Annotated in this window: 45 protein-coding genes and 1 riboswitch (2 of these 46 cut by a window edge); of the genes, 19 read left to right on the top strand and 26 right to left on the bottom strand. The window is 44.0% G+C overall.

Annotation, left to right across the window (positions count from 1 at the left end; all coding sequences use genetic code 11):
- The 4 genes from hemL to ND16A_RS13435 all read right to left on the bottom strand — a co-directional run.
- Positions 1-376, bottom strand: the beginning of a protein-coding gene (hemL, locus tag ND16A_RS13420; protein WP_033076738.1) for a glutamate-1-semialdehyde 2,1-aminomutase. It extends 905 nt beyond the left edge of the window; 376 of the gene's 1,281 nt are visible here — the first part of the coding sequence; it begins with the start codon at positions 374-376; its stop codon lies off the left edge, out of view.
- Between the two features lie 62 nt (positions 377-438).
- The gene (locus ND16A_RS13425) at positions 439-1,446 is read right to left on the bottom strand and encodes an aspartate carbamoyltransferase (protein ID WP_200880807.1); all 1,008 of its coding nucleotides are present in this window, start codon (positions 1,444-1,446) and stop codon (positions 439-441) included.
- A 152-nt stretch (positions 1,447-1,598) separates the two neighbouring features.
- The gene (gene hemJ / locus ND16A_RS13430; RefSeq protein WP_033076737.1) at positions 1,599-2,033 is read right to left on the bottom strand and encodes a protoporphyrinogen oxidase HemJ; all 435 of its coding nucleotides are present in this window, start codon (positions 2,031-2,033) and stop codon (positions 1,599-1,601) included.
- 1 nt (position 2,034) lies between these two features.
- Complete coding sequence (locus tag ND16A_RS13435) at positions 2,035-3,714, bottom strand: chloride channel protein (RefSeq protein WP_033076736.1); 1,680 nt, start codon at positions 3,712-3,714, stop codon at positions 2,035-2,037.
- An 87-nt stretch (positions 3,715-3,801) separates the two neighbouring features.
- On the opposite strand from ND16A_RS13435, the gene ND16A_RS13440 reads away from it, so the two are divergent.
- The 6 genes from ND16A_RS13440 to ND16A_RS13465 all read left to right on the top strand — a co-directional run bounded on the left by ND16A_RS13440 (position 3,802) and on the right by ND16A_RS13465 (position 11,888).
- Positions 3,802-4,527 (top strand): DUF6776 family protein, encoded by a 726-nt coding sequence (locus tag ND16A_RS13440; RefSeq protein ID WP_033076735.1) that lies wholly within the window; start codon positions 3,802-3,804, stop codon positions 4,525-4,527.
- A gap of 94 nt (positions 4,528-4,621) precedes the next feature.
- Positions 4,622-4,963, top strand: coding sequence for an iron-sulfur cluster insertion protein ErpA (gene erpA / locus ND16A_RS13445; RefSeq protein ID WP_033076734.1), 342 nt, complete (start codon positions 4,622-4,624; stop codon positions 4,961-4,963).
- 177 nt (positions 4,964-5,140) lie between these two features.
- Positions 5,141-6,217 (top strand): efflux RND transporter periplasmic adaptor subunit, encoded by a 1,077-nt coding sequence (locus ND16A_RS13450; protein ID WP_033076733.1) that lies wholly within the window; start codon positions 5,141-5,143, stop codon positions 6,215-6,217.
- 6 nt (positions 6,218-6,223) lie between these two features.
- Positions 6,224-9,352: an efflux RND transporter permease subunit gene (locus tag ND16A_RS13455; protein ID WP_081945494.1), complete on the top strand. Its 3,129-nt coding sequence runs from the start codon at positions 6,224-6,226 to the stop codon at positions 9,350-9,352.
- Positions 9,353-9,511: 159 nt separating this feature from the next.
- On the top strand, positions 9,512-10,909 hold the full coding sequence (locus tag ND16A_RS13460; protein WP_033076732.1) for a M20/M25/M40 family metallo-hydrolase: 1,398 nt from the start codon (positions 9,512-9,514) through the stop codon (positions 10,907-10,909).
- 115 nt (positions 10,910-11,024) lie between these two features.
- Positions 11,025-11,888: a TraB/GumN family protein gene (locus ND16A_RS13465; protein ID WP_052072930.1), complete on the top strand. Its 864-nt coding sequence runs from the start codon at positions 11,025-11,027 to the stop codon at positions 11,886-11,888.
- A 121-nt stretch (positions 11,889-12,009) separates the two neighbouring features.
- Here ND16A_RS13465 and ND16A_RS13470 read toward each other — a convergent pair whose 3' ends face one another.
- The 3 genes from ND16A_RS13470 to ND16A_RS13480 all read right to left on the bottom strand — a co-directional run bounded on the left by ND16A_RS13470 (position 12,010) and on the right by ND16A_RS13480 (position 16,552).
- Positions 12,010-12,939: a mechanosensitive ion channel family protein gene (locus tag ND16A_RS13470; protein WP_052072929.1), complete on the bottom strand. Its 930-nt coding sequence runs from the start codon at positions 12,937-12,939 to the stop codon at positions 12,010-12,012.
- A 10-nt stretch (positions 12,940-12,949) separates the two neighbouring features.
- Complete coding sequence (locus tag ND16A_RS13475; RefSeq protein WP_033076730.1) at positions 12,950-15,427, bottom strand: ATP-binding protein; 2,478 nt, start codon at positions 15,425-15,427, stop codon at positions 12,950-12,952.
- Between the two features lie 156 nt (positions 15,428-15,583).
- Positions 15,584-16,552, bottom strand: coding sequence for a class 1 fructose-bisphosphatase (locus tag ND16A_RS13480; RefSeq protein ID WP_033076729.1), 969 nt, complete (start codon positions 16,550-16,552; stop codon positions 15,584-15,586).
- Positions 16,553-16,786: 234 nt separating this feature from the next.
- Between ND16A_RS13480 and ND16A_RS13485 the strand changes: the two genes are divergently transcribed.
- The 6 genes from ND16A_RS13485 (at position 16,787) to ssb (ending at position 27,898) form a co-directional block, all read left to right on the top strand.
- Complete coding sequence (locus ND16A_RS13485; protein WP_033076769.1) at positions 16,787-19,204, top strand: zinc-dependent metalloprotease; 2,418 nt, start codon at positions 16,787-16,789, stop codon at positions 19,202-19,204.
- Between the two features lie 30 nt (positions 19,205-19,234).
- Complete coding sequence (gene mpl, locus ND16A_RS13490) at positions 19,235-20,599, top strand: UDP-N-acetylmuramate:L-alanyl-gamma-D-glutamyl-meso-diaminopimelate ligase (RefSeq protein ID WP_033076728.1); 1,365 nt, start codon at positions 19,235-19,237, stop codon at positions 20,597-20,599.
- A gap of 65 nt (positions 20,600-20,664) precedes the next feature.
- On the top strand, positions 20,665-21,282 hold the full coding sequence (locus ND16A_RS13495; RefSeq protein ID WP_033076727.1) for a flavin prenyltransferase UbiX: 618 nt from the start codon (positions 20,665-20,667) through the stop codon (positions 21,280-21,282).
- A gap of 88 nt (positions 21,283-21,370) precedes the next feature.
- Positions 21,371-23,617 carry a tetratricopeptide repeat protein gene (locus ND16A_RS20135; RefSeq protein ID WP_052072928.1) on the top strand — a complete coding sequence of 749 codons (2,247 nt, stop codon included), beginning with the start codon at positions 21,371-21,373 and terminating at the stop codon, positions 23,615-23,617.
- 149 nt (positions 23,618-23,766) lie between these two features.
- A complete protein-coding gene (locus ND16A_RS13500; RefSeq protein WP_052072927.1) occupies positions 23,767-26,991 on the top strand; it encodes an amidohydrolase family protein in 3,225 nt (1,074 codons plus the stop codon).
- A 262-nt stretch (positions 26,992-27,253) separates the two neighbouring features.
- Positions 27,254-27,898 carry a single-stranded DNA-binding protein gene (gene ssb, locus ND16A_RS13505; RefSeq protein ID WP_033076726.1) on the top strand — a complete coding sequence of 215 codons (645 nt, stop codon included), beginning with the start codon at positions 27,254-27,256 and terminating at the stop codon, positions 27,896-27,898.
- 88 nt (positions 27,899-27,986) lie between these two features.
- Here the strand turns inward: ssb and ND16A_RS13510 are convergent, their stop codons facing one another.
- From ND16A_RS13510 to ND16A_RS13575, 14 genes are all read right to left on the bottom strand, one after another.
- The gene (locus tag ND16A_RS13510; protein ID WP_033076725.1) at positions 27,987-28,742 is read right to left on the bottom strand and encodes a HesA/MoeB/ThiF family protein; all 756 of its coding nucleotides are present in this window, start codon (positions 28,740-28,742) and stop codon (positions 27,987-27,989) included.
- Positions 28,743-28,744: 2 nt separating this feature from the next.
- Positions 28,745-30,292, bottom strand: coding sequence for a thiamine phosphate synthase (gene thiE, locus ND16A_RS13515; RefSeq protein WP_052072926.1), 1,548 nt, complete (start codon positions 30,290-30,292; stop codon positions 28,745-28,747).
- A complete protein-coding gene (locus ND16A_RS13520) occupies positions 30,292-31,095 on the bottom strand; it encodes a thiazole synthase (RefSeq protein ID WP_033076724.1) in 804 nt (267 codons plus the stop codon). The genes thiE and ND16A_RS13520 overlap by 1 nt, the downstream gene beginning before the upstream one ends.
- A gap of 15 nt (positions 31,096-31,110) precedes the next feature.
- Positions 31,111-31,356 (bottom strand): sulfur carrier protein ThiS, encoded by a 246-nt coding sequence (thiS, locus tag ND16A_RS13525; protein WP_052072925.1) that lies wholly within the window; start codon positions 31,354-31,356, stop codon positions 31,111-31,113.
- Positions 31,343-32,512 carry a glycine oxidase ThiO gene (gene thiO / locus ND16A_RS13530; protein WP_052072924.1) on the bottom strand — a complete coding sequence of 390 codons (1,170 nt, stop codon included), beginning with the start codon at positions 32,510-32,512 and terminating at the stop codon, positions 31,343-31,345. Before thiO ends, thiS begins: the two co-directional genes overlap by 14 nt.
- Positions 32,513-32,514: 2 nt before the next feature.
- Complete coding sequence (thiC, locus tag ND16A_RS13535; RefSeq protein WP_033076723.1) at positions 32,515-34,494, bottom strand: phosphomethylpyrimidine synthase ThiC; 1,980 nt, start codon at positions 34,492-34,494, stop codon at positions 32,515-32,517.
- A gap of 102 nt (positions 34,495-34,596) precedes the next feature.
- Positions 34,597-34,696: riboswitch (TPP riboswitch) on the bottom strand.
- Positions 34,697-34,857: 161 nt separating this feature from the next.
- Positions 34,858-35,721, bottom strand: coding sequence for a tryptophan 2,3-dioxygenase (kynA, locus tag ND16A_RS13540; protein WP_052072923.1), 864 nt, complete (start codon positions 35,719-35,721; stop codon positions 34,858-34,860).
- Positions 35,718-37,103, bottom strand: a complete 1,386-nt coding sequence (locus ND16A_RS13545; RefSeq protein WP_033076722.1) for an FAD-dependent oxidoreductase — start codon at positions 37,101-37,103, stop codon at positions 35,718-35,720. Before ND16A_RS13545 ends, kynA begins: the two co-directional genes overlap by 4 nt.
- Position 37,104: 1 nt before the next feature.
- Positions 37,105-38,403, bottom strand: coding sequence for a kynureninase (gene kynU, locus ND16A_RS13550; protein ID WP_033076721.1), 1,299 nt, complete (start codon positions 38,401-38,403; stop codon positions 37,105-37,107).
- The gene (locus ND16A_RS13555; protein WP_033076720.1) at positions 38,400-39,203 is read right to left on the bottom strand and encodes a 2-keto-4-pentenoate hydratase; all 804 of its coding nucleotides are present in this window, start codon (positions 39,201-39,203) and stop codon (positions 38,400-38,402) included. The genes kynU and ND16A_RS13555 overlap by 4 nt, the downstream gene beginning before the upstream one ends.
- Before the next feature lie 61 nt (positions 39,204-39,264).
- Positions 39,265-40,299 (bottom strand): amidohydrolase family protein, encoded by a 1,035-nt coding sequence (locus ND16A_RS13560; protein WP_033076719.1) that lies wholly within the window; start codon positions 40,297-40,299, stop codon positions 39,265-39,267.
- Positions 40,299-40,883 (bottom strand): 3-hydroxyanthranilate 3,4-dioxygenase, encoded by a 585-nt coding sequence (locus ND16A_RS13565; RefSeq protein WP_052072922.1) that lies wholly within the window; start codon positions 40,881-40,883, stop codon positions 40,299-40,301. The genes ND16A_RS13560 and ND16A_RS13565 overlap by 1 nt, the downstream gene beginning before the upstream one ends.
- A gap of 2 nt (positions 40,884-40,885) precedes the next feature.
- Positions 40,886-41,413: a RidA family protein gene (locus ND16A_RS13570; RefSeq protein WP_081945492.1), complete on the bottom strand. Its 528-nt coding sequence runs from the start codon at positions 41,411-41,413 to the stop codon at positions 40,886-40,888.
- A 3-nt stretch (positions 41,414-41,416) separates the two neighbouring features.
- Positions 41,417-42,880 (bottom strand): 2-hydroxymuconic semialdehyde dehydrogenase, encoded by a 1,464-nt coding sequence (locus ND16A_RS13575; protein WP_033076718.1) that lies wholly within the window; start codon positions 42,878-42,880, stop codon positions 41,417-41,419.
- A 522-nt stretch (positions 42,881-43,402) separates the two neighbouring features.
- Here ND16A_RS13575 and ND16A_RS13580 point away from each other — a divergent pair.
- On the top strand, positions 43,403-44,275 hold the full coding sequence (locus ND16A_RS13580) for an alpha/beta hydrolase (RefSeq protein WP_033076717.1): 873 nt from the start codon (positions 43,403-43,405) through the stop codon (positions 44,273-44,275).
- Between the two features lie 65 nt (positions 44,276-44,340).
- On the opposite strand, the gene ND16A_RS13585 is transcribed toward ND16A_RS13580, so the two are convergent.
- Positions 44,341-44,580, bottom strand: coding sequence for an RNA recognition motif domain-containing protein (locus ND16A_RS13585; RefSeq protein ID WP_033076716.1), 240 nt, complete (start codon positions 44,578-44,580; stop codon positions 44,341-44,343).
- Between the two features lie 115 nt (positions 44,581-44,695).
- Complete coding sequence (locus tag ND16A_RS13590) at positions 44,696-45,628, bottom strand: LysR family transcriptional regulator (protein ID WP_033076715.1); 933 nt, start codon at positions 45,626-45,628, stop codon at positions 44,696-44,698.
- 132 nt (positions 45,629-45,760) lie between these two features.
- On the opposite strand from ND16A_RS13590, the gene ND16A_RS13595 reads away from it, so the two are divergent.
- From ND16A_RS13595 to dmpG, 3 genes are read left to right on the top strand one after another with little or no spacing between them, the layout of a single operon-like run.
- A complete protein-coding gene (locus ND16A_RS13595; protein WP_033076714.1) occupies positions 45,761-46,549 on the top strand; it encodes a fumarylacetoacetate hydrolase family protein in 789 nt (262 codons plus the stop codon).
- Between the two features lie 38 nt (positions 46,550-46,587).
- Positions 46,588-47,514 (top strand): acetaldehyde dehydrogenase (acetylating), encoded by a 927-nt coding sequence (locus ND16A_RS13600; protein ID WP_033076760.1) that lies wholly within the window; start codon positions 46,588-46,590, stop codon positions 47,512-47,514.
- A complete protein-coding gene (gene dmpG / locus ND16A_RS13605) occupies positions 47,511-48,533 on the top strand; it encodes a 4-hydroxy-2-oxovalerate aldolase (protein WP_033076713.1) in 1,023 nt (340 codons plus the stop codon). The genes ND16A_RS13600 and dmpG overlap by 4 nt, the downstream gene beginning before the upstream one ends.
- 10 nt (positions 48,534-48,543) lie before the next feature.
- On the opposite strand, the gene ND16A_RS13610 is transcribed toward dmpG, so the two are convergent.
- On the bottom strand, positions 48,544-50,343 hold the full coding sequence (locus tag ND16A_RS13610) for an ABCB family ABC transporter ATP-binding protein/permease (protein WP_033076712.1): 1,800 nt from the start codon (positions 50,341-50,343) through the stop codon (positions 48,544-48,546).
- Positions 50,344-51,039: 696 nt separating this feature from the next.
- Here ND16A_RS13610 and ND16A_RS13615 point away from each other — a divergent pair.
- Both ND16A_RS13615 and ND16A_RS13620 read left to right on the top strand, forming a co-directional pair.
- Positions 51,040-55,032 carry a rhombosortase-dependent M36 family metallopeptidase gene (locus ND16A_RS13615; RefSeq protein ID WP_033076711.1) on the top strand — a complete coding sequence of 1,331 codons (3,993 nt, stop codon included), beginning with the start codon at positions 51,040-51,042 and terminating at the stop codon, positions 55,030-55,032.
- Between the two features lie 156 nt (positions 55,033-55,188).
- Positions 55,189-55,704, top strand: coding sequence for a hypothetical protein (locus ND16A_RS13620; protein ID WP_033076710.1), 516 nt, complete (start codon positions 55,189-55,191; stop codon positions 55,702-55,704).
- On the opposite strand, the gene ND16A_RS13625 is transcribed toward ND16A_RS13620, so the two are convergent.
- Complete coding sequence (locus tag ND16A_RS13625) at positions 55,701-55,892, bottom strand: hypothetical protein (protein WP_033076709.1); 192 nt, start codon at positions 55,890-55,892, stop codon at positions 55,701-55,703. The two genes, ND16A_RS13620 and ND16A_RS13625, sit on opposite strands and share 4 nt — an antisense overlap.
- Positions 55,893-56,066: 174 nt before the next feature.
- Between ND16A_RS13625 and ND16A_RS13630 the strand changes: the two genes are divergently transcribed.
- Entirely contained in the window at positions 56,067-56,831 is a 765-nt protein-coding gene (locus tag ND16A_RS13630) for a hypothetical protein (RefSeq protein ID WP_033076759.1), read from the top strand.
- 45 nt (positions 56,832-56,876) lie between these two features.
- Here ND16A_RS13630 and ND16A_RS13635 read toward each other — a convergent pair whose 3' ends face one another.
- Positions 56,877-57,671, bottom strand: the 3' portion of a protein-coding gene (locus ND16A_RS13635) for an anhydro-N-acetylmuramic acid kinase (protein ID WP_052072921.1). Its footprint extends 345 nt past the window's final position; 795 of the gene's 1,140 nt are visible here — the last part of the coding sequence; its start codon lies beyond the right edge, outside the window; its stop codon occupies positions 56,877-56,879.

Below are 57,671 nucleotides of genomic sequence, written 5' to 3'. Positions count from 1 at the left end.
CTAAACGAATCGCGCTCATGGTGGCTTCCGTACCAGAACTTACCATGCGCAGCTTTTCCATCGATGGTACCAGTTCACGAACTTTTTCGGCCATGGTAATTTCCAGCGAGGTTGGCGCACCAAAACTTAAGCCGTTTTGTGCTGTGCTAATTACAGCATCTAAAATAGCCGGGTGATTATGTCCTAAAATCATCGGTCCCCAAGAACCAACATAGTCGATATATTTCTTGCCATCGGCATCAAAAATATAAGCACCTTCGGCACGTTCGATAAATCGCGGAGTACCGCCAACGCCAGTAAACGCTCGTACTGGTGAGTTAACGCCACCTGGTATAGTTTGTTGCGCTTGCGCAAATAATTGTTCTGAGTTTGACATGTTCTAGCCTTGTATTCTCAATACGGCGCATAAAATATGAGCCGTTATTACTATTTAAAATTCTATTTGTTGGTAAACCAGGTTACTGGTTTTTCAAATTGTGTCAGTTTTTCATCAACGCCTAATGTTAAGGCGAATAATGCCATCCGTACTAATACGCCATTTTGCGCCTGACGGAAAATAGCCAGATTTGTGTTGTCATTCAAATCAACATCAAGTTCATTGGCTTCCGGCCGTGAATCTCGAGGCAGCGGATGCATAATTACCGTATGATCTTGACAGTACTGCTGATACACCGTCTTATTCAAGCTGAAATGGCCACGATATTTATCGGCTTCTGCTAAGCTGCTAAAACGCTCTTGTTGAATTCGGGTTTGATACACCACATCACTTTGCAAATGTCCGGCCATGGTGTCGGTTATGGTGACTTTGTGTCCGGCATTGGTGAGTAAATCTACTATGTATTGTGGCATTTGTAATGGCTGGGGCGCTAATAACGTAATGTTTACGTTTTTATAAAGGCTTAATAACCGTGATAATGAATGTACGGTACGGCCATGCTTTAAATCACCCATTAATACGATATTTAAATTATCAATACCTTTATTAAAACGAGACATTTCCGCTTGAATGGTGAACAAATCGAGCAAGGCTTGGGTTGGGTGTTCATTGGCACCGTCGCCGCCATTAATGACTGGTACGGTACTGCCTTTGGCAAAATCGCCGACCGAGTGCATTTCAGGGTGACGCATGGCAATCACATCCGAATAGCCACTGATAACTTTTGCGGTGTCAAATAAGGATTCGCCTTTTGATAACGACGAGCTTTCCTGGCCAACGGTTTCATGAACAAAGCCGCCAAGTAACTGGAACGCGGTACCAAACGAAATACGGGTGCGGGTACTCGGTTCAAAAAACAGATTATTTAAAATTGCCCCTTCAAGCACATGACAGCGCTTTTGCCGGCTGGCATAAGGGACCATTGCTTGGGCGACTTCAAGAATGCGTGACACCGATTCTCGGTCAAACTGTGACACAGATAAAATGTCGCTGCCCTGAAATTTCATCATGGTTAACTACCTGATATGGTTGAAAGTTTAATATATATTTAACGAATTGAATGTTTTTATGTGTTTTGCTTAATTCAGCTCGCGTAATTTGCGCGCAACTTTAACATAATATCCGCATAAAATCGTGCATATGTTAATAAATGCCCGGCTTATTAAATACCAGGCTTTAGCACGGCCAGGATGATCACCGCAAATAAAATTAATACCGGTAATTCATTATATATGCGATAAAACTTACCCGACTTGGTATTTCTGTCGTGTTGAAAATCAGCCAATAATTTAAAACAATAGCCATGGTAGGCAAACAATATCGCCACTAACGCTAACTTGATATGCAACCAACTACTGACAATAAACCATTGATATCCCATCATATAAATTAAAGCGACACCAAGAATTAGGGTTAATAAGGCAAAAGGAGTGACAAAATACAGTAAGCGACGTTCCATTATTTTTAGCTGGCTGTGCACTTCAGTATTGTCGGATTCTGCGTGGTAAACAAACAGCCGGGGCAAATAAAAAATGCCGGCAAACCAGGCAACCATAAAAGCAATGTGTAATGCTTTTAACCATAAAATGGTGGTCATGCTAAATATTTCCCTTGGTTAAAATCAATCGTATTTTATCAAATGCTAACAGACCGATGATTTTTTTCTTTGATTTATGATAAATAAACACCGCACCTTCGCGTTTTTCATACAAGGCGAAATAAGCTTCAGACAAGGTTGCTTGCGAATCAATCGCCGGCATTAATGTGGTTTTAATGGCTCTGTCTTCACCTTCTAGCGGATGCGAGTTTAAATCGATTTGCACCAACTTATACTCTTCATTAGCGCTTTGCACTATGATCGGCTGATGCGTAGTTTGTGTTGCCAAAGTGTATTTGATCTGCTCATCATTGGCATGCTGCAATAGCGTATAATCGTGTTCCATATGACTTAGCACCCCGTGTTTTTGCAATACACTTTCAACCGGAGATATTTGATAAGGTAATTTTTGCAATTCCAATTGTTGCAGGAAGATAGAGCGATTTTTTAAAAATTGGCTAGAGGTTAAATACGCTGAGGTGATCACCACCATCGCTGGCAGGGCAAGTTGTAACTGGTTTGATAACTCGATGATGGTTAGTAATGCCGCTAATGGTGCATTCAGTGTTGCCGCAAGCATTCCGGCCATGCCTAATAACGCAAAATCACCAGTAAAACTGATCTCTGGAAATATCAGGCTGACAACAAAAGCAATAAAGGCGCCAGCAACGGCGCCAATACCTAATGTTGGGCCTATTATACCGCCAGGAATACCTAAGCCTAAGACTGCTACTGTCGCAACAAATTTTGCAACCAACAAAGATAGCAGCAGCCAAATGGCCACATTTTCGCCAAGTATCAAATCTATCGCACTTAACCCAGGGCCCATCGCTTGCGGCACTAACACACCGATAATGCCCATCAGTATTGCGGCGATAAACAAGCGCTTCGCCATATGGATGTTATTGGCCAATTTTATCGTATAAATTAAACTGCTGTTAAACGCCTTGGCTAAGAAACCGAGAAAGATGCCAAGGATGATCAGCAATGGATAATGCCAAAAATCGATTTCCAAATAGGCAAAAAATTCATATTCATGAAACGAACCAAACACCGCATTTGTCATCATCGAGCCGATAATCGAAGCCAGTATCACCGGGATGAAGATGTGTAATTTATATTCACGCAATATCACTTCCATGACAAAAATTACCGCAGCCAGAGGGGTATTGAAGCTAGCCGAAATGCCAGCGGCAATACCACAGGCACATAAGGTTCTGATCGCGTTATGTGGCAATGCCAGTTTGCTGCCGAGAAAACTGCTGCTGGCAGCACCAATATGTACCGCCGGACCTTCTCTTCCTACCGAAAAACCGCCGGCAAGTGCAAAAATACCGCCAAAAAATTGGGTTAAGGTGTTTTTAAACGGAATGGAGCCATAGGCGACTTTTAAGCGGTGAATGACAAACGGGATCCCCATCCGTGTGTATTTAAACCCTAGCAACCAGGCGAGGGCCAAAATCAGGGTCACCGCGATAATGGGGGTTATTAAACGCTGAAATTCTGATAAAGTGGTGTAGTCATCGATGTTTTCAAGATACAATAATTGTAATGACTCAATACTCAAACGAAACAAAATAATAAACACAGAGGCGAGAGTGCCACCAAGTAGCCCCAACAGGCACAATTGCCAAGAAGGTTCAGGTTTGGCCAGTTTCTTCCTTATTGATTTAAGGGACATGGAAATACCTTAGCTGTATTTTTGTTGTGGTGTAGAAGATAATTTGTTTGCAAGTTTACCATACTTAAATTAGATAATACGTTAAAAATGAATTGGTTAAAAAAAATAACAATTTCCCGCCTGCACGCACGTTTTGGCGCTTTTAAATTATTAATCTGTTGCGCTGCCTTGCTGCTTGTGGTGGCAGTGATGTCTTATCAGGCCGGTAATTTTTATCAAAAACATCAAAACCGGATGATTGCCGAGCAAACAGAACGCCTTGAGAAACTCTATCAAAAAAATGAACAAGCCATTAGCCAGATAAATACCCTGCAAGTGGAGCTGGCAATAGAACGTCTGGCCAACCAAAAAATGCAACAAGCATTTAGAACCATTGAAGATGATCATTTTTCGTTAAAAAAAGAATTGGCTTTTTATGAAAAAATAATGGCACCAGAAAAGCAGGCCAATGGCATTATTATCGATGAGGTTGAAATTGCAGCAACTAACAGCCCGAATCATTATCGAATTCGTGTGGTGTTGGTGCAGCAGCAAAAAAGTAAACGCTATGCCAAAGGCCATTTAAAGGTGACTTTTGATGGCAGTTTGGTTAATCGTCCGGCCACGGTGAATATTGCTAACATATCGGAACTGGATCAAAAAGCACTGTCATTTAGTTTCCAATACTTTCAGGTGATTGAAGGTGAATTCACCTTACCTGATGATTTTATTCCCGAAAAAATCGATGTGTCGGCGATTTTACCGGCGGGTCGCTGGCAAAAACAGCACCGTCTTGATGAAACATATCCCTGGTTAAGTAAAAAAGAAAGTTAATCCTGGCGCTTTGACGCAACTAATACTTGACTAATTTGCTCGGGTTTAAGATAATCCGCTTAAGTTTTAACCCCATAGTTGTAAAAAAATACCGATGTCAGAAAATCAATTGCCAATTCAATTTAGTGATGCTGCCGCTAATAAAGTGAAAGTATTGATCAGCGAAGAAGAAAACCCAGAATTAAAATTGCGAGTGTACGTAACCGGTGGTGGTTGCTCGGGCTTTCAATATGGCTTTACCTTTGATGAAAAAGTTAACGATGGCGACATGACCATAGTGAAACAAGGCGTTACCATGGTGATAGATCCAATGAGTTTGCAATACCTGGTAGGTGGTACTGTCGATTATATTGAAGGCCTGGAAGGCAGTCGTTTTCTGGTGGATAACCCTAATGCCGAAACTACCTGTGGTTGTGGTTCTTCGTTTTCAATCTAAGCTCACCCGTTCTGATAGCAATTACACCGGTTCCACTTCAAGAACTCTGAAACCTGCATCTTGAAGGGGAGCGGGTATATATGTAATTAATGTAAATAGTTGCTGCTTAAATACCCATCTTCGTTTTATACTAACTCCATAACTTATAATAATTTTTTGTAAACATTTGGGGAAGATATGCGTTTTAACAGCCAATGGCTGGCTCAACGTCCGTACGTCATTGCTATTTTCATCACCTTGTTACTAATCCTTTGGTTAGCGACAGGGCTGAGTAATGAAAAAATTAACCCCGACATCACTGCTGAAAAACGAGCGCCGGTACCGCAAGTCAAAGTCGCAACGTTTGTCGCCGAGCAGGTTGCCAATACCGTGAATTTGTATGGTCGTACGGAACCTGATCGTATTGTTATGTTGCAAGCTCAGGTAAAAGGCACAATTTCTCAGGTGTTTGCCAAACGAGGCAGCTTTGTCGAACAGGGAGATGTGATCGCATCGATCGCATTAAATGAACTCCCGGCCCAGCTTGAACATTATCAAACCTTATTAAAACAACGGCGCATTGACTATTACGGCTCGAAAGCGCTGTTTAAAGAGGGCTATCAGGGAGAATCGGCATTAGCGCTAAAACTTGCCGATGTGACAGATGCCAAAGCAGAACTTGCGCGCATAGAAAAAGACATTAGCAATACCACTATCGTTGCCCCATTTGCCGGTATTTTAAACGAACGTTACGTCGAAGTAGGTGATTACGTCGCCATAGGTGAAGATATAGCCATGGTTGCCGATCTCGACCCCTTGGTGATAAGAGCTCATATTACCGAAAATCAGGTGTTTAAGGTAAAAAAAGGGCAAGTCGCCAATATTGCCCTCTTAGGTGAAAGACAAATACAGGGTAAACTGCGTTATATCGCCAGTGTCGCCAATGAAAATACCAACACCTTCAAAGCCGAAATTGCCATCGAAAATGCTAATTACCAATACCTGGCCGGGATCAGTGCACAAGTGGAATTACCGCTCGAGACCGTGTCAGCAATTAAACTTTCGCCAGCATTATTGGCCTTGGATGAGATGGGCAATATTGGGGTGAAATCTGTGGTCGATGACCATGTCGTCTTTACCCAAATCAATATGGTAAAAAGCGATGAGACCGGGGTTTGGTTATCAGGCCTGATGGATGAAGAACAAATCATTATCTTAGGTCAAGGTTTTGTCCGGCCCGGAGATAAAGTAAACCCTGTCAGCTCAGAGCCGTAATTTATCATGCTTACCCTTATCGATTCGGCCCTGCAACGTACTCGCTCAGTAATGATGATTTTTATCTTATTATTGATTGCTGGCGCGATTACCTATGCCAATATCCCGAAAGAGTCGAACCCTGATATCACCATACCGAGGATTTATGTCTCTATGGTACATGACGGTATTTCGCCAGAGGATGCAGAGCGCATGCTCGTTAGGCCGATGGAAAATGAATTAAAAGCGATCGAAGGCATCAAGGAAATGAGCGCCACGGCAAGCGAGGGTCATGCCAGCGTAACCTTAGAATTCAACCCCGGATTTGACTCAAGCGAAGCGTTATCCAATGTTCGTGATAAAGTGACTCTGGCAAAAGCCAAACTCCCCAATGAATCGGAAGAACCGGTAGTAAAGCAAGTCACCATGGCAAATTCTCAGCCGGCAGTGACGGTCTTTCTCTCGGGACCAGTGAGTGAACGTGGCTTGATAACGATAGCCCGTGATCTGCAAGATAAAATCGCCAGCATGACGCAAGTACTGGAAGTGGACATCGGCGGCGATCGCGAGGATATGCTGGAAATTATCGTTGATCCGCTGTTAATGGAAAGTTACGGTTTAGATCAAAACGATATTTTTAATTTAGTCGAACGTAATAACCGCCTGGTACCTGCGGGTACCATGGATACCGGCAAAGGCCGTTTTGCGATTAAAGTGCCATCGGTGTTTGAGTCGGTAAAAGATTTAATGGAATTGCCGGTAAAAGTGGCAGGTGATCGAGTGATCACTTTTCAGGATGTTGCCTTGGTTCGCCGTGCTTATAAAGACCCCACCAGTTTTGCGCGCCTCAATGGCGAGCGGGCAATTTCAATCGAAGTCAAAAAACGCCCGGGGCAAAACATTATTGAAACCGTCGATAATGTCAAAGCCTTGATTGCGGCTGAGCGTAAATTCTGGCCGCAACATATCATGGTGAATTATACCGGCGATCAATCAAAACAAATCAAAACCATGCTCAGCGATTTGCAAAACAATGTGATTTCGGCAGTTTTACTGGTGGTCATTGTCATTGTCGCGGCATTAGGGGCACGCACCGCAATGTTAGTCGGTTTGTCTATTCCCGGTTCTTTTTTAACCGGGATTTTGGTGTTGGCCATTTTTGGCTTAACGGTAAATATGGTGGTGTTATTCGCTCTCATTATGGCCGTTGGCATGTTAGTCGATGGCGCCATTGTGGTTACCGAATTTGCCGACCGGCAAATGAGCGAAGGCGTAAATAAACGGCTAGCCTACTCGATGGCAGCGAAACGTATGGCTTGGCCAATTATTGCCTCCACTGCCACCACACTAGCGGCGTTTGCGCCACTGCTATTCTGGCCTGGGATGATGGGCGAGTTTATGAAATTCATGCCGATAACCTTAATTGCGGTATTGACCGCGTCATTAATTATGGCTTTGGTGTTTGTCCCCACTATGGGCTCGCTGTGGGGCAAGAGCCGATTAATTTCAGAGGCCGAAAAACAACAGTTACTGGAAGCTGAAGACGGCGAAATCGCTAACCTTAAAGGCTTGATGGGGAAGTATATTTCGCTGTTAACGGTTGCCATCACTCATCCGCTTAAGGTGTTGCTGATCACCATTTTGTTCGCCATTGCGGTGGCGGCAAATTATGTGAGCTCAGGCTTGGGCAGTGAATTTTTCCCTGACGTAGAGCCGGAAGGGGTTAATTTAAAAGTACGCTCGTTTGGCGATTTATCTATGCTTGAGAAAGATGAAATCATGACCGAAGTGGAACGACGTATTCTTGATATGAGCGAAATTAAATCGCTATATTCGCGCACCGGGGGCAACGATTTAGTTGGTACACTGCGAGTCAACTTAATCAACTGGCAGTTTCGTATAAGTGGCGATGAGGTGGTTAGCGAATTACATCAACGTTTAGATAGCTACGCTGGCGTCGAAGTGGAAGTGCGCAAAGATAAAATGGGGCCACAACAAGGTAAAGATCTAGAGTTGGAATTATCATCCCGATTTCCCGAAAAATTAGAAGATGCGGTGCGCAAAATCCGCAAGATGCTGGTGAGCAATACACAACTGACCAACATTGAAGATGGTGGCTCGAAAGCTGGCATCGAGTGGCAATTAAAAGTTGATCGGGCTTTGGCTGCGACGTTTAGTGCCGATGCGACCTTAGTCGGTACTTCTGTGCAGATGGTTACCAATGGTTTAAAACTGGGCGAGTATCGTCCGGATGATGTCGATGATGAGCTAGATATTCGAGTACGCTTTCCTATGGATAAACGCAGTATCAGCCGTTTAGATGAATTGCGCTTAAAAACAGCGGAAGGCTTAGTACCGGTCACTAATTTTGTTGAGAAACAAGCCGCGCAAAAAGTAGACACTATTCGCAGAATTGATGCGAAACGGGTAATCGTTATTAAAGCCGATTTAGTGCCGGGAGCGCAATTAGGTAATGTATTACCCTCATTGCAGCAGCAATTAACAGTTCTGGATATTGACTGGTTATCGGTTGGGGTAGCGTTTAAAGGCGAAAACGAAGATCAGCAAGAGTCGCAAGATTTTCTGGTGAATGCCTTTGCTATTGCATTGTTTGTTATGGCGATTATTTTGGTCACCCAATTCAACAGTTTTTATCAGGCGTTGTTAATCTTATCGGCAGTGTTGTTCTCCACTGTTGGCGTATTTTTGGCATTATTGGTTGCCGGCAAACCTTTTGGCATTGTGATGTCGGGGTTAGGGGTTATCGCCCTGGCGGGTATTGTGGTAAATAACAATATTGTGCTTATCGATACCTACAATGTATTGCGCCATTCCGGTTATCACGCCAAAGAAGCCATTTTAAGAACCGGAGCACAACGTTTACGGCCGGTAATATTAACCACAACGACAACCATTCTTGGCCTAATGCCAATGGTGTTGCAGATCAACATTGATTTTGTCAGTCGCGACATTAGTTTTGGTGCGCCATCAACTCAGTGGTGGGCCCAGCTGGCCACCGCGATTGCCGGCGGCCTGACTTTTGCAACCGTTTTAACCTTGGTTCTTACCCCATGTTTACTGGCATTAAGAGATTACAAACAAGAAAAGCCAAGCAAAGTTCAATGGGTTGCCGCGCCTGCCTATGAAGAAGTGTAAACTTTCTACATACAAACACATGCATCAAGCCTAAATGGTTTTAGTATCTATGTGTCGCTTTCGCCTCGAATTGATTATTATACCAAGTCGGTCCATTTATTGACTAATAAGTGGACCGACTTGGTATAATTTCCCCACCCAGAAAATTAGGAACACTCTATGTTAAAAGCCATGTTGCAGACCGTTGTGCTAACTGCGATCTTATCAAGTTCAGTTGCCCATGCGGCGTATTTAAATGACGCTCAGAAAAAGCAAATTGATGCTTTAGAAACCACGGCGTTAAATTCTGATTTAGCCTATCAAATTGAAGAATCATTAACGACCGAAGTTGGTGCGCGCATGATCGGCACCGAAGGCGATAAACGTGCCATTGCCTGGGCGGTTGAGAAAATGCAGTCTTTGGGTTTTGATAAGGTCTGGACCGATGAAGTGGGTCATTATCAATGGATCCGTGGCGATGTTGAAGCGAAAGTGCTAGCCCCTTTTCCACAGCCAATTAAAGCCCTTGCTTTAGGGGAAAGTGTTGGCACAGGCGAAACTGGCATTCAGGCCGAAGTGCTACATTTTAACACTTTAGCCGATTTGCAAGCGGCAGAAGCTGGCAGCTTAACCAACAAAATCGCTTTTGTCTCGTATCGTATGCAGCGCTCAAAAACGGGTAAAGGCTATGGTAAAGCGGTTGGTGCACGAGTAAAAGGGGCCGCTGTTGCGGCTGAAAAAGGCGCGGTTGGTTTTATCATGCGCTCGGTGGGTACCGACAATAATCGTACTCCGCACACGGGTATTACCCGTTATAAAAATGGTGTAAAAAGAATTCCGGCGGTGGCACTAGCCAATCCAGATGCGGATTTACTGGAAAACCAGTTTAAACGTAACAAGAAAGTTGAGTTTTTCTTAAAAGTTACCGCCATGCGTAATGAAGTGGTCGCCGTTCGTGGTGCCAATGTCATTGGCGAAATTACCGGCAGCGAATTCCCCGAACAGATTGTTGCCCTGGGAGCACATCTCGATAGCTGGGATGTTGGTACCGGTGCTATTGACGATGGCTTGGGGGTGTCTATGGTAATGGCAGCAACGGCCCATATTGCCAAGTTGCCAGTACGGCCAAAACGCACAATTCGAGTGATTTTATTCGCCGGTGAAGAAGTTGGCTTATTGGGCGCTAAGCAATACATCATTGACCATAAAGCGACGTTGAACAACCATATGATAGCTGCGGAATGGGATTTTGGTTTAGGCAAAATTTATTCGATGCAATCGGGTGTCGGTGAGGCTGCTGTACCAGCGATTGCTGAGTTAGCAAGTTATATGGAATCACTCGGTGTTGCATATAACCAGGCGAACAAGGCCAGAGGCCAATCGGATATGGGCGCAGTAACCGATAAAGGCGTACCGGCAATGAATTTTGCCCCTGACGGCACCAATTATTTCGATATTCATCACACTGAAAATGACACGTTAGATAAAGTGGATGCTAAGGATTTGCAGCAAAATACTGCGGTTTATACCGTTTTCGCCTATTTTGCCGCGCAATCGGCTGTCGATTTTAGAAAATAAACGTTACAGCTAAGTTGCTATAAAAAGGTTAACCTAAGTCGTAATAAAAGAGGTTAACCTTTTTTGTTTTTCACGCTATATTAAAGCCACTACATAATAAAAAGGAATAAAAGTGATGAAAATAAGGAACTTAATAGCAGTTGTTAGCTTGTTCAGCGTGGCATTTGCCAGTCAGGCACAAGCACCGGTTTGGCAGGTGAGTAAAAAAGGTAACACTGTCTATATTGGCGGCACGGTTCATGTATTAAGTGCAAACGATTACCCGCTACCTGCAGCATTTGCGCAAGCCTACCAAAAATCCTCCGTTTTAGTCTTTGAAATGGATATGAGCAAAGCTCAAACACCCGAATTTCAACAGCAAATGCTGACAAAAATGACCTATCAGGATGGTCGCACTTATGCCGATGAATTAAAGCCGGAAACCGTCACAAAATTAAACAAATACATGCAAGAAAAAGGCTTACCGGTTGGCAATTTGCAAATGTTTAAACCGTCGATGTTGTCGGTGACGTTAACCATGATTGAATTGCAACGTTTGGGGCTTGGTGGTACCGGGGTGGATGCGTTTTATAATACAAAAGGTTTGAGTGACAAAAAATCATTTAAATACCTGGAATTGCCCGAGCAGCAAATTGATTATTTGGCCAATATGGGCAAGGGCTATGAAGATGAGCTAATTCATTACACTTTAGATGATATGGCAAAACTACCAACGGTGATGCAACAAATGAAAGGTGCCTGGCGGGTGGGCAACAATCAAGAGCTGTATAATATTGCGGCAAAAGAGTGGCAACAGTCTTTTCCTACCTCTTACAATCAACTCATTGTCGAGCGTAACAATAATTGGCTGCCAGAAATTGAAGCGTATTTTGCTAACGCCGAAGTTGAGTTTGTGCTCGTTGGCGCTTTGCACTTAGTCGGTAACGATGGTGTGTTAGCGCAGTTAAAGAAGAAAGGTTATTCAATAACACAGTTGTAATAGTTTCCCGAAATGGTTGGCGCGGTTTGGTTGCTGCGCTAAGAAGCTTAGCTGTTAGCTTTAACTTCGTGTAAACACAAGCAGCGAGTATAGTTTAAGACAGAGCGTAAGTCGGGGCCAATTAATTAGTTGCACGCTGCACATGATTAGAAACCATCATCATCGGGGCTTGAACCTTTGCTTTTCTAAACTCTTCATTCACTCGTAAGGTAATATCTGTTTCTAGTGCTTTTTCATACTTGGTATCTAGCACATACACTTTCACTGTCAGTTTATAAGCGATAAAGTTATTGGTGAGGACTTGGCAGATCAGTACATTTATCGGTTTGTTAAGGTAGGCAAATTTACTCAATGCGGCACATTCTCGTATGATGGCTTGCGCTTGGGACAAATCTTCATCGATGCCAATATGAAAACTGATGGCAACTTGCATATCAAGTTCTCCATAGTTACCACAAGAGGTGAGCTGATTTAAGAAAATGTTGTTAGGAATGGTAACTACGTTGTCATCAAGGGTATTCATTTTTACCGAACGTAGGCCGATAGCGACGATATCACCATATTCACCACCGAATAATACTCGGTCGCCGACCTGAAATGGCCGATCAAACATTATGATAATGCCGGCTACAACCGATGCTGCTATATCTTTCATTGCAAAACCTACGGCAACGGCCAAGGTACCACCGAGAATTGCCAATAGTTCTTTACTAAATTCAAAACTGATCAATACAGAGGTCGTTATCGCGAAAAAATAAATAATAAACTGGAAAAATACCAGGGCTTTTTGCAGCAATAGTCGTCGTTCTGCAAAGACCTCGCTTAAGTCGTTCACAACCGATTTTACCACTTTTAATATCGCCCAAACCACAATGAATAATATTACCGACATAAATAATCCGCCAGGTTTAACCACTTCTGCCAAAGTGGTGATGACTTGCAGCTCTTTTGAGTCTGGAATGGCCACTTGCGCACTAACGGGTAATGCCAGGAGCCAGAAAAGAGTAGCTAAAGCTTTAGCTTTTACCCGTTTGATTAGTCGAGTTAACATGGTTTATCCTCTAACGCGTTAATAGGTTTTGACGAGCAAGGTATTTTGACACCTCCCTGAACCAGAGCCAGGTGATTTGATAGCGGCCACTAATTTGTTCTACGATTCCCTGGGCCACACAAGCGGCTAAAGCACTGTTCACGACTAATCCATGCAGGCGAAGGTTGTTCACGATGTCATTAACACTGCAACGGCCGAACTGACACAACACCCTGAGTACTAGCAGTGAGTTGATATCATAGTTTTCGATAATTTTACTCTCAGGGTATGCGGGTAATTTGGCAATCAGCTTGCCTTGATCATAAATAATTGAACTGGCAAATGTTCTACAGGCAATAGCTGGGTTGCCATCGGCATAACCCCAAATAATTCGAAAAATGCCCGATTGATTTCTGCCTTCAACAGAATCATCTTCTATATCGGCGAGTTGCCTTGGTATTATCAGTTGACTGAAATCTATATTGATATCCGCTTGTTGGCAACGCTGGTCAAACAGTTCACTTATTTGATCTTCAGTCCAGGTTTTTAACACTATGGTGTTAGCAAAAAATCCGGTTGCAATGCCGAGAGCATTTAATAAGCTCCAGGAGCTGCTATCAAAAGTTAGCACCCATAGCGCTAATCCTTTTAATTCATTGATCCAACCATATAGTCGCCGAATTTCACGTTGGCCACTGGCTTCTGCGGTGAGTAAACGGTGACAATTATCTAATAAGATCAAGTCAATTTCTTGCGCTTTCAATGCTTTTACTATGTCAGCAGTTTTAATGTTTTCGGCTGCTAAGCCGAGTTGTGATTTCATCGACTCAATGACAGCGCTGAAATCTTCACTGCAATTTAAGCTGATCGCCTTACCGTGCTCTGCAGCTAGATTTTTCAATAGGTGGCTTTTACCAATACCTCTCTCGCCGATGACTGCAAGGTGACTGCGTTCTTTATGCTCCAGCATAGTCATAACTTTGCTTGTTGGACCTTCCACTACGCTTGCAATATTTGACTCATTACTAGCGATCAGTATTTCATTCAGTTCCGGGTATAAACTTGCAGCGCTTTTGGTTTTTTCTAATAACTCATTGTTGTCACTTAATAATTTCTTACGGTATATTTCGGCAGTGATCCGCCTGCCTGACTCAACCCGAGAAATTAAACTTAAAAATACTTTCGTTGAGACGAAATAAATGACAAAAATTAAAGCAACATTAGCGGAGAAAAACCCTTTAATGCCTTTACGTTCAGTAATCAATTTTTTAATAAGTTGAGGCGCATCACGCTCTGCCTCAATGTAATTGAAACAATCATTGCGCCATTGAAAAATAAAGAAAACATAAACGGGTAGTAGCAAAAATAAGAACAGTGTTTCTAGCCAGGCGAAAATTGTACCGTAGGCAATGAATATCGCGGTTAATTCGAAGCTGAGCTTGTACCAACCTAGCCACCAAACCGCTAATTTTAGAGACGCAGATTGCTTTATGCTAATGTTTTTTAGCACGTTTTGTTTGCCACGCTCAATCATTTTACTGAGGAAACTAAATACAAAGTAGGTTAAACATAACCAAAAAGCTAAAGTACTGACGACATCAATTAAAATTTGTATTTGAACGATATCGATACTTCCCAGAATGAATTTAATAAATAGTAACCATTCAATCGGAGTACGAGTATTTTCGAAATACCAAATTGCCCGGGCAGCTTTCATTCTTCCTGGTGTTCTGGGTCTTACCTCGAGGATTTTCTGGCGCCATAGCGGCAATCCTGTCTTTGCCCAGGTTCGCCATTTTTGCAAGACCACAATGGCGATAAATATCATCACCAGATTTATAAAAATATCGACAGGTGCCAGATTAAATCTCTCTGGAACTTCTAAAACCCGTTGAATTGTTGCTTTGACGATAATCAGCATTTGCAGGCGTACATAGCTAAATTCAAGCTTTGCTTCATTAATGCCATTTAACTTAGTGCTTGTTAACAACTCTCTAAATTCGTCTGTTGCTTCAACAAAAATATTATGACGGAGTAAATAGAATTTTTTAATTTCTCTCGCTTGACTAAAGAGTTCAATAAATTCGTCTTCATTTCTTACTTGCGTAAGCAGTCTTAAATCGACATCCTGGTGTTGTATTCTCTGGTATAATTGTTCTGTTTTTTCGACAATAACTGGACGTATGCGGCCGTAGAGTTGTTCGTAATCATCTGCACTACGGTTTAGGTTTGCGATCTTATCTTGTAGTTCATAAAATTCCGCTTCAAACTGTTCCAAGCTATTGTCGCTAAGATATTCTGAATTTATTGGCTCAGCAAGGTACTGAATTTCCGTTTCGATTGGTTCTGCAGTTTCGGGCTGATTTTTCTCTACGGTTTTGGTCTCTTCACTGACCGCTGCAAAAGCTAAAGCCGGCCCTGAAAAAGAGAATAAAAAAGATAAAAATATACCGCGTAAAACATTCGAAAATTTATTTTTCGGCTTACCCGCTATGCTTTTCCAAGTCATATAATATATCAACCAACACTTATTATTACTGTATCAGTATGAATTAGATTGCTAATTTTGCGAGTAAATGGCTGTAATAACAGGTAAAGATGAAATGTAGACAAAAAAAATCCGACTGAAAAAAGCCGGATTATTAATTTATTGTTTGGGGTTCAATTAGCTATAATAGCTTAAGCATTTTTCCACTTCGTTTTTTGAACCTAAAATCACTTCCACTCGTTGGTGAATATCGGTTGGTTCAATTTCCATAATTCGAGCCGTACTTGTTACGCTCAGACCACCGGCTTGTTCAATCAAAAAACTCATCGGGTTGGCTTCATACATTAACCGTAATTTATAAGGTTTGTTCGGATCTTTGCTATCGGCAGGGTAAGTAAATAAACCACCGCGAACCAATACACGATGCACATCGCCAACCATGGCCGCAATCCAGCGCATATTGAAGTTACGCTCACGCGGCCCATCAGTACCGGCAACTAAATCATTGATGTAGTTTTGCATTGGTTCATGCCAAAAACGCTGGTTAGACATGTTTGCCGCAAATTCAGAAGTATTTTCTGTCACTTGTACATTACGCTCTGTCAGCATGAAACTGCCATGCGTTTTATCCAAGGTGTAGAAGTGGGTACCATTACCCGTGGTCAACGCTAAAATCGTTGCTGGGCCATATAAAACATATCCGGCACAAACCTGGTTAACGCCCGCTTGTTTGAACATATCAGGATCATCTGCACTCATACCTGCTGGTGCTTCCATGATTGAGAAAATGGTACCAATTAACGAATTAATTTCAATGTTTGAACTACCGTCTAATGGATCAAATGAAACGATGTATTTACCATCTTCATGGCCGGCAACTGAAGTGTCTTCTTCTTCCGAAGAAATGGCTTTAACAAAGCCTGATTCTAGCAGAATATCTTTCAATAACTGGTTGGCAACCACATCTAATTCTTTTTGTACCTCACCTTGAATATTTTCATCCAAAGTTGAACCCATTACCCCGCTTAAGTGGCCCTGGCCAACACGGAAAGATATTTCTTTACAGGCGGCTAGTACGGTTTTAATTAATGAAATCAAATCTAAAGGAACGTTATCTTGGCGTAGTGCCGGGGCAATTCGTTGCATGGGGTACCTGAACTTTTATAAATAAGAGTGAAAATGAACAATGTTTATATTCGCTCTATTGTACAAGAGAATGACGAAGATCTCTAAACAAAACTAAAAATCAACAGATCATTAAATTATTTACTAGAAGCTAAATAAATTCTTTATTATTTCGTGTATATTGGATGCAATATTTGAACTTGAAACTATTTAGCAAACATTGAGATGAAAAATAACAATATATTGAGACCTGGCATGAAACCATTTTCTGTCGCTATCCTATTTTTCTTAACGCTTTTATCCTGCATCCAAGTTGCACAGGCAAATGAAAAATTTACTGACAATAAAACATATCATCAAGGGTTTATGCCGTTCTACATTGATGACACTAGCGCGAAAGTGTATGTAGAAATCAGCGATTTTAATCAGCAATTTTTATTTCAAAGCAGTATGCCGCATGGCATTGGCTCTAACGATATCGGCTTAGATAGAGGTCAGTTGGGCGATACTCGTTTAGTGCAATTTGAACAAGTTGGCAATAAAGTATTTTTACGCCAATTAAATACTTATTATCGCGCTACCAGTGACAATATACTCGAACGCGAAGCCATCGATGAAGCGTTTGCCAGCTCTATAATTTGGGGCTTTAAAGTCGAAGAAAGCATCGATAATAAAGTGATTATCGACTACACCCCATTTTTGTTATCCGACATTCACAATATTGGGGCCTCCTTAAAAGCAGGAAAGCAGGGCAGTTACGCGATCGATGTTACCCGCAGTGGTTTGTATCAAAGACGCAGCAAAGCGTTTGTTGATAATACCGAATTGGAAGCGGTGATCACCTTTAAAGGTAAGGATGCGGGAGAATATTTACGTTCGGTGACGCCAGATGCCAGTGCGGTAACGGTAAACTTACATCATTCATTAATTCGCTTACCGGATGACAATTATCAAACGCGACAATTCCATCCGTATTCGGGCATGTGGTCTGTTGAATACGCCGATTACGCCACTGCCATTGATCAATCGTTAATCCAAAGAGTGATCCCCCGGCATCGCTTAGAGAAAAAAGATCCGAGTAAAACACTAAGTGAGGCGGTTGAGCCGATTGTCTACTATTTAGATCCGGGCGTACCCGAGCCAGTTCGCTCGGCACTAATCGATGGCGCAATGTGGTGGGAACAGGCCTATGCAGCCATTGGCTATAAAAATGCCTTTCAGGTAAAAATGCTGCCAGCAGATGCCGACCCTATGGATATACGTTATAACGTGATCCAATGGGTGCATCGTGCCACCCGCGGTTGGTCTTATGGCTCTTCTGTTGTCGATCCTCGAACCGGGGAAATACTGAAAGGTCATGTAACGCTCGGCTCATTAAGAGTGCGTCAGGATTACTTAATTGCCTTAGGGTTAACCTCGCCATTTAGCAAGGATAATGTAGACACCAGCAGCCAAAAAGCAATGGCGTTAGCACGCATTCGTCAATTGTCGGCTCATGAAGTGGGTCATACTTTAGGTATTGCTCACAACTTTTCTGCCAGTGTCAATAACCGCGCCTCGGTAATGGACTATCCACATCCGTTGATCACATTAGATGAGCAAGGTGAGATTGACTTATCCAATGCGTATGCCGAAGATATTGGAGAATGGGACAAGCATGTAATTCATTATGCCTATGGTGACTTTGCCAATGAGCAAGAAGATCTTAAAGCCGTAGTCAAAGCCGCAAAAAATAAAGGCTTACAATATATGTCTGATCCGGACTCGCGCCCTAAAGGTGGAGCACAAGCGGTGGGACATTTATGGGATAACGGTGCAGATCCGGTCGCTGAACTAGCGCGGCTATTGACCGTACGAGCCAAAGCTCTGCAAAATTTTGGCATCAATACCATCAAAACCGGCACTCCATTTGCTGAAATTGAAAATGCGCTAGTGCCTATTTATAATTTACATCGCTTTCAGGTAGAAGCGGCGGCGAAAGTGATTGCCGGCATAAATTACTCTTATGCGGTGAAAGGCGAAGATGAGCATGCCCAATCTATGGTTAGCGGCGTTAATCAACAAGCGGCAATTAGCGGTTTGTTAGCAACCTTAGACAGTGAGTTGTTAACACTGCCAACCGATATCATTAACCTTATTCCACCAAAAGCCTATGGTTATTACCGCAACCGTGAAAGCTTTAGTTCGAATACCTCGTTAACCTTTGATCCGGTAACGGCTGCCCAGGCGAGTGCGAAAAATACCATCAGCTTAATGCTCAATCCGCAACGACTGGCACGGTTGAATCAGCAACATATGCTTGAGCCTGGTATCCCTTCTGTGGGACAATTATTGGAGCAGCTGATTCAGGCAACGATAAAACAAAGCGCTAAACAGGGGCTGAGTTTCGCCATTCAGCAACGGCTGAATCAACAAACGTTAGACAGTTTATTGGCTTTATTTCATAATGATAAAATTGTCGCAGAAGTTCGCACACAAGTGTTTACTCATTTGCTCGATTTACAGCAGTGGTTAACGACGAAAACGTCTTATCATGCCAAGTCGAAGCCATTATACGGGCAATACAGTTTGTTAAATCAACAAATTGCGTTTAGCTTACAGCAAGGTAAAACCATTCATAATGAAGTGCCGGTGAGCTTACCTCCGGGCTCGCCTATTGGCTCGTTTCAGTAGTGAAAATAGTAATTCAAAAGTAGAAAATTAATGACAAAACACCTACATATTCTTGGTATTTGCGGCACCTTTATGGGCGGTATCGCCGCCATTGCCAAACAGCTTGGTTTTCGAGTATCAGGTTGTGATGCCAACGTCTATCCGCCAATGAGTACGCAACTTGAACAGTTGGGTATTGAGCTGATGCAAGGCTATAACATTGAGCATTTGCAAGACGAGCCTGATATGGTCATTGTCGGTAATGCCATGTCGCGCGGAAACCCAATGGTTGAGTATGTGATGGAGCGAAATATAGCCTACACCTCTGGCCCGCAATGGTTACTTGAAAACGTGTTAAAAGACAGGTGGGTGCTTGCTGTTTCGGGTACCCACGGTAAAACTACCACCAGCTCTATGTTGGCCTGGATTTTAGAGTATGCGCATTTAACCCCGGGTTACTTGATTGGTGGCGTGCCACAAAATTTCGATACCTCGGCACGTCTTGGCAACTCGCCATTTTTTGTGATTGAAGCCGATGAATACGATACCGCTTTTTTTGATAAGCGTTCTAAGTTTGTCCATTATCGACCACGTACGCTAGTGATGAATAACCTGGAATTTGATCATGCCGATATCTTTGATTCAATTAAAGATATTCAACGCCAATTTCACCATGTGGTGAGAATGGTGCCTGGTAATGGTTTATTACTCGCTCCGAAACATGATCGGGCGTTAACCGAAACGCTGACCATGGGAGCGTGGACGCCAATAGAATACAGTGGCGATGATAGTGGTTGGCTTGCTGAAAAATTAACGGCTGATGGCAGTGAGTTTCAGGTGCTGTTTGATCAGCAATTACAAGGCACGGTTAAATGGGATTTAATTGGCGATTTTAATATCGATAACGCCTTAATGGCGATTGCCGCAGCACGTCATGCCGGTGTGCCTAGCCATATTGCCATTGATGCTTTGGCTGAATTTGTCAATACCAAACGCCGGCAAGAACTGGTTGGCGAGGTTAACAACATCAAGGTTTATGATGACTTTGCTCATCACCCTACCGCCATCAGCAAAAACTTATCAGGCTTTCGCGCCAAAGTTGGCAGCGAGCGCATCGTTGCGGTGTTGGAACCGCGCTCGAATACGATGAAATCAGGTGTGCATAAAGACACCCTAGCGGCATCTTTAGAGCAGGCCGATGTGGTTTATTTTTACCAGGATGAGAAGGTAAAATGGTCGGTCAGTGATTTGATCAATGATTGTAAAGCCCCTGCATTTTGTGAAGATGATATCGATAACCTGGTCGACTTGGTTGCCAAAAATGCGAAAGCAGGCGATCATATTGTGGTAATGAGTAATGGCGGCTTTGGCGGTTTTCATACTAAGCTGATAAAGGAACTAGGACTCATTCATTAACATTAAACGTCATCCCGACGAAAGTCAGGATCTTTCTTTTGCGTCGAATAAACACGAGAAACACATTGGCAAAATTCAACGGTAAAATAACATTAGCAATCACCGGCGCATCGGGCTCCCTTTATGCCTTACGCTTATTAGAGTGCCTGATTGCGGCGAACTATCAGGTCTACGTTCTTATCTCAAGTGCCGCCCGCGTGGTGCTGGATACCGAAGTAAAAGTAAAATTACCCGCCAGTCCAGATGCTGCAACAAAATTTCTCAGCGAAAAATACCAGGCCAAAGCCGGGCAAATTACCGTATTTGGCAAAGAGCAATGGTTCTCGCCGGTAGCTTCTGGCTCTGCTGCGCCGAAACAAATGGTGGTTTGTCCGTGCTCAACCGGCACTCTTGCCGCCATTAGTCAGGGCATGAGCGATAACTTAATAGAACGTGCCGCCGATGTGGTGATTAAAGAACGTGGTCAGTTAATTTTAGTGCCAAGAGAAACGCCGTTTTCCACCATACATTTGGCCAATATGCACAGCCTCTCACAAATGGGCGTCACCATAATGCCGGCAGCCCCAGGTTTTTATCATAATCCTGAATCCATTAATGATTTAATCGATTTTATGGTGGGACGTATGCTAGATCATATCGGTATCGAACAAACCATTATGCCTCGTTGGGGTTATAGTAACTAACGCATTTAAAATGTGCTGATTTATTCATCCAAATTTATGGTTTTGGTCTAAACTTTAGCTAATAAAGTAAAATCATAAAGGGAAACACTTGACCGTTTTCAGGGAATTAAAACGCCGTAACGTCTTCAAAGTTGCCACCGCTTATCTTATCACTGCCTGGTTAATCATCCAGATTGTTGCCGTGCTCGAACCCTACCTGAAATTACCTGAATGGGTTACTCCGGTAATAATCGTGTTTCTGGTGGTGGGCTTCCCAATAGCTTGTCTTTTTGCCTGGGCATTTGAATTAACCCCACAAGGGATCATGCGCAGTAAAGATGTTGTGGTTGATGATTCAATTACCAATATTACCGGGAGAAAGCTCGATTTTGGTATCATTGCCGCCATGGCTATTGCCCTTATCTTCTTAACCAATGAGGCTTATTTCACTGAAGATATAAGCAATATTGCAACCGTCAACAGCAATGGCACAGCAGACGACAGTGCAGCTTATCAATCACCTTCAATAGCTCTGTCAGATCAAGTGACTTCAATTGCCGTTTTGCCGTTTGTGAATATGAGTAATGATCCAGAGCAAGAATACTTCTCTGATGGCTTATCGGAAGAGTTACTCAATGTATTGGCACGTATCAAACAATTAAAAGTTGCGGCGAGAACTTCTTCTTTCTTCTTTAAAAACAAAAATATGGATATTAAAGAAATCGCCGACAAATTGGATGTGGAGCATGTGCTTGAAGGCAGCGTCAGAAAATCGGGCACGAAATTAAGAGTTACCGCCCAGCTTATTCAAGCCGATACTGGTTACCATTTATGGTCAGAAACCTACGATTATGAAATTGATGATGTATTTAAAATTCAGGATGAAATATCGGCTTCTGTAGTTCAGCAATTGAAAATCACCCTATTAAAAGAGCAAATCGTGGCATTAACTGAGCATGGTACACGAATACCACAAGCGCAAGATGCCTATTTGTTAGGGCGTTATTTTATGCGAGCTAGAACCCCTGAATCACTTGAAAAGTCGGTCAATGCTTTCAAAAAATCGTTGATTATAGACCCGGATAATCAGTTGGCTATTTCAGGTTTAGTCGATACTTTAAGTTTACAAGAAGCTCATGCAAACCTATCGAAAAAAGACTTTTTAAAACACTCTCTTTCTTTGTTAACACCTTTTTTTGATGGAGCAAACAATAGCGCTGAAATCGATACTTCTATTGGCGCTTATTATGAAAGTAAGGGGGAGAAGGCAAATGCAATTCGCTCTTATGAAAAAGCAATTGCCACTAATCCTAATTACGCCCAAGCCTACCATTGGTATGCCGTGGTATATGTGACAGATTTCTTAAATATGACAAAAACAGAAAAGGCAAAAGTTAAAACCCTCTATAAACAAGCGCTTTCACTTGATCCGGTGTCAGAGATTTTGTTAACCAATCTGTATTTCCAGGAAAGAATAGACGGCCGATTAATCGAGTCGGAAAATTATTTAGCTATGATGCTTGATGTAAATCCACATTCTTCATTTATAGCCGATACTGCTTTGTTGCATTACTGGCTCACAGGTTTAGATTGGCATAAAGCCTGGAAAATCAGTCAAAATAATAGCATCGAAAATTCTGGACGAATTTTATCTTCCAAAATTGGCTTTTATCTGACGCTGAACATGGTAGAGCAAGCCGAAAGTACGTTAAAAATATTGCTAAATTCAAAAGCGAAAACCTCAACAATTGCCTATACGCAATTATCTATTGGTCTTTACAAGCTGAACCATGAAATGATCACAAAAGCTGAATTGGTACAATTACTGAAAGACTTTGTAAAAGAAAATAACACCTTGGACAGTCAGTACCTATTAGCGACTGCACAAATAGAAGAGGGTGAATATGAGTTAGCAAGTGACTTACTACTCGAGCATTATCCGCAATTGTTAAACAAAGAACTGCTGAATAGCCAATATATCTCCGAAGCATTACTTCTGTATTCTGCTTTGATTCAGCATGACACAAAAAGTGCTGAAATAATTGCCCAAAAAATTGAGCTGAGTATGTCAACGGCAATGAAAAGAGATCCTGAACCGACTACCGTTGGCTTGGGTATCCCTTTAACCTATGCATGTTTAGGAAATAAAGAAAAAACCTTATCGACGTTAGCTAAGCTCTATGAAAAAAACAATTACTTTGATGAAATACATGTTTTACAACAAAATTATTGCTTTGACTTCTTAAAGGAAGATATAGAGTTTAATCGAATTTTAAAAATAGCCGAGTATAAACTTGACGAAAAGCGAAAACAGTTTTTAGAGCAAATAAATGAAGCAAATATTAGCACGTTGTAACTCACCGTTTAATTCATGTATTTCACCTTAAAAATGATCTACCTTTCATAACCTTTCTTTACACCTTGCCGGCAATGTGTTCTATTTCGTACAGCTAAAAATTTGATCAGCAAAAATCAACTTAAAATTGAATAAGACAGGGCACCTAAATGTCACTTTTTACCATGAAAACAAAACCTGCAATTATTGCCGCATCACTTTCGGTGTTGTTGGCAAGCACCACAGCTTTCGCCGCCGATAAAGAAGCCGCGGAAGTGAAAAATAAAGAAGAGAAAAAAGCCGAGTGGTCGGTAAACGAACCTATGGGCGAATTCACCGACGCTACAATCAACGTAGACCAAGGCACCTGGATGAACGTTGATATCAGTCCAGACGGTGAAACCATCGTTTTTGATTTACTCGGTGATATTTACACTATGCCAGTGAGTGGCGGTAACGCCACGCCATTGTTCAATGATATTGCCTGGCAAATGCAGCCAACGTTCTCTCCCGATGGCAAGCACATCGCTTTTACCTCAGATCAGGGTGGCGGTGACAATATTTGGGTAATGGAGGTTGATGGTTCAAACCCAACTGCGGTTACTAAAGAAACATTCCGTTTATTGAACTCTCCGGCATGGTCGCCAGATGGTGATTATCTGGTTGCCCGTAAGCATTTTACCGGTACCCGCTCTTTAGGCGCCGGTGAAGTGTGGATGTACCACAAAACCGGTGGCGATGGCATGATGCTAACCAAGCGACCAAATGAGCAAAAAGATTTGGGCGAGCCGGCGTTTTCGCCGGATGGCAAATATGTGTATTTCTCACAAGATGCCACGCCGGGTAAAACCTTTCACTACTCAAAAGATTCTGAAAAAGGCATTTATAAGATCAAACGTCTCGATCGTGAAACTGGCGAAATTGATGTGATCTTAACCGGGCGTGGTGGCGCTATTCGTCCAACACCATCACCAGATGGCAAAAAGCTGGCGTACATCAGCCGCGTTGATTTCCAATCGACATTATTTATCTACGATCTGGAAACCGGCAAAAAGACCTCGGTTTACGATAAGTTAGACCGAGACATGCAAGAAACCTGGGCCATTCATGGTGTATACCCAACAATGGCCTGGACCCCGGATAATGAAGAGATCATCTTCTGGGCTGGTGGTAAAATTAACAAGTTAAACCTTGACGATAATGAAACTGAAATCATTGAATTTAAGGTTGAAGCGACCAAGAAAATTCAACCGGCATTACGTTTTGCGCAAAACATCGATGTCGATAACTTTGATGTGAAAATGCTACGCGATGTGGAAATTTCGCCAAATGGCAAAAAAGTCGTGTTTGAAGCGCTGGGTCATATTTACACCCGTTCATTACCCGATGGTAAGCCTAAGCGTTTAACCAAACAAAATGACCATTTTGAATTAAACCCAAGCTTTTCTCGCGATGGCAAAAAGATTGTGTTTTCAACCTGGGATGATAAGAAGCAAGGTAACATCCGCGTGGTTTCGGCAAAGTCGGGTAAAGGCAAAAACTTATTGTCTGAGCCGGGCAAATACATCGAAGCGACGTTCTCCCCAGATGGTAAAACCGTGGTGTACCGCAAAACGAAGGGGGGCTATATCACCTCGCCAGAGTGGGGCGTAAATCCAGGTATTTACCAAGTTTCCAGTAAAGGTGGTAAAGCAAAACTGATCACTGAAAATGGCTCACATCCACAGTTTGCTGCACGTAATGACCGGATTTATTTAAACCAATGGGGCGAAATGCCAGAGCTTGCTCGTATCGATTTGACCGGTGAAAACGAGAAAACTTTATACACGGGTAAATACGCCACCGAATTTAAAGTGGCGCCAAATGGCAAGTACTTAGCGTTTGCCGAACGATTCAAAGTCTTTGTAACGCCTTTGGTTGAACGCGGTGATGTGATCAAAATTGGTCCGAAAGCGACCAATATCCCGGTAAGAAAACTCTCTGCTCGCGCCGGTGAAAGCATTAGCTGGAATGCAAACAGCGATGAAATTTACTGGAGCTTAGGCCCTGACTTATATCAGGCAAGTTTAAACGGCATGTTTGATATTGGTTATAAAGCCGATGAAGACGTTGCACCAAAAATTACAGCCCTTGGCTTTAGTAAAAAATCGGATGCGCCTAAAGGCATAGTTGCTTTAGTCGGTGGCCAGGTGGTTACTATGGAAGGTGAGCAAGTGATCACTAACGGTGTGGTACTTGTTGAAGGTAAGCACATTAAAGCGGTTGGTAAACAAGGTGAAGTGAAAATACCATCGGATGCGACGGTGATTGATGTCACTGGTAAAACGGTAATGCCAGGTTTAGTGGATGCCCATGCCCATGGTTCACAAGGGAGTAATGAAATTATTCCTCAGCAAAACTGGAAAAACTACGCCACTATTTCGCTCGGGGTAACGACTATTCACGATCCATCAAACGATACCACCGAAGTTTTTGCCGCCAGTGAATTGCAAAAAGCCGGTGATATTGTCGCACCGCGAATTTTCTCGACCGGCAGTATTTTATACGGTGCCTCTGGCCCGGGTTATACTTCACACGTTGACAGTTTAGACGATGCTAAATTCCAATTGGAACGGTTACAAAAAGTTGGCGCCTTTAGTGTTAAATCCTACAACCAACCACGTCGTAATCAACGTCAGCAAATTATTCAGGCTGGCCGCGAATTAGGCATGATGGTAGTGCCAGAAGGTGGCTCATTACTGCAACATAACTTGTCTATGGTTGCCGATGGTCATACCTCACTAGAACACTCAATCTCTACCGCGAAAATTTACGACGATATTCGTCAGTTCTGGCAGCAATCACAAACTGCTTACGTACCTACCTTGGTGGTTTCTTACGGTGGTATTTCTGGTGAGCATTACTGGTACGATAAAACCGAAGTGTGGAAACACCCGCGTTTAAGCAAATACGTACCAGCGGATGTATTGGCCCCTCGTGCGATGCGCCGTACTACTGCCCCAGAGCATCACTATAACCACATGAGCGTGGCCAGTGTTGCCAAAGAAATGCAAGATATGGGCGTATTGGTGGGTATTGGTGCTCACGGCCAGCGTGAAGGTTTAGCGGCCCACTGGGAAATGTGGATGATGGCGCAAGGTGGTATGACGCCACTACAAGCCATCCGCACCGCGACGATTGATCCTGCCAAGCATTTAGGCCTGGATAACAATATTGGTTCGTTAAAAGCGGGTAAACTGGCCGATATTATCGTCGTTGATGGTGATGTGGTGAAAGACATTCGTCAATCCGATAAAGTCAGTCATGTGATGATCAATGGCCGTATTTATGATGCCGATAGCATGAACGAAATTGGTAACTACGATAACAAACGTGAGCCGTTCTACTTTCAATAAATTTTTTATTGATTGAACAATACAAAGCCTTAATAGTTGATTCTATTAAGGCTTTTTTTATGGTACTCGAGTACCTTTTTAAAAATACCAATTAAGTTAGTTTTTCCCTTCTTTAAATCATTTTAGAATGATAAACTGAGTGACTAATCCTAGAAAAGTAATTTCAGTAATAGGATTTTTAAAACAAACCTAACGTAGCTCGTCCCCACTCCTTAACGGCGGGCTATTATCATAAATATATTTGTTAAAGCAGGATGTTTTCATGGCTAGTCGTGGTGTAAATAAAGTAATCGTTGTAGGTAACTTAGGACAAGATCCTGAGACTCGTTTTTTCCCAAGTGGTGGTGCAATTTGTAATGTAACCATTGCCACCTCAGAAAGCTGGAAAGACAAGCAAACTGGTGAGCAAAAAGAAGTCACTGAATGGCATCGTGTAGTATTTAATAACCGTTTAGCGGAAATTGCTGGCGAGTACCTGAAAAAAGGTTCAAAAGTATACGTTGAAGGTCGTTTACAAACGCGTAAATGGCAGAACCAACAAGGTGTAGATCAATACACCACTGAAATTCGTGCCAACGAAATGCAAATGTTAGATTCTCGTGGCGCAGGCGCTGGTCAAGGTGCTCCAGCTGGCGGTGGTTTCCAGCAGCAAGCTCCGCAACAGCAAGGTGGTTTTAAACCACAAGCACAGCAACAAAAACCAGCTATGCAACAAGGCGGCTACCAAAACCAGGCTCCTCAAAACCAGGCCCCGCAACAGCAAGGTGGTGGTTTTCAGCAGCAAGCACCTCAACAAGGTGGTTACCAGCAGCAAGGTCAGCAACAGGGCGGCTTCCAAAAGCAACAAGCGCCGAAAGTGAACCCGCAAGAGCCTGTAATGGACTTCGATGACGATATTCCGTTTTAGGTTGGAATCTTAGTTTAAAACTTAAACTAATCAAAGGCTCCCTTGGGAGCCTTTATAGTTTTTGGAGGGTTATTGCTGATGATTAAATTTAAGAGCAGTTTACGCAAAGCCTATTTGTGTTAAGTTTGACTTCATTAAACTTGAGCTGCCAGGCGTCAAACAACATTAAACTGTTGGCTTTTACTTGCTCTGGCTGTGTTAATAACTTAATCGCTTCTATCGCTTGTAAACTCCCCATTACTCCAAGTACTGGTCCGAGAACCCCAGCATTTTGACAATTTAAACTAGTACCTATTTGCTTATCTAAATCAGGATAAAGGCAGCGATAGCATGGAGATTTTTGCTGGGCAAAATTAAAAACCGCCAACTGACCATTACCACCAATGGCGGCGGCACTCACTAAGGCAACGCGTGCTTGCTGGCAGGCTTTATTGATAAAGTAACGCGAGCTGGCATTGTCGGTGCAATCGAGCAGCAAGTCGGCATTAATCAAGCGTTTGGCAAGATCTGCCTGCTCAACTTTTTTATTAATGCTAGTTATTTTTACCTGCGCATTTAAGCCGTAGAGTTGTTGCTCGGCGGCATCCACTTTCGCTTTGCCAATATGATTGCTGCGATATAGCACCTGTCGTTGTAAATTCGACAAATCAACCACATCATCATCGATTAACGTCAGTTCACCAATGCCCGCTGCGGCTAAGTATTGCAGAGCAGGGCAGCCAAGGCCGCCTAAGCCGACGACAATAATATGGCTGCTTTTCAGCTTTGTTTGTCCCTGTTCACCGATTTGACTCAGCATTACTTGTCGGGAATAGCGGATGTACTCTTGATCGGATAACGCCATGGTCAATCTCCTGCCGGAATCGACATTAGTTGCTGAAAGTCTGCCACCACTCGTTCAGGATTGTCGGCTAAGGTAATGGCCGTGACTACCGCCAAACTGTCGACTCCGGTTTGCCACACTTGCTCGGCGCGCTCAAGGTTGATGCCGCCAATGGCGACGACCGGAATATCAGTGGCTAAGTTAAGGGTATGGGCTAATGTCGCCACGCCTTGAATTTGCCCGGTCATGTCTTTGGTCACCGTCGGGAAAATTGCGCCAATAGCCAGGTATGATGGTTGAAATTGTTGCGCCAGCAAAAATTCATAACAGCCATGAGTGCTGATACCAAGGCACAGCCCGGCTTTGTTAATGGCCGCAAGATCGGCATCTTGCAAGTCTTCCTGGCCCAAATGTACGCCATAAGCCTGATATTTAATTGCCAGTTGCCAGTAGTCGTTAATAAACAGGCGGGTGTTATATTGCTGGCAAAATTTTACTGCTTGTTGAATTTGTTGCTCAAGTTGCGCTGCAGGTAAATTTTTCAACCGCAGCTGAATGATTTCCAGTCCTAACGGCAGCAGACGTTTTAACCAGCTCAGAGAATCGACCACCGGGTAGAGTCCCAAGCTTTGCTTACCATCTCTGGCTATGCCTAATGTTTTAAAAGCCGGCAGGGCTTGGTAACGCGCCATTAAACTGCCGGTTATTTTGGGATAATCACTGGCATTAGTCGAAACGGCTACTTGCTCAAAGGCGCCGTAATAACCGGTTTTATCTTGATGACATTTGAGACCTTGATTGATAAAGGCCTTAGTTAAGGTGAAGGCGTCACGTAGCAAATGGTCATTCGCCAGAAACCCGGCTAAGGCCGAGGCGAAGGAACAGCCGCCACCGTGGCTATAATCTGTATTTATTTTATCACTGCTTAGTTGAAATACATGACGTTCGCCATCGATGTCAGCCAGACAATAATCTTCGCTGGCATCTTGCTTATCCAATTTCCCAAGATGGCCGCCTTTTATTACTACCGCCGCAGCGCCAAGCTTGATAATCGTATTAGCCAGTTGCTCGGCATCAGTAGTACTGTGTTTTGCCAGCGCTTGCGCTTCCATCAGGTTGGGGGTAATGACATCAATCAGAGGTAATAAATCATTGAGCGCATCTAGGGTGAAATCATGAAACTTGCCACCGACACTGGCACTGCCAACCGGATCAAACACCACAACTAGCTTATCATTTTCGGCTTTTAACTGAGCCAGAATAGTGACTAACCAATGCACTTGCTGCCTTGTTGCCAGTAAACCAATTTTTATTACGTTAGGCGGTTTATCCGATTTTAGTGCGGTATATTGTTGCTCCAGGATTTGGTAATCAACGGCATTCACCGCGAACAACTTGTTGGCGTTTTGCACGGTATTGGCGGTAATTAAATGGCAAACTTCACAGCCTAGTGCATGCAAGGTTTTAATGTCTGCGGCAATGCCGGCACCACCCGAGCAATCGGCGCCAGAAATGGTCCAGACGATTGGTTTTAAAGGCACTGATTTTAAAGGCGCTGGTTCAGTCGTCATTAGTTTACCCCCATCTGGTGCCAAAACGGTGTATCTAAGGTTGGCGTACTCGGCTGCGCCGTTTGGCGTTTATCCATAATACCCGCAACATAACCCTGCTCACCGGCAGTTATTGCCTGAGCGAACGCTTTCGCCATCAATACCGGATTATCGGCGAGGGCGACGGCGCTATTTAGCAAGACGCCGTCATAGCCCATTTCCATTGCCTGACAAGCATCCGAAGGTCGACCAATACCGGCATCGACGATTAAAGTTGCATCTGGCAGGCGTGCACGAATGGTTTCGAGGTTATATGGCGTCATTAATCCTTTCCCGGTACCAATTGGTGAAGCCCAGGGCATGATCACCTCACAGCCTAAATCGTAAAGACGCTGACAAAGGACTAAGTCGTCGGTGCAATAAGGCAATACTTTAAAGCCGTCTTTGATAAGTGCTGCAGCCGCCTGCAGCAGTTCAATCGGATCGGGCTGCAAATTGTAATCATCGCCAATTACTTCCAGTTTGATCCAGTCGGTGGCAAATAGCTCTCGGCTCATCTTGGCCAGGGTAATCGCTTCTTTGGCCGATTTACAGCCGGCGGTATTTGGCAATAAATGCAACTTGCTCTGCGTACTCAACTGCTGGATGTATTGCCAAATTTTAGCTCCTCCATTGTCCGCAGGGTTTTGTCGTTTCAATGACAGGGTCACCACTTGTGAGCCGCTGGCAACGATGGCGTTTTTCATCACCTCGGGCGAAGGATATAACGCCGAACCTATCAGTAAACGGCTTTCTAGCTCGGTTCCATAAATATTAATGGTCATAATTTTCTACTCGCTCTAACCGCCCTGAATCGGCGCGAAAATATCAATACTGTCATTTGGCTTAAGGGCAGTGTTTGGGTGATCAGCACGGCTGATAAACTCGCCGTTTAACGCCAGAGCAAAATTGCTCAGTGCAGTATTTTGTTGCTGATAAATGGTTAACGCATCAGTCAAAGTGTTGTTGCTGCTATCGGTTAACGAAATGCTTTCGCCATTGATGAAGATGTTTATTGACGCTGTTTGTGGTTTAGCTGTTGGCATAGGTGTTGTGCCTCTGATTTAAATTTGTTGTTGATCCCGGTGGCTGCCAGCGCATTAACTCCGGGTAAGCTACTAACTCAGCTAGTTGCTCTAGTGGCTTTGCCTGTTTAATATGGGCTACCGCAGTTAACAGCTGTTCCAGCAACACAGGTGCAATTAAAAAACCGTGACGAAATAGGCCATTGATTTGGATAAGCTCATTGCTCACCTGCATTCGCGGTTGGTTGTCACTAAAGGCAGGGCGAGTGCCCACCACATGCTGGCGTATTTGCGCCTCGGCAAAACCGGGGTGAATGCTGTAAGCGGCCGAGAGTAACTCTAGTGATGAGCGCACTGTCATCGGCCCGGCATCATCACTTTCAATTTCAGTGGCTCCCACCACATAATGGCCCTTATCTTTCGGGGCAATATACAATTGATACCTTGGGTGCATTAATCGAATTGGTCGCTGAATATGCACATCGGGAGCAAATAATTGGAACAGCTCACCGCGAACCGCGCGTAAATCACTAATGGCGCCGACAGTGTTACCAGCCGTTTTTATTGCGCCTGTTCCACGGCAATCGATGATCAAGTCAAACCGCCGCCAATCACCATTAACGAACAAACGGTTGCCGTTGATTTGCTTAACGTGTTGATTGCTGTGCCAGTTCACTTGCTCACTTTCAAGTTGTTGCTGCAACGCCAGCAGTAATTTGCGGTTACCTATTTGTCCTTCTTCCGGCAAATACAGGGCGCGATTAAAGCTACGACCAAGCTCAGGCTCGAGCTCATTGATCTGCTCTCGATTGAGAAAGTGACATGGGTGCTGCGCATAATTGTGCTTTAGGTGTTTGACAAAGCGCTGAAAGTCGCCACTGTCTTGCGCGTGACTAACCAGCAGTGAGCCTTGCTGCTGAAAAAAATGATAACCGTCAAGGCTAGCAAGAATTTTCGGCCACAACGCTAATGAGTCAAAGCCCATGGCGACGATATTAGGCTCACAATGCAAAGACTCACCCAGTGGCGTTAATAAACCGGCAGCAGCTCGGGCGGCGCTAAGCTCGCCCTTTTTCTGATCTTTATCGAACAAGGTGATCTGCTCACCTTGTCGATGCAAAAACAGCGCTGCCAACCGGCCCATTAAGCCGGCGCCAACAATGGCAATGTTTGCCATTATTAACCTACTTTGTCGGTATCAATTTGTGCCGTGGCCGAGTGGTAAAGTTCACTGCCAAGCTCTTTAAACTCGGCTGACTTGGCTTGCATACCTTGCTCTGCAGAAATGCTTTGTCCAGAATGAATTATTTTATCAAGGCCTTCTATTACTTTTATTTCAATGGCTTCAGCTTCAAGGTTAGCGGCGTAATCACGCACTTCCTGAGTAATTTTCATCGAACAAAACTTCGGCCCACACATCGAACAAAAATGGGCAACCTTGCCAGATTCTTGCGGCAGGGTTTCATCGTGGTATTGCAAGGCGCGTTCTGGATCAAGGCCAAGGTTAAACTGATCGTGCCAGCGAAACTCAAAGCGCGCTTTCGATAACGCATTATCACGTACCTGCGCACCCGGATGGCCTTTGGCTAAATCACCGGCATGAGCGGCAATTTTATAAGTCATCAAGCCTTCTTTGACATCGTCTTTATTCGGTAAGCCCAAGTGCTCTTTTGGTGTTACGTAACACAGCATGGCACAACCGTACCAGCCAATATTAGCGGCACCTATGCCTGAGGTGATGTGATCGTAACCCGGCGCGATGTCGGTCGTTAATGGGCCCAAAGTGTAAAACGGCGCTTCATGACAATGCTCGAGTTGCTGCTCCATGTTCTCTTTCACCATGTGTAATGGCACATGGCCTGGGCCTTCAACCATTACCTGCACATCGTGCTGCCAGGCAATCTTGGTGAGCTCACCCAAGGTGCGTAACTCGGAGAACTGCGCTTCATCGTTGGCGTCCGCAATCGATCCTGGACGTAAACCATCGCCTAATGAAAACGATACATCGTAGGTTTTCATGATCTCACAGATCTCTTCAAAGTGGGTGTATAAGAAGTTTTCCTGGTGGTGGGCCAAACACCATTTCGCCATAATAGCGCCACCGCGAGAGACAATGCCGGTTAAGCGCTTGGCAGTCATAGGTACATAACGCAATAACACCCCGGCATGTATGGTGAAGTAATCCACCCCTTGCTCCGCTTGCTCGATTAACGTATCGCGGAAAATTTCCCAGGTAAGATCTTCGGCAACACCGTTCACTTTTTCTAACGCCTGATAAATTGGCACGGTGCCAATGGGTACTGGTGAGTTGCGGATGATCCATTCGCGAGTCTCATGAATATAACGGCCTGTAGATAAATCCATCACTGTATCGGCGCCCCATTTGGTTGACCACAATAACTTTTCCACTTCTTCTTCAATCGACGAGCTAACCGCCGAGTTGCCGATATTGGCATTTACTTTGATTAAGAAGTTACGACCAATGATCATCGGTTCTAGTTCCGGGTGATTGATGTTGGCCGGTAATACTGCACGGCCACTGGCAATTTCCTGACGCACAAATTCGGCAGTAATTTCTTTCGGAATGCTGGCGCCGAATGAGTTGCCCGGGTGCTGATGCTTTAATAACTCATCTTTGACATCACTCAGTTTCATATTTTCGCGGATCGCCACGTATTCCATTTCAGGAGTGATAATGCCTTGGCGGGCATAGTGCATTTGGCTAACATTTTGGCCACTCTTGGCCTGACGAATTTTCGGTAAATGCTCGAAGCGAAGGTGATCCAGGCCTTCATCAGCCAGGCGTTGTTGGCTAAAGTTCGAAGATACACTGCCGATAAACTCACTGTCGCTACGCTGATCGAGCCAGGCTTTACGCAGTTGTGGCAGACCTTGATGGACATTAATGTCGATACTGTCATCGGAATAGGGGCCAGAGGTATCGTATACACAAATCGGCTCGTTCGGCTCAAATACCGGATTATCTTTGCCACCGCCAACTAGGCTATCGCTTTGTGTAACCTCACGCATGCCCACCTGAATGTCATGCAATGTACCTTGCACATAAATCTTTTGAGAATTGGGATATGACTGACCAGTCACATTGTTGATAAACGCCTCGGCTTGTTCGCGACGTTGACGACGATTGTTTGAACTCATGTTCTCTCACCTGTTTTAATAATGAATTAAAAACTAGGCGGAGCCTTTTAGAAATAAAACCAGGAGGAAAAAAAGCCCATGCATTACAGTAATGTTATAACGAGACTCTTCCTACTTGTTCCCTTCGCAGATACTAATCTGATTCAGGTTCTACGGATCTCGCAATTGCGATCTCAGCTCTTTGGCACTCCGACAAGTTATGTAGTTGTTAACCCCATTTATTAATAAGCGTTAACAACTTGTCGGAGATTCTAACTTACAAATTAACCGTTAAGCAAGTACAAAGATTTTGCTTGTCTATAACAATATCAATATAGATATTACACAAATGCTGAGTCAGTTATATCTTTATGCGGATTACTATTATAGCTGGGTGCGCAGGTCCAACAATTCAGGAAAGAAGCTAATATCTAACGCTTTTTTCAAAAAACTCACTCCTGATGAACCACCGGTGCCCATCTTGTTACCAATGATGCGTTGTACCGTGTACATGTGTTTAAAGCGCCATTGTTGAAAGGCATCTTCGATATCCATCAGTTTTTCCGCCAGTTCATAGAGCTCAAAATACTGATCGGCATTTTCATAGACCTGGATCCAGGCTTGTAATACCGAATCACTTTTCGGGTAAGGCCTGGTAAAATCTCTGTCGAGCATGTCGGCATCAATGGCAAAACCGCTGTTGGCTAACACTTTGATCACTTCATCGTACAGGCTTGGGCTGTCACAGGTTTGTTTTAGTTCAGCGTGCACCGCCGGGTTTGATTCATGCACTTTCAACAGTGCTGCATTCTTATTGCCTAATAAGAATTCCAGTTTACGATAACCATAAGATTGAAAGCCCGATGAATGTCCTAACGCATCACGAAACTTCATGTAATCAACCGGCGTCAGGGTGGATAATACACTCCAGGATTGGGTCAGTTGCACAAAGATTTGTTTGACGCGTGCGATCACTTTAAAGGCATGACCAAAATCGCCTTCTTGTACATTTTTGATCGCCTCGGTTAATTCAAAACCGGCAAGTTTTAACCAAATTTCGCTGGCCTGATGTATGCTGATAAACAACATTTCATCGTGTTCATTGGTTAACGGCTTTTGTGCCGATAACACCTGCTCCAGACAGAGGTAGTCACCATAAGACATGTCGTCTTTAAAGTCGGTATGAATCGAATCTTCTACCTTGCGGTAGTTGCTTGAGTCTTTATCGCTATGATAGGGACAACTCATGAGGCTTTCTCCAATTTTTCTAGGGCCAGGCGGTGTAATAATTGATATACGTGGGAGTCTTGCCAGGTATGATGGATATCAGGCAGTTGCATCACTTGATCCATGATTTGTTGTTGGATATCACCCGTTTTCAGCGCCTGATGATAGGAAATATTGGGTGAGAATGTCACCATCGAATACAGCGGCACCCACAGTTGTGGATGCATCTGGTGAAATTTGGCTTCAATTTTTTTACGTAACAAGAAGTTTTCATCGGCCGATAATTCACTCATTTCGACAAAATTACGCTTGGCCAATTCAATGATGGCATCACCATTGGGTTTACGGCTTTGCTCATAGGCCGGCAGTATTTTATCCCAGTCACCGTCAAGCTCGGCTTCGAGTTCATTTAAAATACGACAATCTTCGAAACCGCAATTCATTCCTTGCCCGTAAAATGGCACCATGGCATGCGCGGCGTCACCAATCAGGGCGGTCGAGTTATTGATCACCCAAGGATAGATGTGCACCAAACACAATGGTGCGGGTTGCTTCTCCATAAACGCATTAACAGGGTCTTCTAACAGGGGCATGGCATCTTGGAAGTAAGTGTTAAAAAAATCGCTGACTTTGTCTCTGCTATCAAGCGATGCAAACGATAACTCACCTTCATGGTTTAAAAATAAGGTGCAGGTAAACGAACCGTCAGGGTTCGGCAGGGCAATCAGCATAAAGTCTTTGCGCGGCCAGATATGCAGGGCATGTTTTTCCATTTTATGGCTGCCATCACTATTGGCGGCAATGCTAAATTCCATATAGCTCTGTGGCATGTATTCTAACGAGTGGCTAATGCGCTGACCGGTAATGTCCTGGGCCAGTCGTCTTACTTTCGAAAACGCACCATCGGCACCAATTAGCAGATCGCTGTTATGATGTTTAGTTCGGCCTTTATTGTTAAAGCTGCAATTTACCTGGTCAAAATTGACATTGATTAAGTGATGCTCAAAATGCACATTCACCCCGTCTTCCTGTTCGGCAATGGAGATCAGCTGCTCATTGATGCCGGAACGTGATACCGACCAAATCGCCTGGTTATCTTTGCCATAAGGAAATTTACTTAACTTGCCTTCGATATTGTGCATAATTCGGCAATACATCGGGATTGCATTGTTGCGAATTTCTTCATCGACGCCAATCGCTTGCAGTGCTAACCAACCTCGGTCAGACAAGGCCAAATTTATCGACTTGCCCTGGTAAATGTTGGTTTTTCGTGAATCGGGGCGGGATTCAAACAGGTCAATGTTGTAGCCTTTTTTTGCCAGCATCACCGCCAGTAATGAGCCAACGGGGCCGGCACCGGCGATTGAGATGTTTTTCACCTTCTTGCTGTTCGTTGTGCTCATATTATTTCCAGGTTGCCAGTAGCTGTTTTAAGGTGACGCCCATGCGATACACATCTTCAAAATTATTGTACAACGGCGTTGGCGCCATACGAACCACGTCAGGCTGACGAAAATCGGCAATAATACCGGCTTCGGTTAAAGCGTTAAAAAACGTTTTGTCAGTACCAACCAGCTTGATTGATAGCTGACAACCACGTTTATCTGGGTTGCTTGGGGTGATGATTTCCAGACTAATATGCGGAAATTGATTGACGATATCGTTAAACACAAATTCGAGGAAACCGGTAAGTTTGACACTTTTTTCGCGCAGCTTTTCCATGCCCACTTCGTGGAAAATATCTAACGATGCTTTCAATACCGCCATGCCCATTACTGGCGCATTACTGATTTGCCAACCTTCGGCGCCGGTCATAGGTTCAAAGCTGTTTTCCATTAAGAAGCGACGTTCTTTGTTATGACCCCACCAGCCGCCAAAGCGGTTAATGTCGGTATTATTGCCATGCTTATCATGAACGAATAGGGCGGCGGTATTACCGGCGCTGGAATTGATGTATTTGTAGGTACACCAGGCGGCAAAATCGACATTCCAGTCATGCAATTGCATTGGAATATTCCCGGCCGCATGGGCCAGGTCAAAACCGGCTAAAGCGCCAACACTGTGAGCGACTTCGGTCAGTTTTTGCATATCAAATACTTGCCCGGTGAAGTAGTTCACCCCACCAAAAAAGACTAGCGCCACTTCATCGGCATTGGCATTAATCACATCGATAATGTCTTGTTCACGAATTAACTGCTCACCCTCGCGTGGCGCTACTTCAATGATGGCCTCATCGATGTCAAAACCGTGATGACGCACTTGCGTTTCCAGCAAGTAGCGATCCGATGGAAACATCTTCGCTTCTGAAATGATTTTAAACCGTTTGGCTGTAGGCTGGTAAAATGACACGAACAGCAAATGCAGGTTGTTGGTTAACGAGCCCATACACACCACTTCCGATTCATTGGCGCCAACAATACCTGCGGTCTGTGGCGTTAATGTTTCGTGATAGCTTACCCAGGGGTTTTTCGCGTGAAAGTGACCTTCCACGCCCCAGTTGGCCCACTCATCCAGTTCATTGTTGATGTTTTCACGGGCGGCTTGCGGCATTAAGCCTAACGAGTTGCCGGTAAAGTACAGTACTTGTTTGCCGTTGATCACCGGGTGACAAAATTGCTCACGGTAGTTGGCTAATGGGTCTTGTTGATCTTGGTGTTGGGCATAGGCCAGGCTGTTCTGGTATTGGCTATTCTGATAGTTCATGAGCACGCCTCCGCACTTGTGTTGCTATTAGCTTGGCTTGTTGCTTGCGTGCTAAAACTGCATGACCCTAAGGTTTCAACTTTCACTTCAATATTTTGTCCCGGCGCTAAGGCAACGGCTGCCGTTGCCGCACCGGCAAGAATGATTTGTCCGGCTTTTAATTCTTCACCAGCATCGCTGATGCAACGCGCCGCTTCGACCAATGAATTTAACGGATGATCTAAAATTGCCGAGCTGTCATCTTCAGCCGCGACTTTGCCATCAACCAGCAGTTGCATTTGCAACTTGCTGATATCGGTATCTGCCGGGCTCCACGGGCCGACGATAAAGCCAGTGCTTGAGCAGTTATCGGCAATCACATCACTTAACGAAAATTTAAAATTGCGGTAACGCGAGTCAATCACTTCAATGGCTGGCGCAATGGCTTCCACCGCGGCTAATGCCTGTTCTACCGTGACGATACCAGACAATGGTGCTTTTAATTTAAAGGCAATTTCCGGCTCGGCACGCGGGTGTACGTAGTGGTCTAAATTAATGGCTTGCTCTTGAGTGATAATCATCGCATCGGTTAAGCGTCCCCAAATTAAATCATCGACGCCCATTTGCAACATTTTGGCGCGTGAGGTGAAGCCCATTTTATAACCGACCAGTTGTTCGCCGCGCGATAAACGTTGCTCAATACTCAATTTTTGCACTTGATAAGCGTCGCTTAGCGCAAGTTCGGTCGTCAGTGATAATTGCTCAACACTGCTGGCACTCGCTGCCGCCTGGTCAAGTTTGATTGCTAATTGCTTCAGCATGGTAATTCCTAAGTTCTAAGTTCTAAGTTCTAAGCTCTAAGCCCTAAATCCAAGTTGATGGTTAAATATTGAAAAATTGTTCAGCGTTACTGGCCAATAACTGTTGCTTATTGCTATCGCTTAAGCTTGGCGCGGTTGTTATTAACTGGCCCATTTGTTTCTCGCCCAGCGGGAACGGGTAGTCGCTGCCAAACATTAGCCGCTCCGGCCCCATTTTTTTTACCAGTAAATCCAGCGAGTCGTGATCAAACACGGCAGTGTCTAAGAAGAAACGGTTTAAATAATGACTCGGCGGAAATTCTGATTTTCCGCGGGCGATGCTGCGGTGATGCCAGGCGTTATCTAAGCGGCCTAATAAAAAGGCGAATGAACCACCACCGTGAGCAAAACAGATTTTTAAATTACTACTGACCTGATCGAAACCACCGCCTAAAATCATCGAGACAATCGATAATTGCGTTTCTGCCGGCATGCCGACGGTCCAACCCATCATGTAGTCTTTGGTACGATTGGCCGCCATCATATCCCACGGGTGAACAAATACCGGGATATCTTCGTTGGCACAATGTTGTAAGAAGGTGAGTACGCCAGCGTCATCCATGTTTTTATCACCAACATGATTGCCAATTTGCACACCGACATGACCGCTGGCTTTTGCTCGGCTTACTTCTCTGCATGAGGCGTCAATATCTTGCAATGGCACTTGTGCCAGAGCGAATAAACGATTGTCACCCTGAGCACAAATGTCGATGGCGGCATCGTTAAACAGTTGCGCACAATATTCGGCTTGGTCGACCGGTTTGTCATAGGCAAACAAAATGGGTGTTGCCGAAATGATTTGTTTATCTACACCGTCTCTATCCATCTCTTCAAGGCGAACGCTGGCATCCCAGCAGGCTGAATAAATCGGGCGAAATTCTTTATCGCCTTTCATCAACATTGCTTTGTCTGTTTCTTTGCCCTGGTTTGGGTTTTGGCCTTTCTCTGAATTTTGTTCGTGGCGCAACCAGGGCCAGTCGTTGCCACCAAATTTTGCCGCCAGATCTTGCCAGTGCTTAGGAAAGAAATGCGAGTGAATATCTACAACTTTCATCATTAATTTGCGTCCTTGTCAGCAGCTTTTTCGCCAGTGTTTTCATTCAGAGTGACCCAGCCTTCCGGCGGCTCTTTACCCGGGTGTAACTCGCCACAAGATGGACAAGTACGAGCGGCGTCGTCTTGATAAAATGCCTGATACACTTTCGGTAAATCATCCACAATCGACTTTAACAGCACTTCTGAGCGATGCACCAAAGCAGCACAATTAAAGCAGTACCACTCAAACGCATCTTTCATCCCGGTGGGCCGTTTCGGCTCAATAACCAGGCCGATACTGCCCGCCATCGGCCGTTGTGGTGAGTGGCGCACATGCGGTGGTAAAAAGAAGATATCGCCTTCACGAATAAATACGTCTTTACATTTTCCGTCTTCAATCACCTTTAATACCATGTCGCCTTTGAGTTGATAGAAAAACTCTTCCACCGGATCATCATGAAAATCGGTGCGTTTATTTGGGCCACCAACCACGGTGACCATCATGTCGGTATCTTGCCAAATTTGCACATTGCCAACCGGCGGTTTTAATAAGTGTTTATGCTCTTCAATCCAGTGATGAAAATTAAAGGCTGTTAATTTACTCATGCTTAGTCGTCCTTGTCTTGGTTATTCGCGCCAATAAGCGGCTTGTAGGCCACGGCTTTGCATTCAATTAACAGGTGCGGGTGCGGCAATTGATGGACGGCAACGGTAGTACGAGTCGGGCCAGAAAAATCAAAGAACTCTGAATACACCTGGTTGTAGCCGGCAAAGTCATTCATATTCACCAAAAATGTGCTGATCTCAACCAGATCTTCTAAGCTGGCGCCAACGGATTGCAAAATATCGCCGATGTTTTCAAGCACCGCTCGCGTTTGTACTTTGATATCTAAATTGGTGGTACCCATTTCATCGACTCTGACCCCGGCGAAGCTGTTATCTGGCAGTCGTGAACTGGTGCCTGAGACATAAATAAAGTCACCGGCACGTTTCACGTGCGGGAATGTACCACGCGGTGTCGCTTTGCCTTTGACCACTTTTGCCTCAGACACAGAATTAGTGGTTGTGCTATTAGTGGTCGAGGTATTCGTTTTGTTGTTATTCACTGTACTGCTTTTCGTTGAATTTGAGGCCATGTTTTACTCGTCTATTTTAATGCAGATATTGGTTGGCTCAGAATAAAAACCCAGAGAATGTTTGCCACCCTCACGGCCAACACCCGATAACTTTACGCCACCAAATGGCGTTCTTAAATCTCTTAAAAACCAGGAGTTTACCCAAACGATACCGGCATCAATTTTTGGTGCTACCCGATGCGCGCGGGCGAGGTTTTCCGTCCAGATGGAAGCCGCCAAACCGTATTGGGTATTATTGGCGCGCTTGATCACTTCGCTCTCATCGTCAAAAATGGACACATGACAAATCGGGCCAAAGATTTCTTCCTGATTGGTACGGCTGTCATCGCTTAAATCGGTAATGACCGTCGGCTCAATAAAAAAACCATTTTTGCGTTCATCATTAAATGTTGGCACGCCACCGCCGGTGATAAACGTGGCCCCTTCGTCACGGGCTAACTGGTAATGAGACAATACTTTTTGCTGATGTACTTTCGACACCAATGGTCCCATAAATACCCCTTCTTCTTTCGGGTAACCAATCTTGATGCTTTCTGCCTGTTGTTTTAAGCCTTCAATAAAGCTCTGGTATAACGAACGATGGACAAATACTTTTTCGGTACACAAACACACTTGCCCGCAATTGGTAAAGGTTGAGCGGGCAACGCCGTTTATCGCTTTGTTTAAGTCGGCATCCGAAAAAATAATCGCCGAATTTTTACCGCCCAATTCAAACGATACCGGTTTAACCGTATCACTTGCCGATTTCATAATTTGCTTACCCGTACACGAGGCACCGGTAAAGGTAATGGCATCTATGCCTTGATGCGAGGTGATGGCATTGCCAACGGCTTTGCCGCGACCGAGGATAAGGTTGAATGCGCCTTTCGGTATGCCCACTTCGTCCATCACTTGCGCCAATAAAAATGCCGTCGAAGAGGTTTCTTCAGAAGGCTTTAAAATCACACTGTTACCACACGCCATCGCCGGAGCAATTTTCCAGGTGGCCAGCAATAATGGCAAATTCCACGGCGAGATTACCGCAACCACACCCAGCGGTTTGTTGACGCTATAGTTTAATGCTTTGTCGCCGTTTGGCATTTCGGTGATGAAAGTCTCACTCTCGGCAAATTTCGCCATATCGGCAAAAGTGCGAAAGTTTGCGGTGCCGCGCGGGATGTCGATGGTTTCAACCTGAAATAAAGATTTACCGGTATCATTAATTTCGGCGTCGATGAATTCCTGTTCACGCTCACTCATTCTGTCGGCAACTTTGTGCAATAGCGCACAACGCTGATTTACCGACATCGCACCCCATTCATGCTGTTGCGCATGGCGGGCACTGGCAACCGCAACATCAATAATTTCGCTATTGGCTTCTGCTATTTGGCTGATCACTGCACCGTTAACGGGGTTGATGTTATCAAAATACACACCGCTATCCATAAATTGGCCATCGACGTAGGACGTTAAAATTTTTGCTGACATGTTATATCCAATGCTGTTAGTAGGGTCTGTTGACCTTTCGAGTTCAAATTTTGTTCAACTAAGCGTCTTCTGATCGCGGCACTTGTTATGTAGCTTAGTTATTCTAAGTAAATCACTAGTAACAAAGAGCAGGAGTCGTTTAGTTGAACCCGAAGGGCAACGGTTTCTTTGGCATTTCTACCGCGTTGTCACAAGTTCAAGAAGAATAACTACGTAACACTTACTCCGCCTTGTATAAATGCCAAAGAAATCGTTGCAAAAATAAACTCCAAAGATCAACAGACCCTAGCTTGCTTCACTGGAACTCGCTCAAAGCCGAGGCTGATTATTATCCATTCACTTTAGCTTGTTTCAATCAATAACAATAATTTTAAATTTTTCATCTATTGATAAATATTATGAATGTGTTTGCATTCAAAATATCTATGCTTTACTCAAGTTTAATCAATTTATCTCTATGCACTAATTTCGCTATAGTAACGAACTAACCTATAAACTTTGTGAACAATAGAAAAATTTCTGATGCTTTATCGTAATTATGATCTAAAAAACCTGGAACGCGAATACTCGCCCAGCAGCTGCATTGACGATATCAGTGTCTATTTAAATCAATACGTAGAGCGCAGTCATAAAGCCACGCAGTTGGCGGAGCAGCAAGGCAGTGTTTTGAAAAATTTGTCGTATGGCGATAATGCCGATGAACTGCTGGACTTATTTTTACCCACTGATGGCAATACCCAAAAACTTCAGGTCTACATTCACGGTGGGTACTGGCAAGAGTTGAGTAAAGATGAGTCGTCATTCGCGGCCACTAATTTTCAACGCCACGGCTGTTATTTTGCCGTGATCAATTACTCCTTGGCACCCAATGCCACCATGACCGAAATTGTTGAGCAAAACCGGCGTGCCTTAGCCTGGCTTTTTGAAAATGCACAACGTTTAGGCTTTGATTGCAATGAAATTTATTTGTCGGGTAGCTCTGCCGGGGCACATTTGGCGATGATGATGCTACAAACCCATTGGCCTGACTACCTTAATAGTGCACAAGCTATGGGCAAAAGTAATTTAGTCAAAGGGGTTTGTGCGGTAAGCGGTATTTATGATATTGAGCCTATCGCCTTAACTTACATCAACGAGCCGTTACAACTAAGTACTGAAGACATTGAAAATTTCAGTCCGCTGCGCCATGACGTCATTAACCATTGTCCGATCATTCTTGCTTACGGAGAACACGAAACGGCAGAGTTTAAACGGCAAACCGCGGCAATTTCGGCGTTGCTGTTAGAGGATGTATTTGAAATTCCAGAGCGCAATCATTTTGATGTGATTGTCGATTTAGCTGACGATGACAGCTGGCTTTGTCAGCAAGTCTTTCAACAAATGGCTGTTGTTTAATACCAATTTGATTAAAAATGAACAGATATTTAATCAAATTGGTATAGCCACCAACTTTAGCGGCTTTAAGATTGCGCTATTTTTACGCGAATTTTATTCTTTGCTACTCTGGTTTCATGCAAGGCTGAAATGGCTGATTTCGCTTCCGCTTCATTTGGCATTTCAACAAAAGCAAAACCTTTCGATTTAGCCGTTTCCTGATCTAATACTAAGTTACACTCGTTGACTGAGCCATGAGCAGAAAATAAAATACGGATTTCTTGTTCCGTGGTCGAGCGCGAAAGGTTGCGAACTAAAAGTTTCATAATGAACCATGTGTTTTTAAAGTAGATGCGAATTATCGCAATATAACTGATCTATACCAAGTTATTTATTTTTATAATCTGCACTTTGTTTGTTAACGCCAAACTGCCGGTACATCTACGCTTGGCTTTTCGCTGAATGTTGTTTCAATATTTTACTCAGTGCTTTTGCCTGTTTGGCAATTTTGCCTTTGTTCGAATAAACAATATGCCAGTAAATTTTTAATCCATCTTCGCCCAACTTGGTGGTTTGAATTTGTTTTTTGCTAATGTACGGGGCGATTAACTGTTTCGTCATGATGGTTAAACCCATGTTCGCTTTAATAAATTCAATAATGGCTTCATTAAAACCCACTTGCAGTACCTTTTTCGGAATAATGTTTTTCGGCTTAAAAAACAATTCATATTCTCGGTCTTTTTCCGGTACGGTGGAGTTGGTGATATAAGTTTGACTGGCAAAATCTTCGGCGGTTAAAAACTTATGTTTGGCGTATTGATGTTGCGGTGATAAACACGCCATCAACTCATCTTGCAAGATAAAAATTGCATCATAAGCCGTTTCATCAATTGACAGTTTCTTGTTTGCCGAAGAGATCATCGCGATATCAATATCGCCATTATACAGGGCACTTAATGGCAGTTGCTGGGCGTTGGCCGATATTTCCAGTTCGGTATTGGGGTAGTCCTGGTGAAAATAAGCCACCACATTGGGTAACCAATTAAAGGATGCATAGTGGGGCAGGCCAATACGGATCACTTGTTCAACACCATCGGATAATCTGGCGATGTCGTGCTCGCATCGTGCTAACTCCTCAAGAATTTTATTGGCCGAATGCAATAGCCGCTTGCCGGAACTGGAGATCACCAGCTTGCGGCCCCGGCGAATAAACAATTCAGTATTTAAACGGCGTTCCGCTTCTCTGATGCGGTTGGTTAATGCTGGCTGAGTGATAAACAAAGCTTCAGCCGCTTCTTTTACCGTTTCTGACTCAGCAATGGTGCTGATCATTTTTAAATGACTAATATTAAGTTGGCTCTTGGCGATATTCATTCATCGATCCGCTATTATTTTATGATTTGTTATATTCAAAAGTTGAATCATTTTACCCAATTAATTCAATTATTGTTATTTATGAGAATAAAGTAAAGTAAGCAATAGCTCTTAATCAGGGAAATAACAGCAATGAAACAACAACGGTTAGAAGAACTCGCCGCCGAGCTTTATCAGGCCAAGCAACAACGCCAGACTGTGGCACCGATCAGCGAGCGCGAACCTGACTTTACCGTCGAGGATGCTTATCAAGTATCGTTGGCATTTTTACAGCATAGGCTAAATGCCGGTGAAAAAGTGATTGGTAAAAAAATCGGCCTCACCAGCAAAGTTGTGCAAGATATGTTAGGGGTACATCAGCCGGACTTTGGTTTTTTAACCGATAACATGATCTATCGTTCCGGTGACAGCATTAAATTCAGCAAAGAGTTGATCCAGGCAAAGTCGGAAGGGGAAATCGCCTTTATTCTAAAAGCCGACTTGGTTGGCCCAGGCGTAACCCCTGCAGATGTGTTGCAGGCTACCGAAAGTGTCGCTGCCTGTTTTGAAATTGTTGACTCACGCATTCGCGATTGGCAGATAAAAATTCAGGATACCGTTGCCGATAACGCCTCCTGTGGCATTTTTGTGCTCAGCGACGAGCGCGTGGCGCCGCAGCAGGTCGATTTTGAAAACTGTAAAATGGTGATCAAAAATAACGGTGAAGTTATTGCGCAAGGACAGGGCTCGGCGGCATTAGGCTCGCCGTTAAATTGTGTCGCCTGGTTAGCCAATGCCTTAGGTGATTACGGCGTATCGTTAAAGGCTGGCGACATTATTTTGTCTGGCTCGTTAGCGGCAATGATCCCTTGCAAAGCCGATGATCAAATGACCATGGAAATTACCGGTATCGGTAGTGCATCTTACCAGTTTGTCGAATAGGCAGCGGCTATATACAACTATTATGACGAGTATAAATGATGATTAATAAAATAAACGTGGCGCTGATTGGCTCAGGTAATATCGGTACCGACTTAATGATAAAAGCGTTGCGCAGTGACACCATTAATCCGCTGTGGATGGTGGGTATAGAGCAAGCCTCAGATGGTTTGCAACAAGCCAGAGCAGCGGGATTAAAAACGACTCATTTAGGCGTTGATGGCTTAATGGATCACATTGACCGCGATAATATTAAAATCGCTTTTGATGCCACTTCTGCTTATGTACACGGTGAAAATAACGCGAAATTGCAAGCCAAAGGGGTAAAGGTTATTGATCTGACGCCTGCTGCCATTGGACCATATTGTGTACCGCCAGTAAATTTGGCTGAGCATGTCAACGCCGACGAAGCCAACGTAAATATGGTGACCTGCGGTGGTCAGGCGACCATCCCTATCATTGCCGCGATCAGTCGCGTGCAAGCGGTAGATTATGGTGAGATAGTTGCTACCATAGCGTCAAAGTCGGCCGGGCCGGGCACCCGTAAAAACATCGATGAGTTTACCCGTACCACAGCAGGTGCCATTGAAAAAATTGGTGGGGCGAAACAGGGCAAAGCCATTATTGTGATGAATCCGGCTGAGCCACCGTTAATGATGCGCGATACCGTACATTGTTTGACTACCGATATTCCGGATCAGCAAGCCATTACCGAGTCGGTATTGGCCATGGTGAGTGAGGTGAAAAAATATGTACCGGGTTACACCTTAAAAAATGGCCCGGTATTCGATGGCAACCGGGTGTCGGTATTTCTCGAAGTGGCAGGCTTAGGCGATTATTTACCTAAATACGCCGGTAATCTCGATATTATGACTGCGGCCGCGTTACGCACCGGTGAAATGATAGCTATGCAAATGCAAGCTGGGCAAACGAGCGCGAAGCAAAGCAATTCAAGGAAAGAGCAATGAATATCAATGGTAAACATATCACCCTGCATGACATGTGTTTACGCGATGGCATGCACGCTAAACGCCATCAAATCAGCTTAACGGAAATGGTCACCTTAGCTACCGCATTAGACGATGCCGGCGTACCCTTAATTGAAGTCACCCATGGCGATGGTTTAGGCGGCGCTTCGGTAAATTATGGTTTTCCGGCCCATAGCGATGAAGAATATTTATCCACGGTGATACCGCTGATGAAGCAAGCGAAAATTTCCGCCTTGTTATTGCCTGGTATCGGTACCGTAGATCACCTGCGCATGGCTCATGAGCTCGGAGTGAATACCATCCGGGTGGCGGCGCAATGTACCGAAGCCGATGTGACCGAGCAACATATTTCCCTTTCACGAAACTTGGGGTTAGACACCGTTGGCTTTTTAATGATGGCGCATATGCTTGAGCCAAAACAGTTATTAGCGCAAGCCAAATTGATGGAAAGTTACGGTGCTAACTGTATTTATTGTACCGATTCATCCGGTTATATGTTGCAAGACGATGTGTATCAGCGCATCGCGGTGTTGCGCGATGGCTTAAAAGCGGAAACCGAAATTGGTTTTCACGGCCATCATAATCTTGCTCTCGGCGTTGCTAACTCGTTGTCGGCAGTAGCAGCCGGAGCAAACCGGATTGATGGCTCAGCGGCAGGACTAGGCGCAGGTGCGGGCAATACGCCATTAGAAGTGTTTAATGCCATTGCCACTCGTATGGGCGCAACCACCGGTGTCGATGTGTTTAAATTGATGGCGGCTGCCGAAGAAATCGTGGTGCCGATGATGGAGCAACCGATCCGCGTCGACCGTGATTCTTTAGTACTGGGTTATGCCGGCGTCTATTCATCGTTTTTATTGCATGCCAAAAGAGCGGCTAAAAAATACGGAGTGCCGTCAGAAGAAATACTGATGGAGCTCGGCCGTTTGAAAACCGTAGGCGGGCAAGAAGATATGATTGAAGATGTGGCACTGAACCTTAGTAAAAACTCAAAGTAACAACTGATTGTTACTTTGAGTCGTTATTATTTTGTTGTTGAATCGCCCAAAGCTTGGCGTAGATCCCAGCTTTGGCAATCAATTCGTCATGGTTACCCATTTCGGCGATAACGCCTGAGTCCATTACGATAATTTTATCGGCATCGACTATGGTGGATAGCCGGTGCGCAATGACCATGCTGGTAACGCCTTGTGACAGCTCTTTTAACGCGGTCATTATCGCTTGTTCTGATTTGCTGTCCAGTGAGGATGTCGCTTCATCAAACACCAAAATCGGTGGTTTTTTCAAAATTGTTCTGGCAATGGCTACCCGCTGCTTTTCTCCGCCGGAAAGCTTCAGGCCGCGTTCGCCAACCATAGTGTTCACCCCATCCGGTAAAGACTGGATAAACTCGTCCAGATGGGCGAGTTTAATCGCATGTAACACTTCATCATCGCTTGCCCCTTGTTTGCCATAACGGACATTTTCGAGAATGTTATCGTTAAACAGCACAGTGTCTTGCGGCACAATGCCAATGGCACGGCGTAACGATTTAAAGGTAAGATCATTGATATTCTGACCATCAATAGTGATAGCGCCTGAGTTTACATCATAGAAGCGAAATAACAGCTTTACTAAAGTCGATTTGCCGCCGCCGCTGGCGCCAACGATGGCCAGTTTCTCACCGGGTTTTATGTCGAAATTCACATTTTTCAAGATGGCCCGGTCTTGGTGGTAATGAAAACTAACGTTGTTAAATTCGACTTTGCCCTGACTAACCATTAAATTACTGGCATCTTCTTTTTCCACCACCTTTGGCGCAATGGCCAATAAATTAAACATCAATTCAATATTGGCCAGTGACCCCTTCATTTCTCGATAAACAAAGCCAAGAAAATTTAATGGAATGAATATTTGCATCATAAAGGCATTAATTAACACGAAATCGCCGAGCGTCATGCTGCCATTGGCCACTTGCATTGCCGCTAAAACCATCATTGCCGTCATCGAGGCGGCAATGATAAAAGCTTGTCCGCCATTTAACACAAATAACGATAATCGGTTTTTGCGCTTGGCAATTTCCCAGTCGGCCAATTCGGTATCATAGCGCTGTGCTTCATAATCTTCATTGGTAAAGTATTTGGTGGTCTCATAATTAATTAAGCTGTCTATCGCCTGCGAGTTGCTGGCGGAGTCGGCTTTATTGGCCATACGAACAAAATTGGTGCGCCATTCTGTGGTTTTGATTGAATAACCGACATAGGCAACAATGGCCAAAAGGGTAATGGCGGCAAAGTTAATGCCGTAATTGAAAAACAGGATGAAAATCACCAGGCCGATTTCCAATAGGGTTGGAATGATATTGAAAACCATGAAACGCATTAAAAAGTTAATGCCGGTAGTACCTCGTTCAATATCTCTGGACAGGCCGCCGGTGCGTCGGTTTAAGTGAAATTCAAGATCGAGTAAATGCAGATGCTTAAATACCCTTAGGCCAATGCGGCGGATTGCCCGCTCGGTTACTCGGCCAAATAAGGTGTCGCGAATTTCGCCAAATAACACATTGGAAAAACGCACAAAGCCATATGCTATGACTAATGCAATCGGGGCGGCAATTAAGGCCGCAGCGTTATTATTTGCCGTATCTAAGTCATCGACGATGAACTTTAAAATGAACGGCAAGCCGACACTGGCCAGTTTTGCCAATATCATAAAAGCTAAAGCTAGAAATACTCTTTTCTTATATTCGAACACATAAGGTAAAACATATTTTATGATGTGCCAGTTAAAGCCCTCAGCTTCAGTATTGACGTGGTGATGAGTTCGCATAGAGTATACCAAGTTGATTAAATATCTGCTCATTTTTAATGGTTAAAACGAATAACTACGGCTTTATAAAATTGATAAGTAGAATAACTACTTACTAAATTTTATGCATTGTATTTATCCGTTTTTCCTCATGAAAAAGTAGATCACATACTTAATCAAATTGGTATTAATAAATCAGCAAGCGGTAACCAGATGATAACCAATCTGTGGTTATCGATCTAACGTTTGCTGAAATAAAACGCGATATCAGTTTATTTTTAGTGAAATGCAAAAAACTGAATTATCTTAATTGCATGAAAATTCCTTCTGAAAAGCTGAGATAGAAAAATAAATTTCCCCTAAAAATTATTCACTTTTAGTGAATTTAATTGTTGTTTCTTCATTCTGCCTGGCCTCATTCAAGCTCGGCCTTTAAATGGTTTGACCAGTTATTTGCACGGGCTGTAGCCACATTTTACATTATTGCGCAAAGGTACAAGCTGCTGTTTTTTATGCGGTTTTTTGATTCGTTTTAATGTGTCTTGTTGTGGATATTTGTTTACGGCTTGTTAATTTTAAGTTATTTATATTTTAACGAGTGCGGTTTACAGCATTTCATTTCTGCTTTAGTTTTTTATCCCTCTGCAACAAAAACAGCAAAAGCAACAATCCAAATAACACAACCACAAATAAAAAAAAGATAGTAAAGGAATATTGATGAATTTTAATAAAACCCCGATCGCCACATTCATTGGTGCGGCGCTTGCCACTGCCGCTTTAGGCGTTTCAGCCAGCCCAAGCGCCAGTAATTTACAGTCATATCACGCCACAGAAAATATCAACTCAACAGTGAATCGACTGGTAAAGCCAAAGCAACAAGCAAAAATGACTGCTTCAGCCAGTGGTATGCGTAACAATTACGATGCACAACTGGGCAAAACAACGTTCCAATGGGCCGCGAAAGATCAGGCGCCAGCCAACATTGGCAGTATTGCCAAAGAACACCAATTAAGCTTTGCCGCTAACCACTATTTGGCACAGCTTACCGGTATGTCAGCGAAAAAACAGGGCGCTTTAGCTGCTGTTTTAACCAGTGTTCACGATCGTGGGCATGGCGGCAAAATTGCGAAATTTAAGCAAGAGCTAAATGGCGTAGAAGTGTTTAATCGCGAATATAATGTGATGATGGATGCCGATTTTAACTTGGTGGCTTCTTCCGGTTATTTCGCTAGCCTTACTGCTGTTGCAGATGCAAAATCTCCTAAGTTCGTTGGTCTGGCCTTTGGTGATGCCACTAGCGCGATTAGCAGTGCTTTTGCGGCCATGGGCGGCAATAAAAACTCGGTAGAGTTAAGTGAAGTGAGAACCGCGGGTAAATATACCAGCTATAAAGCCGTATCATCAGACAAATACCAAATATTAGGCGAACCGCGAACTAAGCAAGTTTACTTTGAAAGTAAAGGCAAACTGGTAGCCGCTTATTATATCGAAATCGAAGCGGCTGATAGCGACAGCGTTGATTCCAATTATTTCAGTTTTGTTATCTCGGCCGACAGTGGCAAAGTATTGGTTAAGCATAACTTAACCGTGGCAGACTCTGATTTTAGTTATCGGGTGTATGCCGACGAAGACGGGATGAACAAACCTTGGCAAGGACCACACGGTAAAGTGATCCCGGCGGAAAGTGTCGATCAAATCGATACCAGCATTTACCTTGATGCCCCGTTAGTCACCTTGGCATCTGGCCCTATCAGTACCCAAGATGCATGGTTGGCTATTGATGCCACTACCACGCAAGGCAATAACGTAAATGCCTATGTCGATGCTATCTCACCGGATGGCTTTAGCAACGGTGATTATACGGCAACCCTAACCAGTGCCAACACTTTTGATTATAAATACGATGAGACGAAAGCTGAAAGCTCTAAAGTTAACCGTCAAGCGGCAATCGTCAACCTGTTTTATCTGAATAACTACTTGCACGATGAATTTTATGATCATGGTTTTGATGAAGCTGCGGGCAACGCTCAAGCCGATAACTTTGGTAGAGGCGGCGTTGGCGGTGATGCGCTGTTAGCCGAAGTGCAAGATAATTCCGGCTTTAATAATGCCAACATGTCTACCCCTGCCGATGGTGTTTCACCAACGATGCAAATGTACTTATGGGACAGTAAAGATGCGGTTAATGGCGAAGATTATGGTCTAAATGTAACTTCTCATGAAGACCTTGGCATGATTGATGTAGTTCAGCGTTCATCCTTTGGTCAAGGCCAGTTTGATATCCAGGGCGATGTGATTCGAATCGATGATGGCTTCGATGTTGCCAACGATGGCTGTGAAGCGGCGGTTAATGGTGATGAGTTGCAAGGAAAAATTGCTTTAATCGATCGCGGTGCCTGTAATTTTACCTTAAAAGTGCTGAATGCCCAAAATGCAGGCGCCATTGGCGTACTTATTGCCAATAATAACGACGATGGTACGCCGGCGCCAATGGGCGGCAGTGACGATTTGGTTACTATTCCTAGTGTCGGCATCACCTTTGCGGACTGTAAGGAAATTGATGACAAGTTAGCGTTAGATGAAACTGTCTCTGTGGCAATGTTTAACGACAAGCCATTTAAAGCGAGTTCTTGGGATAACGCAATTGTCGCCCATGAGTGGGGTCATTATATCAGTAACCGTCTAGTGGGTGATGGTGCGGGGTTAATTAACCAACAAGGTCGTTCAATGGGCGAAGGTTGGGGGGATTTCCACGCCTTGTTGTTGATTTCTGAAAAAGATGACGCCTTAATTGCCGGCAATGAGTTATTCCAAAAACCTTATGCGGCAATAACCTATGTAGATTCGTTCTATTCTGGGATCCGTAATTATCCATACAGCACCGACATGGAAACGAATCCGCTAACATTTGCAAACGTGATGATGGGCAACGGTACCAGTGAAGACCAGTATGGTGAAGCTGAAGTACATGACGCCGGTGAACCTTGGGCGGCAATGCTTTGGGACAGTTACGTAGCATTGATCAATGATGAGCGTCATTCCTTTGACGAAGCACGTAGTTTGATGATGGATTATTTGGTTGCCGGTTATAAAATGACGCCGGTAGCGCCAACGTATACCGAAGCTCGTGATGCGCTTTTAGCGGCGGCATATGCCAATGATGCTGAAGATTACCAACTGATTCTGGCAGCGTTTGCTCGTCGCGGCATGGGCCTTGGCGCGGTATCGCCAGAGCGATTCTCAACCGATCATGCTGGTGTGATTGAATCAAATCTAACTGAATTTTCTGAGTTTGCGGTTAATCAGCATAATTTGAACGTGAATTATGAGGGCTTTACGTCCGGCTACTGTTCAAATGACAGTGTTTTGGATAAGGGTGAAACCGGTACGGTTAGCTTTACCATCAACAATAGCGGTAGTGAAGTGCTCAGTGGTTTAGTCGGTCAAGTGGAAGTGGTGAGTGATCACGATGTGACTTTTGCCAATGATGGACTGGTTACATTTGCCGACCTTGACCTATATGCCTCCTCTACCAGTGCTCCGCTTGAATTCACCTTGAACGATGCGGCAACGGCTGATCAATTAGAGTTAAAAATAACTTTCCCTGAGGTTGCCGAAGGCACTCAAGCTCCGGAAGAATACATGGTTTCTACCCTGGTAAACTTTGATTTTGAATCAAGAGCACCAGTGGCCAATCAAAGTACCGATAACATGGAAACCACCTCGTTATTTGTCGATTGGCAAGAAAACGTGATGGTTGGCGATGAATTCGCGCAAGGTACACAAAGTTATGATGACGGCGGCAACGTCGGTTGGTTTGCCTCATTCGGTTACGATTTAGGTGCGCAAACGATGTACCTGAACAATAATGACTTTCAGTCAGACGTAGCGGTGGAAACGGCAACGTTTGAAGTTGGCTACGGTGGCGACTTTAGCATGTCCTTCTGGCACTTCTATGGCATAGAAGCTGATTGGGATGGCGGTGTTGTTGAGATCAGCATTAACGGTGATGAATGGGTTGATGTTACATCCGTCGGCGGCACCTTTGACGTTGGTTACGATGGCGAACTGATTGAGAATGATGCCCAGGCCTTGACTGAGCGTATGGTGTTCACTGGTCGTAACAATAGCAATGGCTGGGGCAACATGGAACGGGTTAATTTTGGTAACGCGCTAAATGGTAATGAAGTGAAACTGCGCTTTAGAATAGCCTCAGATTTGTATGCGGCAGATTATGGCTGGTGGATTGATAATGTGACCTTTACCAACATTCAATCATCAGTATTCTCTGATGTTATTGCTGGCGATACTAATGCCTGTGATAACCGCTTGCCTTACCTTACTGTTGCCAACGACTATGAGGTAAACGAAGGAGAGGACGCAACGTTAACGGCTACTGCCAGCGATCCAAATGGTGATGAGCTAACGTATAGCTGGACCCAGGTATCGGGTACTGCTGTGACATTAGCGGCGGCTGACAGTGCCAATGCAACCTTCACCGCCCCTGAGATAGCATCTGGCAGCGAAGCGCTAGTGTTTGAACTTAGCGTTGATGACGGTAGCGATACTGTTAGCCAGCAACTAACGGTTACCGTACAAGATGTCGCGGTTGTCGAGCCTGAGCCAGAGAAGAAATCTAGCAGTGGTGGTACTACCGGATTGTTAGCGTTGCTATTATTACCGCTGGCGATATTGCGTCGTCGTAAGTAATTTGACCCGGTTGGCGGGGTTTCAACCTCGCATTGATTTTTCGCGAGACTAAAGTCCCACCAACCAATACTAACCCGGTTGGCGGGGTTTCAACCTCGCATTGATTTTTCGCGAGACTAAAGTCCCGCCAACCCGGTTTTTTCAAAGGAGGAATATATGGTAAAAAAAATCGCGACACTTTTGGCGTTAACTATCGCGATTAGCGCTTGCTCTGAAATGACAGAGTCGAATGATGAATCCACAAGTTCTGCAGATAACACTCAAACTCAAAAAACAGTCAACAGTGCGACTGAAATTACTGCTCATCCAGCAAAAGACAAAACTGAGCCCTCGCTGGCAATAGATAAGCCGCGCTCAGTCACTATCAATAATAAAAAATTTCAGGCCAATAGCATTATTCAGCCAGGCGCCAGAGTATTGAACTTGCTCATGGGAGAGTTTGGTCGGGTGAAAGGCAGTTTTGTGGTGACAACAAAAGAGCAAATGCTGGTCGACAGCGACAATTCTCTGTTGGCAACTATCAATGTTATTGCAGCAAACACTTACCGAATAACTCCACAAAAAAAGACCAACTTTATGGAGTTTTATCAGCAACTACAAAATGATAAGCGCTTTCGCTTAGTTGAAATGGAAATAGATTACAGCCCGGTCAGCACCGCGGAAACTTTTTAATAATAGCTATCTTCATGGTTATGAATTTGTGGGTCATCAATAATTTCCTCGATACCCACTTCGATAGCGTGATTATCCATTAAATCATTTAAATACACAGTTTGCGTGGCGCCATCAACCCAAGTCACGGTACCACTGCCTTTGTGCGTGCCACAAACCATACCAAGACGAATTTTGTCAAGATCCATATTACCTCCTTTAAGTTAAAGTTAATTGCACAAAATATAGACAGTGTTATGGGTTTTTAGTTCAAGTTTGTTCATCGCAAACGGCATAAATTAGCTGCCATTGATATACATCAAAGCGCCTTTCTGGTGATTGTTTATATTAATAGGCTGGTAATACTGACAAAAAATAAAGCCATGCTTAATACGATTGATACCATAACCAATGCTCTCGCGACTTATACCGTGTCGGTACGCGGCAAGAGCAAAGCTGAGCCGATACAGCAGTATTTAGCTCGAAATTTTAGTGCTCTGCCGTTGAGCCAAATAGAAAGTGTGTTTGGTTTCGTTGAACGTTCAACTTTATACGGTGGCCGCATTTTTGAACGGCCGCAACTCTCAACTGCTGATGTGCTCTGGCTTAATAACAACGGCATTGGCTTGCGCATGCCGTTAACCAATCATTTTGCCGATAAAGCGGAATACATTAAAACTACCTTAATGTTAAAAAAATACCATCACCCGCTGAATTCAGTGATCTGTACTAATGATGATTTGGCTGTTTGGATAAAAGCTGAATTTCCCCATTTTGATATTGAAGCCAGCGTGATTAAAAATTTGAATAACTTGCGGCAAATTGATGAAGCGTTAGAAATATACGATACCGTGGTGCTACCTATGACCGCAAATGACGATGACCAACTTCTCGATGCCATCCCTGATAAAAGCCGGATCCGGTTATTTGCCAATGCCGGCTGTGCTTATACTTGTCCGGCAAAAATTTGCTATAAATCGATCTCGAAAATGAACAAGTTTAACGGTGGCGAATTTAAATGTTCGCAACCGATAAAAATGCGTGACTCTATGGGCATGATTGATTTTGATTTGCAGCGTTTGCAGGACAAAGGCTTCCACAAATTTAAATTGCTCAGGGCTAGATTAGGAAATCAAACAGGCTATTAACACAAAGCGTTTAAAAAAAACGAGGAAGAATGTAGGTTTGGTCGGTTATGGACTGTGACTAATGCCCAAAACACAGCTCGAACTCGCTCCGGTAACGGCAGGTAAATTGCCGCTAATGTTGTGCTCAAAAGCATAAGCTAACCAGGCAAACACCACGGCTTCTAAGCTGTCGTTATCTATCCCCAGAGATGTGGCTGAACTCACTTTATGGTTATTTGCGAGCTGGCCGATTTCGGCCATCAATTTAGGATTGTTGGCGCCGCCACCACAGATGATCACCACACCAGACTGACTGATTTGGGCTACCGTGTTGGCGATGCTTGTTGCGGTTAATGTCAACAAGGTTGCCTGCACATCTTCAGCGGCGATGGTGACATTACTCAGATAGTTGTTTAACCAGTCTAAATGAAAGTATTCCCGGCCAGTACTTTTCGGCCAGGATTGAGAAAAGTAAGGGTCATTTAGCATCGCCGCTAACAAGGATGGGTTTACTGCACCACTATTTGCCCAGCGGCCATCCATATCTATGCCTTGCGGGTCATCATCATGATTGCTTCGATACCAGTCATCAAGCAGGGCATTGCCAGGGCCAATGTCAAAACCTAACACCGCTTGCGTTTTAGAGTTTGATATGGGGCTTGGTAGATAGGTAATATTGCTGATGCCACCAATATTTACCACGCATACATCCCTGTTATCATCAGCAAATATAGCTTGATGATATGCTGGCACTAACGGCGCTCCCTGGCCACCAAGGGCGATATCTTTTTCTCTAAATTTACCAATCACCTTAATCCCGGTTAAACAAGCTAAGGTTTGACTACAGCCAATTTGCAGGGT

Origin of the sequence: Thalassotalea sp. ND16A (genome assembly GCF_000764205.1) — a bacterium.
Taxonomy (GTDB): domain Bacteria; phylum Pseudomonadota; class Gammaproteobacteria; order Enterobacterales; family Alteromonadaceae; genus Thalassotalea_A.
The sequence above is the reverse complement of the archived record's forward strand: the minus strand, read 5'-3'. Positions and strand labels throughout refer to the sequence as shown.

Bases quoted from the DNA above. Each gene is read 5' to 3' on its own strand.
- ND16A_RS13425 (WP_200880807.1), bottom strand. From the start codon at position 1,446: ATGATGAAATTTCAGGGCAGCGACATTTTATCTGTGTCACAGTTTGAC.
- hemJ (WP_033076737.1), bottom strand. From the start codon at position 2,033: ATGACCACCATTTTATGGTTAAAAGCATTACACATTGCTTTTATGGTT.
- ND16A_RS13435 (WP_033076736.1), bottom strand. From the start codon at position 3,714: ATGTCCCTTAAATCAATAAGGAAGAAACTGGCCAAACCTGAACCTTCT.
- ND16A_RS13440 (WP_033076735.1), top strand. From the start codon at position 3,802: ATGAATTGGTTAAAAAAAATAACAATTTCCCGCCTGCACGCACGTTTT.
- erpA (WP_033076734.1), top strand. From the start codon at position 4,622: ATGTCAGAAAATCAATTGCCAATTCAATTTAGTGATGCTGCCGCTAAT.
- ND16A_RS13450 (WP_033076733.1), top strand. From the start codon at position 5,141: ATGCGTTTTAACAGCCAATGGCTGGCTCAACGTCCGTACGTCATTGCT.
- ND16A_RS13455 (WP_081945494.1), top strand. From the start codon at position 6,224: ATGCTTACCCTTATCGATTCGGCCCTGCAACGTACTCGCTCAGTAATG.
- ND16A_RS13460 (WP_033076732.1), top strand. From the start codon at position 9,512: ATGTTAAAAGCCATGTTGCAGACCGTTGTGCTAACTGCGATCTTATCA.
- ND16A_RS13465 (WP_052072930.1), top strand. From the start codon at position 11,025: ATGAAAATAAGGAACTTAATAGCAGTTGTTAGCTTGTTCAGCGTGGCA.
- ND16A_RS13470 (WP_052072929.1), bottom strand. From the start codon at position 12,939: ATGTTAACTCGACTAATCAAACGGGTAAAAGCTAAAGCTTTAGCTACT.
- ND16A_RS13475 (WP_033076730.1), bottom strand. From the start codon at position 15,427: ATGACTTGGAAAAGCATAGCGGGTAAGCCGAAAAATAAATTTTCGAAT.
- ND16A_RS13480 (WP_033076729.1), bottom strand. From the start codon at position 16,552: ATGCAACGAATTGCCCCGGCACTACGCCAAGATAACGTTCCTTTAGAT.
- ND16A_RS13485 (WP_033076769.1), top strand. From the start codon at position 16,787: ATGAAACCATTTTCTGTCGCTATCCTATTTTTCTTAACGCTTTTATCC.
- mpl (WP_033076728.1), top strand. From the start codon at position 19,235: ATGACAAAACACCTACATATTCTTGGTATTTGCGGCACCTTTATGGGC.
- ND16A_RS13500 (WP_052072927.1), top strand. From the start codon at position 23,767: ATGTCACTTTTTACCATGAAAACAAAACCTGCAATTATTGCCGCATCA.
- ssb (WP_033076726.1), top strand. From the start codon at position 27,254: ATGGCTAGTCGTGGTGTAAATAAAGTAATCGTTGTAGGTAACTTAGGA.
- ND16A_RS13510 (WP_033076725.1), bottom strand. From the start codon at position 28,742: ATGGCGTTATCCGATCAAGAGTACATCCGCTATTCCCGACAAGTAATG.
- thiE (WP_052072926.1), bottom strand. From the start codon at position 30,292: ATGACGACTGAACCAGCGCCTTTAAAATCAGTGCCTTTAAAACCAATC.
- ND16A_RS13520 (WP_033076724.1), bottom strand. From the start codon at position 31,095: ATGACCATTAATATTTATGGAACCGAGCTAGAAAGCCGTTTACTGATA.
- thiS (WP_052072925.1), bottom strand. From the start codon at position 31,356: ATGCCAACAGCTAAACCACAAACAGCGTCAATAAACATCTTCATCAAT.
- thiO (WP_052072924.1), bottom strand. From the start codon at position 32,512: ATGGCAAACATTGCCATTGTTGGCGCCGGCTTAATGGGCCGGTTGGCA.
- thiC (WP_033076723.1), bottom strand. From the start codon at position 34,494: ATGAGTTCAAACAATCGTCGTCAACGTCGCGAACAAGCCGAGGCGTTT.
- kynA (WP_052072923.1), bottom strand. From the start codon at position 35,721: ATGAGTTGTCCCTATCATAGCGATAAAGACTCAAGCAACTACCGCAAG.
- ND16A_RS13545 (WP_033076722.1), bottom strand. From the start codon at position 37,103: ATGAGCACAACGAACAGCAAGAAGGTGAAAAACATCTCAATCGCCGGT.
- kynU (WP_033076721.1), bottom strand. From the start codon at position 38,403: ATGAACTATCAGAATAGCCAATACCAGAACAGCCTGGCCTATGCCCAA.
- ND16A_RS13555 (WP_033076720.1), bottom strand. From the start codon at position 39,203: ATGCTGAAGCAATTAGCAATCAAACTTGACCAGGCGGCAGCGAGTGCC.
- ND16A_RS13560 (WP_033076719.1), bottom strand. From the start codon at position 40,299: ATGATGAAAGTTGTAGATATTCACTCGCATTTCTTTCCTAAGCACTGG.
- ND16A_RS13565 (WP_052072922.1), bottom strand. From the start codon at position 40,883: ATGAGTAAATTAACAGCCTTTAATTTTCATCACTGGATTGAAGAGCAT.
- ND16A_RS13570 (WP_081945492.1), bottom strand. From the start codon at position 41,413: ATGGCCTCAAATTCAACGAAAAGCAGTACAGTGAATAACAACAAAACG.
- ND16A_RS13575 (WP_033076718.1), bottom strand. From the start codon at position 42,880: ATGTCAGCAAAAATTTTAACGTCCTACGTCGATGGCCAATTTATGGAT.
- ND16A_RS13580 (WP_033076717.1), top strand. From the start codon at position 43,403: ATGCTTTATCGTAATTATGATCTAAAAAACCTGGAACGCGAATACTCG.
- ND16A_RS13585 (WP_033076716.1), bottom strand. From the start codon at position 44,580: ATGAAACTTTTAGTTCGCAACCTTTCGCGCTCGACCACGGAACAAGAA.
- ND16A_RS13590 (WP_033076715.1), bottom strand. From the start codon at position 45,628: ATGAATATCGCCAAGAGCCAACTTAATATTAGTCATTTAAAAATGATC.
- ND16A_RS13595 (WP_033076714.1), top strand. From the start codon at position 45,761: ATGAAACAACAACGGTTAGAAGAACTCGCCGCCGAGCTTTATCAGGCC.
- ND16A_RS13600 (WP_033076760.1), top strand. From the start codon at position 46,588: ATGATTAATAAAATAAACGTGGCGCTGATTGGCTCAGGTAATATCGGT.
- dmpG (WP_033076713.1), top strand. From the start codon at position 47,511: ATGAATATCAATGGTAAACATATCACCCTGCATGACATGTGTTTACGC.
- ND16A_RS13610 (WP_033076712.1), bottom strand. From the start codon at position 50,343: ATGCGAACTCATCACCACGTCAATACTGAAGCTGAGGGCTTTAACTGG.
- ND16A_RS13615 (WP_033076711.1), top strand. From the start codon at position 51,040: ATGAATTTTAATAAAACCCCGATCGCCACATTCATTGGTGCGGCGCTT.
- ND16A_RS13620 (WP_033076710.1), top strand. From the start codon at position 55,189: ATGGTAAAAAAAATCGCGACACTTTTGGCGTTAACTATCGCGATTAGC.
- ND16A_RS13625 (WP_033076709.1), bottom strand. From the start codon at position 55,892: ATGGATCTTGACAAAATTCGTCTTGGTATGGTTTGTGGCACGCACAAA.
- ND16A_RS13630 (WP_033076759.1), top strand. From the start codon at position 56,067: ATGCTTAATACGATTGATACCATAACCAATGCTCTCGCGACTTATACC.